Origin of the sequence: Pseudomonas phoenicis (genome assembly GCF_047302395.1) — a bacterium.
Taxonomy (GTDB): domain Bacteria; phylum Pseudomonadota; class Gammaproteobacteria; order Pseudomonadales; family Pseudomonadaceae; genus Aquipseudomonas.
The window spans coordinates 2,750,911-2,806,857 of sequence record NZ_CP154852.1; the positions used below are offsets into that span (position 1 = coordinate 2,750,911).

The 55,947-nt window shown below is 64.9% G+C and carries 48 protein-coding genes (2 of these 48 cut by a window edge); 22 read left to right on the forward strand and 26 right to left on the reverse strand.

All coding sequences use genetic code 11. The annotated features are described in order from the left end of the window. Both AA0Z93_RS12355 and AA0Z93_RS12360 read left to right on the forward strand, forming a co-directional pair. Nucleotides 1–1,121, forward strand: partial view of an HlyD family type I secretion periplasmic adaptor subunit gene (locus AA0Z93_RS12355; protein ID WP_413048672.1) — the 3' portion only. Its footprint begins 214 nt before the window's first position; 1,121 of the gene's 1,335 nt are visible here — the last part of the coding sequence; its start codon lies off the left edge, out of view; the stop codon is at nt 1,119–1,121. 256 nt (nt 1,122–1,377) lie between these two features. Then, a complete protein-coding gene (locus AA0Z93_RS12360) occupies nt 1,378–2,697 on the forward strand; it encodes a TolC family outer membrane protein (protein WP_413048671.1) in 1,320 nt (439 codons plus the stop codon). Between the two features lie 532 nt (nt 2,698–3,229). Here AA0Z93_RS12360 and AA0Z93_RS12365 read toward each other — a convergent pair. The 5 genes from AA0Z93_RS12365 to AA0Z93_RS12385 form a co-directional block, all read right to left on the reverse strand. Beyond that, the gene (locus AA0Z93_RS12365; protein ID WP_413048670.1) at nt 3,230–4,393 is read right to left on the reverse strand and encodes a type III PLP-dependent enzyme; all 1,164 of its coding nucleotides are present in this window, start codon (nt 4,391–4,393) and stop codon (nt 3,230–3,232) included. 1,026 nt (nt 4,394–5,419) lie between these two features. Then, a complete protein-coding gene (locus tag AA0Z93_RS12370) occupies nt 5,420–6,574 on the reverse strand; it encodes a betaine/proline/choline family ABC transporter ATP-binding protein (RefSeq protein ID WP_413048669.1) in 1,155 nt (384 codons plus the stop codon). Next, nucleotides 6,571–7,224, reverse strand: a complete 654-nt coding sequence (locus tag AA0Z93_RS12375) for an ABC transporter permease (protein WP_304548581.1) — start codon at nt 7,222–7,224, stop codon at nt 6,571–6,573. The genes AA0Z93_RS12370 and AA0Z93_RS12375 overlap by 4 nt, the downstream gene beginning before the upstream one ends. Next, nucleotides 7,221–8,132, reverse strand: coding sequence for a glycine betaine ABC transporter substrate-binding protein (locus AA0Z93_RS12380; RefSeq protein ID WP_413048668.1), 912 nt, complete (start codon nt 8,130–8,132; stop codon nt 7,221–7,223). Before AA0Z93_RS12380 ends, AA0Z93_RS12375 begins: the two co-directional genes overlap by 4 nt. Before the next feature lie 12 nt (nt 8,133–8,144). After that, nucleotides 8,145–8,831 (reverse strand): ABC transporter permease, encoded by a 687-nt coding sequence (locus tag AA0Z93_RS12385; RefSeq protein WP_409522246.1) that lies wholly within the window; start codon nt 8,829–8,831, stop codon nt 8,145–8,147. 502 nt (nt 8,832–9,333) lie between these two features. Here AA0Z93_RS12385 and AA0Z93_RS12390 point away from each other — a divergent pair. Continuing rightward, nucleotides 9,334–10,917, forward strand: a complete 1,584-nt coding sequence (locus tag AA0Z93_RS12390; RefSeq protein WP_413048667.1) for a peptide chain release factor 3 — start codon at nt 9,334–9,336, stop codon at nt 10,915–10,917. Between the two features lie 377 nt (nt 10,918–11,294). On the opposite strand, the gene AA0Z93_RS12395 is transcribed toward AA0Z93_RS12390, so the two are convergent. The 4 genes from AA0Z93_RS12395 to AA0Z93_RS12410 all read right to left on the reverse strand — a co-directional run bounded on the left by AA0Z93_RS12395 (nt 11,295) and on the right by AA0Z93_RS12410 (nt 15,392). Continuing rightward, entirely contained in the window at nt 11,295–12,374 is a 1,080-nt protein-coding gene (locus tag AA0Z93_RS12395) for a polyamine ABC transporter substrate-binding protein (protein WP_413048666.1), read from the reverse strand. A 56-nt stretch (nt 12,375–12,430) separates the two neighbouring features. After that, entirely contained in the window at nt 12,431–12,772 is a 342-nt protein-coding gene (locus AA0Z93_RS12400) for a cupin domain-containing protein (RefSeq protein ID WP_413048665.1), read from the reverse strand. A 31-nt stretch (nt 12,773–12,803) separates the two neighbouring features. Then, nucleotides 12,804–14,210, reverse strand: a complete 1,407-nt coding sequence (locus tag AA0Z93_RS12405) for an NAD(P)/FAD-dependent oxidoreductase (protein WP_413048664.1) — start codon at nt 14,208–14,210, stop codon at nt 12,804–12,806. A 366-nt stretch (nt 14,211–14,576) separates the two neighbouring features. After that, nucleotides 14,577–15,392 carry a helix-turn-helix domain-containing protein gene (locus AA0Z93_RS12410; RefSeq protein ID WP_413048663.1) on the reverse strand — a complete coding sequence of 272 codons (816 nt, stop codon included), beginning with the start codon at nt 15,390–15,392 and terminating at the stop codon, nt 14,577–14,579. Between the two features lie 239 nt (nt 15,393–15,631). Between AA0Z93_RS12410 and AA0Z93_RS12415 the strand changes: the two genes are divergently transcribed. Beyond that, nucleotides 15,632–16,540: a hypothetical protein gene (locus AA0Z93_RS12415; RefSeq protein ID WP_413048662.1), complete on the forward strand. Its 909-nt coding sequence runs from the start codon at nt 15,632–15,634 to the stop codon at nt 16,538–16,540. 166 nt (nt 16,541–16,706) lie between these two features. On the opposite strand, the gene AA0Z93_RS12420 is transcribed toward AA0Z93_RS12415, so the two are convergent. From AA0Z93_RS12420 to AA0Z93_RS12460, 9 genes are all read right to left on the reverse strand, one after another. Further along, entirely contained in the window at nt 16,707–17,675 is a 969-nt protein-coding gene (locus tag AA0Z93_RS12420) for a peptide ABC transporter ATP-binding protein (RefSeq protein ID WP_413048661.1), read from the reverse strand. After that, nucleotides 17,675–18,643: an ABC transporter ATP-binding protein gene (locus AA0Z93_RS12425; protein ID WP_413048660.1), complete on the reverse strand. Its 969-nt coding sequence runs from the start codon at nt 18,641–18,643 to the stop codon at nt 17,675–17,677. Before AA0Z93_RS12425 ends, AA0Z93_RS12420 begins: the two co-directional genes overlap by 1 nt. 10 nt (nt 18,644–18,653) lie before the next feature. Further along, nucleotides 18,654–19,580 carry an ABC transporter permease subunit gene (locus AA0Z93_RS12430; protein ID WP_413048659.1) on the reverse strand — a complete coding sequence of 309 codons (927 nt, stop codon included), beginning with the start codon at nt 19,578–19,580 and terminating at the stop codon, nt 18,654–18,656. Nucleotides 19,581–19,589: 9 nt separating this feature from the next. Next, the gene (locus tag AA0Z93_RS12435) at nt 19,590–20,600 is read right to left on the reverse strand and encodes an ABC transporter permease subunit (RefSeq protein ID WP_296263091.1); all 1,011 of its coding nucleotides are present in this window, start codon (nt 20,598–20,600) and stop codon (nt 19,590–19,592) included. A 91-nt stretch (nt 20,601–20,691) separates the two neighbouring features. Further along, a complete protein-coding gene (locus AA0Z93_RS12440; RefSeq protein ID WP_413048658.1) occupies nt 20,692–22,287 on the reverse strand; it encodes an ABC transporter substrate-binding protein in 1,596 nt (531 codons plus the stop codon). A 66-nt stretch (nt 22,288–22,353) separates the two neighbouring features. Continuing rightward, nucleotides 22,354–23,727: an OprD family porin gene (locus AA0Z93_RS12445; RefSeq protein ID WP_413048657.1), complete on the reverse strand. Its 1,374-nt coding sequence runs from the start codon at nt 23,725–23,727 to the stop codon at nt 22,354–22,356. A 149-nt stretch (nt 23,728–23,876) separates the two neighbouring features. After that, entirely contained in the window at nt 23,877–25,469 is a 1,593-nt protein-coding gene (locus AA0Z93_RS12450; protein WP_413048656.1) for an ABC transporter substrate-binding protein, read from the reverse strand. 64 nt (nt 25,470–25,533) lie between these two features. Continuing rightward, a complete protein-coding gene (locus AA0Z93_RS12455) occupies nt 25,534–27,156 on the reverse strand; it encodes an ABC transporter substrate-binding protein (RefSeq protein ID WP_413048655.1) in 1,623 nt (540 codons plus the stop codon). Nucleotides 27,157–27,657: 501 nt separating this feature from the next. Further along, entirely contained in the window at nt 27,658–28,383 is a 726-nt protein-coding gene (locus AA0Z93_RS12460) for an SIMPL domain-containing protein (protein WP_413048654.1), read from the reverse strand. Nucleotides 28,384–28,583: 200 nt separating this feature from the next. Between AA0Z93_RS12460 and AA0Z93_RS12465 the strand changes: the two genes are divergently transcribed. The 4 genes from AA0Z93_RS12465 (at nt 28,584) to AA0Z93_RS12480 (ending at nt 32,882) form a co-directional block, all read left to right on the forward strand. Next, on the forward strand, nt 28,584–29,843 hold the full coding sequence (locus AA0Z93_RS12465) for an ATP-binding protein (protein ID WP_413048653.1): 1,260 nt from the start codon (nt 28,584–28,586) through the stop codon (nt 29,841–29,843). Beyond that, nucleotides 29,840–30,400, forward strand: a complete 561-nt coding sequence (locus AA0Z93_RS12470) for a response regulator transcription factor (RefSeq protein ID WP_413048652.1) — start codon at nt 29,840–29,842, stop codon at nt 30,398–30,400. The genes AA0Z93_RS12465 and AA0Z93_RS12470 overlap by 4 nt, the downstream gene beginning before the upstream one ends. 124 nt (nt 30,401–30,524) lie before the next feature. Next, nucleotides 30,525–31,466 carry an AEC family transporter gene (locus AA0Z93_RS12475; RefSeq protein ID WP_413048651.1) on the forward strand — a complete coding sequence of 314 codons (942 nt, stop codon included), beginning with the start codon at nt 30,525–30,527 and terminating at the stop codon, nt 31,464–31,466. A 54-nt stretch (nt 31,467–31,520) separates the two neighbouring features. Then, the gene (locus tag AA0Z93_RS12480) at nt 31,521–32,882 is read left to right on the forward strand and encodes an amino acid permease (RefSeq protein WP_413048650.1); all 1,362 of its coding nucleotides are present in this window, start codon (nt 31,521–31,523) and stop codon (nt 32,880–32,882) included. Nucleotides 32,883–32,900: 18 nt separating this feature from the next. Here the strand turns inward: AA0Z93_RS12480 and AA0Z93_RS12485 are convergent, their stop codons facing one another. The 5 genes from AA0Z93_RS12485 to gatC form a co-directional block, all read right to left on the reverse strand. Continuing rightward, complete coding sequence (locus AA0Z93_RS12485) at nt 32,901–33,926, reverse strand: calcium/sodium antiporter (protein WP_413049016.1); 1,026 nt, start codon at nt 33,924–33,926, stop codon at nt 32,901–32,903. Nucleotides 33,927–34,003: 77 nt separating this feature from the next. Further along, a complete protein-coding gene (locus AA0Z93_RS12490; RefSeq protein ID WP_413048649.1) occupies nt 34,004–34,375 on the reverse strand; it encodes a septal ring lytic transglycosylase RlpA family protein in 372 nt (123 codons plus the stop codon). Nucleotides 34,376–34,472: 97 nt separating this feature from the next. Next, nucleotides 34,473–35,918, reverse strand: a complete 1,446-nt coding sequence (gatB, locus tag AA0Z93_RS12495; protein WP_413048648.1) for an Asp-tRNA(Asn)/Glu-tRNA(Gln) amidotransferase subunit GatB — start codon at nt 35,916–35,918, stop codon at nt 34,473–34,475. Between the two features lie 11 nt (nt 35,919–35,929). Then, nucleotides 35,930–37,381, reverse strand: coding sequence for an Asp-tRNA(Asn)/Glu-tRNA(Gln) amidotransferase subunit GatA (gene gatA / locus AA0Z93_RS12500; protein ID WP_413048647.1), 1,452 nt, complete (start codon nt 37,379–37,381; stop codon nt 35,930–35,932). Between the two features lie 15 nt (nt 37,382–37,396). Next, nucleotides 37,397–37,684, reverse strand: coding sequence for an Asp-tRNA(Asn)/Glu-tRNA(Gln) amidotransferase subunit GatC (gene gatC, locus AA0Z93_RS12505; RefSeq protein ID WP_413048646.1), 288 nt, complete (start codon nt 37,682–37,684; stop codon nt 37,397–37,399). 205 nt (nt 37,685–37,889) lie between these two features. Between gatC and mreB the strand changes: the two genes are divergently transcribed. The 8 genes from mreB (at nt 37,890) to tldD (ending at nt 49,184) form a co-directional block, all read left to right on the forward strand. Next, nucleotides 37,890–38,927 (forward strand): rod shape-determining protein MreB, encoded by a 1,038-nt coding sequence (gene mreB / locus AA0Z93_RS12510; RefSeq protein ID WP_296263119.1) that lies wholly within the window; start codon nt 37,890–37,892, stop codon nt 38,925–38,927. A 206-nt stretch (nt 38,928–39,133) separates the two neighbouring features. Then, a complete protein-coding gene (gene mreC, locus AA0Z93_RS12515) occupies nt 39,134–40,231 on the forward strand; it encodes a rod shape-determining protein MreC (protein ID WP_413048645.1) in 1,098 nt (365 codons plus the stop codon). Beyond that, entirely contained in the window at nt 40,231–40,719 is a 489-nt protein-coding gene (gene mreD / locus AA0Z93_RS12520) for a rod shape-determining protein MreD (RefSeq protein WP_413048644.1), read from the forward strand. Before mreC ends, mreD begins: the two co-directional genes overlap by 1 nt. 151 nt (nt 40,720–40,870) lie before the next feature. After that, nucleotides 40,871–41,473: a Maf family protein gene (locus AA0Z93_RS12525; protein ID WP_413048643.1), complete on the forward strand. Its 603-nt coding sequence runs from the start codon at nt 40,871–40,873 to the stop codon at nt 41,471–41,473. 54 nt (nt 41,474–41,527) lie between these two features. Further along, nucleotides 41,528–42,985, forward strand: a complete 1,458-nt coding sequence (gene rng / locus AA0Z93_RS12530; protein ID WP_413048642.1) for a ribonuclease G — start codon at nt 41,528–41,530, stop codon at nt 42,983–42,985. A gap of 70 nt (nt 42,986–43,055) precedes the next feature. Further along, nucleotides 43,056–46,880, forward strand: coding sequence for a YhdP family protein (locus AA0Z93_RS12535; RefSeq protein ID WP_413048641.1), 3,825 nt, complete (start codon nt 43,056–43,058; stop codon nt 46,878–46,880). A 10-nt stretch (nt 46,881–46,890) separates the two neighbouring features. Next, nucleotides 46,891–47,742: a carbon-nitrogen hydrolase family protein gene (locus tag AA0Z93_RS12540; protein ID WP_413048640.1), complete on the forward strand. Its 852-nt coding sequence runs from the start codon at nt 46,891–46,893 to the stop codon at nt 47,740–47,742. 2 nt (nt 47,743–47,744) lie between these two features. Further along, a complete protein-coding gene (tldD, locus tag AA0Z93_RS12545) occupies nt 47,745–49,184 on the forward strand; it encodes a metalloprotease TldD (RefSeq protein ID WP_413048639.1) in 1,440 nt (479 codons plus the stop codon). Between the two features lie 63 nt (nt 49,185–49,247). Here tldD and yjgA read toward each other — a convergent pair whose 3' ends face one another. Then, nucleotides 49,248–49,769 carry a ribosome biogenesis factor YjgA gene (gene yjgA, locus AA0Z93_RS12550; RefSeq protein WP_296263131.1) on the reverse strand — a complete coding sequence of 174 codons (522 nt, stop codon included), beginning with the start codon at nt 49,767–49,769 and terminating at the stop codon, nt 49,248–49,250. A 108-nt stretch (nt 49,770–49,877) separates the two neighbouring features. Between yjgA and pmbA the strand changes: the two genes are divergently transcribed. From pmbA to AA0Z93_RS12580, 6 genes are all read left to right on the forward strand, one after another. Continuing rightward, nucleotides 49,878–51,224 carry a metalloprotease PmbA gene (pmbA, locus tag AA0Z93_RS12555; RefSeq protein ID WP_413048638.1) on the forward strand — a complete coding sequence of 449 codons (1,347 nt, stop codon included), beginning with the start codon at nt 49,878–49,880 and terminating at the stop codon, nt 51,222–51,224. 136 nt (nt 51,225–51,360) lie between these two features. Continuing rightward, complete coding sequence (locus AA0Z93_RS12560) at nt 51,361–51,762, forward strand: FagA protein (protein ID WP_413048637.1); 402 nt, start codon at nt 51,361–51,363, stop codon at nt 51,760–51,762. After that, nucleotides 51,755–53,131, forward strand: a complete 1,377-nt coding sequence (locus AA0Z93_RS12565; protein WP_413048636.1) for a class II fumarate hydratase — start codon at nt 51,755–51,757, stop codon at nt 53,129–53,131. Before AA0Z93_RS12560 ends, AA0Z93_RS12565 begins: the two co-directional genes overlap by 8 nt. Before the next feature lie 24 nt (nt 53,132–53,155). After that, complete coding sequence (locus AA0Z93_RS12570; RefSeq protein WP_413048635.1) at nt 53,156–53,617, forward strand: hypothetical protein; 462 nt, start codon at nt 53,156–53,158, stop codon at nt 53,615–53,617. Between the two features lies 1 nt (nt 53,618). Further along, entirely contained in the window at nt 53,619–54,230 is a 612-nt protein-coding gene (locus AA0Z93_RS12575) for a superoxide dismutase (protein WP_413048634.1), read from the forward strand. A gap of 11 nt (nt 54,231–54,241) precedes the next feature. Continuing rightward, complete coding sequence (locus AA0Z93_RS12580; RefSeq protein WP_413048633.1) at nt 54,242–55,135, forward strand: ZIP family metal transporter; 894 nt, start codon at nt 54,242–54,244, stop codon at nt 55,133–55,135. Nucleotides 55,136–55,163: 28 nt separating this feature from the next. Here the strand turns inward: AA0Z93_RS12580 and AA0Z93_RS12585 are convergent, their stop codons facing one another. Both AA0Z93_RS12585 and rapZ read right to left on the reverse strand, forming a co-directional pair. Continuing rightward, nucleotides 55,164–55,436: an HPr family phosphocarrier protein gene (locus AA0Z93_RS12585; protein WP_413048632.1), complete on the reverse strand. Its 273-nt coding sequence runs from the start codon at nt 55,434–55,436 to the stop codon at nt 55,164–55,166. Nucleotides 55,437–55,456: 20 nt separating this feature from the next. Beyond that, nucleotides 55,457–55,947, reverse strand: partial view of an RNase adapter RapZ gene (rapZ, locus tag AA0Z93_RS12590; RefSeq protein ID WP_413048631.1) — the 3' portion only. The gene runs 364 nt beyond the window's last position; only the last 491 of its 855 coding nucleotides appear in the window; its start codon lies beyond the right edge, outside the window — the gene reads right to left on this strand; its stop codon occupies nt 55,457–55,459.

Genomic DNA, 55,947 nt, shown 5'->3' on the forward strand with positions numbered 1-55,947 from the left:
TGCTCGACAGCATTCTCGTGCGCGAAGGCGATCGGGTCGAGCAGGGCCAGGTGCTGATGCAGTTGAACACCGTGCAAGCCCGTTCGCAGCTCGACGTCGCCCTGGGCCAATGGCTTAGCGCCCGTGCGGTGGAGGACCGGCTGATGGCCGAACGCCTCGATCTGCCGCAGATCCAGTGGTCCGACGCGCTGCTGGCCCGCGCAGGCGATGCGCGCGCGGTGGCGGCCATGGAGTTGCAGGGCCATCTGTTCGCCACGCGCCGCGCCGAGCTGGCCAGCCGCATGCAGATCAGCCGGCACGAGATCGCCTCGCTCAACGACCAGCTCAAGGGCTTCGAAGAGATCAAGCGCAACCACGCCGCGCAACTGCAATTCCAGCAGCAGTCGCTGCAAGGCATGCGCGAACTGGCCCGCGAGGGCTATCTGCCGCGCAACCGCCTGTTCGAGGCCGAAAGCAGCGCCGCGCAATTGGGCGCGCAGTTGGCGGCGAGCATTTCCGACATCGGCCGTACCCAGCAGGGCATCAACGAGAGCCAGCTCAAGGGCCTGCAGCAGACCCAGCAGTTTCGCAGCGACGCCGAAACCCAGCTGACCCAGGTCAGCGCACAGACCTCGAGCCTGCTGGAACAGATCAAGTCACTGGAGTTCGACGTCAACAGCGCTGCGATCACCGCGCCGGTCAGTGGCCAGGTGATGGGCATGACCGTGCACACGGTCGGCGGCATCGCCCAGCCGGGGCAACGTCTGTTGGACATCGTGCCGCAGGGCTCGAGCTGGGTGGTCAAGGCGCAGTTTCCGCCGATGATGGCCGACCGCCTCAAGCCCGGTTTGCCGGTGGATGTGCGTTTCGGTTCGTTGCAGCGGGTGCACACGCCGGTGATCGTCGGTCAGGTGGCGACCGTATCGGCCGACCAGTTGGTGGATGAGAAAACCGGCTCGGCCTATTTCGCAGTGGAGGTGGCGGTCAATCCGCAGGCGGTGATCGAACTGCGGCAATTGGGTCTGGACATCAAACCCGGCATGCAGGCCGAAGTGCTGGTCAAGACCGGCGAGCGGACCCTGGCCAGCTACCTCATGCAGCCGGTGGCCGAGCGTATGGCCGGTGCGTTGAAGGAGGAGTGAGCATGCGCCTGTCAGACACCGTTGCGCTCGAACCACAGGCTGCCCCCGGGCGTACCGTCGAGCCGTTACCTCGGCAGGGCGGCAGGAGCATGTGCCTGTCCAGGATCGTTCTGCCCCTGCTCGTATACCGCTGCGCGCGTTGCGCAGTCGCCTCTGTCGTTCGAGGAGAGATCGGCATGTGCACGCCGATGAACGTTCTACCCGCTGCTTCCAGGCTCGCGCGCGAGTCGTGTGCTTCGTTGAAGGAAGCCTGACCATGCGTCTGCCACTGACTCTGGTGCTCTGCCTGTTCGCTGCCCCGGCGTTGGCCGCCGAGCCGCCGCTTTCTCTATTGGGGCTGTACGATGCCTCGCGGCTCAACGATGCCACCTATCAGGTCGCCGGCCACGATTACGACGCCTCGCGCCAGGAGCGGGCCATCGGCCGCAGCGCACTGTTGCCGCAGGTGGGTATCAACGCCCGCTACGGCCATGGCGGGCAGTTCGAGCGGCAATCGCCGGCCCATAGCCAGGACGATCAATACGCCGCCGACAGCGTTGCCCTGACCGTGACCCAACCGCTCTACGACAAGGGCCGCTGGGCCGCCTACGAACAGGCCAAGGCCCGCGGCCAACTGGGCGAGGTGCAGCACGACAATGCCGACCAGGCACTCTTCGATCGGGTGGTGGAAGCCTATTTCGACCTGGCCCAGGTGGAAAACGAACTGGCCTTGACCACTCAGCAGAAGGCCGCCATCGAAGGCTTGGCCACCCAGTCCCAGCGTTTGTTCGATGCGGGGGAGGGCACAGTCACCGACCTGGCCGAGGCGCAGGCACGGCTCGACTCGGTGCGCGCCCAGGAAATCCAGTTGCAGGCCCAACACCGCTCGGCCCTGCGCCGCCTGGCGGGACGCTCCGGGATCGACGTCACGCACATTCCGGCGATGCAAACGCAGGCGCCGGCCGCAGCATTGCTCGCCCCCGAGCAGGATCTGGACTACTGGATGGCCAAGGCCGACCAGGGCGCCGGGGTGCTGGGCGTCAGCCGCGCCTCGATCAGTCTGGCCGAAGCCAACCTGCGTCAGCAGAAGGCCCAGCATTACCCCACCCTGGCCCTGAGCGGGCGCGTGGCACGCATCGACCAGAGCGACATCAACGAGCTGTCCCAGCGTCAGTCGACCTATTACCTCGGTGTAGTGCTGGACATTCCGCTGTACCAGGGCGGCGGCGTCACCGCCTCGTCGGAAAAGGCCCGCGCCGCGTTGGAAAGCGCCCGCTCCAGCCTCGATGCGCAGCAGCAGCAATTGAGCGAGGACGTGGAGGTGAATTACCTGGGTGTGGTCGCCGGTTTCGACAAGATCAAGGCCCTGGCCACCGCCGTGCGTTCCAGCGAAACGGCGTTGACCTCGGCGCAGAAGGGCTACGGCGCCGGCGTGCGCTCCACGGTGGACATCCTCGATGCTCAGCAGCGGCTGTTCTCGGCCAAGCGCGACTTGCTCGATACCAAGCTGGCGATGTTGCAGAGCTATGTGAACCTGCACACCCGCACGGGGCAGATGACCCGGCGCGAATTGGAGAAGGTACAGGCGTTGTTCTGAAACCTCGGCGCGGATCCCCAAGGGCTGAACGGGTGTCCGACCCTATGGGCGTGGCCGGCGCTCCGGTTTAGGCTCTGTCTGAAAAGCCCTGATACTCGTCCATGCTGCGTTGAAAACCGGCCGGAAGGCCGGCCCCGTCGGAATGCTCAAGTACTCAAGTACAGTCGGACGCGACCCCGGCCGTTCCTCGCCAGTTTTTGGCGGGGCCACCCTTGGCGGGGCCACCTTAGGCGGGGCCGCCTTCGGCCTTGCCTGGCCTTCGTATCAGAACTTTTCAGACAGAGCCTAGGAACGATGGCAGCAAGGCCGCTCCCATGGCTGCAATTGCAGCCCATGCTGGGCTGCGTCAGCAATCAGAGCCGCTTTGCCGTCCATTGCGGCTGATCGGAGCGCCGAACCGGCCGCTCCGACACGGCGGGTCGTCTGGAAAACGGCGCAGGCTCGTTGCTTTCGCCGGTCGAGCCGAAGCAGTCCCAGTCGACACTGTTTCGGCGTAACCGACGAGCACCGAGCGCTGGGTGGCCTTCGAAGCTTAGAGGTAGAACGCCTTCAGCGGCGGGAAGCCGTTGAATTCCACCGCGCTGTAGCTGGTGGTGTAGGCGCCGGTCGACAGCCAGTACAGGCGGTCACCGATGGCCAGGTTCAGCGGCAGGCCGTACTTATAGTGCTCGTACATGATGTCGGCGCTGTCGCAGGTCGGGCCGGCGATCACTACCTCTTCCATCTCGCCTTTCTTCTCGGTCCAGATCGGGAACTTGATCGATTCGTCCATGGTTTCGATCAGGCCGGAGAACTTGCCCACGTCGGTGTACACCCAGCGCTCCACGGCGGTACGCGACTTGCGCGCCACCAGCACCACTTCGCTGACCAGGATGCCGGCGTTGGCGATCAGCGAACGGCCCGGTTCGAGGATGATTTCCGGCAGGTCGTCGCCGAAATCTTCCTTGAGGAAACGGATGATTTCCTCGGCATAGGTTTCCAGGCTGTTGGTGCGGGTGATGTAGTTGGCCGGGAAGCCGCCACCCATGTTGATCAGCTTGAGCTCGATGCCGTCTTCTTCCTTCAGGCGCTCGAAGATCACCTTGACCTTGGCGATGGCGGCGTCCCACACGCTGATGTCGCGCTGCTGCGAGCCGACGTGGAAGGAGATGCCGTAAGGCACCAGGCCCAGATCGCGGGCGAGGATCAGCAGGTCCATGGCCATGTCGGTCTGGCAGCCGAATTTGCGCGACAGCGGCCAGTCAGCGGTGGTCGAGCCTTCGGTGAGGATGCGCACATAGACCTTCGAGCCCGGCGCGGCCTTGGCGATGTTGCGCAGGTCGGCTTCGGAGTCGGTGGCGTACAGGCGCACACCCTTCTCGTAGAAGTAACGGATGTCCTTGGACTTCTTGATGGTGTTGCCGTAGCTGATGCGGTCGGCGCTCACGCCCTGGTTCATCACCTTGTCCAGCTCGTAGATCGAGGCGATGTCGAAGTTCGAGCCCTTGTCCTTGAGCAGGTCGATGATCTCCACGGCCGGGTTGGCCTTGACCGCGTAGTAGACCTTGGCGAATTCGAAACCGGCGCGCAGGTCGTCGTAGGCCTGGCTGATCATCTGGGTATCGATCAGGACGAACGGGGTTTCCTGCTTGTCGGCGAACGCCTTCATCTTGGTGAAAGTGTCACGTGCGAAATAGTCTTCGACTTGGATCGACATGCTCAAGGACTCCATGGGCAAACGGAATGAATAAGTGGTGGCAGGCGAACGCCCTCCGTATCCCCACGTTGGATGGCTCGCCGCAACCTCGCAAGGCGCAGGTTCGAGCCGGATGGATCGTTTCCAGCATGGACGTTCGGCGCGCACTGTAGGGCGTGGGGACTGTGGAATCAACAGGCGAATCGGGCCTGCGCCCTGAGTGATCGACTGGCTCGGCGGGCGGATGTTCCGATGGGATCGGCAAGCGTCAAATATTGTGGATGGGCCACTGTAGGAGCGGCTTGAGCCGCGATGGCCGACACAGTCGGCCCAACCGGGCGAATGCGTTACCACGTGGGCCATGCGCTGCTTATAGAGGGGGCTGCTGCGCAGCCCATCGCGGCTAAAGCCGCTCCTACAGGGAGCATCGAGTGTGCATATTTATGGCCACGATTTCCTGCCGAACGGCTGAGGAAATCGGCCATAAATTTTTGTTACCGAAGCACTTTTCGTCAGCGCTTCAGGCAAGCGTCAAATATTGTGGATGGGCCACTGTAGGAGCGGCTTCAGCCGCGATGGCCGACACAGTCGGCCCAACCGGGCGAATGCGTTACCACGTGGGCCATGCGCTGCTTATAGAGGGGGCTGCTGCGCAGCCCATCGCGGCTAAAGCCGCTCCTACAGGGAACATCGAGTGTGCATATTTATGGCCACGATTTCCTGCCGAACGGCTGAGGAAATCGGCCATAAATTTTTGTTACCGAAGCACTTTTCGTCAGCGCTTCAGGCAAGCGTCAAATATTGTGGATGGGCCACTGTAGGAGCGGCTTGAGCCGCGATGGCCGACACAGTCGGCCCAACCGGGCGAATGCGTTACCACGTGGGCCATACGCTGCTTATAGAGGGGGCTGCTGCGCAGCCCATCGCGGCTAAAGCCGCTCCTACAAGGAGCGTCGAGTGTGCATATTTATGGCCACGATTTCCTGCCGAACGGCTGAGGAAATCGGCCATAAATTTTTTGTTACCGACGCACTTTTCGTCAGTGTTTCAGCAAACCGCCTCGGCCGGCGACACGATGCTGGTCTTCGCGCCACGCGAGCGGCCCGAACTCAAATACGCCGCAATCGATTCCTGGGTCACTTCGCCCAGGAACACCTGCTCGGCATCGAGCACCGGCAGCCAGGCGCGGTTGAACTCGTACATGCGCGACAACAGGATGCGCAGGTGCTCTTCGTGCGAGGCCGTGGCGTTGAACGGGCGCAGGAAGTCGCCGCAGGTACCTTGCTGGCGGTGCATGTCGCGGCGGCGCACGTAGCCCAGCGCCTTGTTCGCCGCATCGGTCACCACCACGTAGCGGCGGTCGTGCTCGTCGAGCAGTTCCAGGGCGTCGGCCACCGGCGTTTCGGGGCTGACCGACGGGGCGTTGTCGGCGGCGTCTTCGGCCTTGACCAGGAGCAGGCGCTTGAGGGTGCTGTCCTGACCGACGAAGCTGCTGACGAACTCGTCGGCCGGATGCGCGAGCAGGGTGTCGGGGTGGTCGAGCTGCAACAGCTTGCCGGCGCGGAAGATGGCGATCTTGTCGCCCAGCTTGATGGCCTCGTCGATGTCGTGGCTGACCATGATCACGGTCTTGTTCAAGGCCCGCTGCATCTCGAAGAACTCGTTCTGGATCATCTCCCGGTTGATCGGGTCGACGGCGCCGAAGGGCTCGTCCATCAACAATACCGGCGCATCGGCCGCCAGGGCGCGGATCACGCCGATGCGCTGTTGCTGGCCGCCAGAGAGTTCGCGCGGGTAGCGTTGCAGGTACTGCTTGGGTTCGAGCTTGATCATGCTCATCAGCTCGCGGGCGCGGTCGTGGCAGCGCTGCTTGTCCCAGCCTAGCAGGCGCGGCACCACGGTGATGTTCTCTTCGATGGTCATGTTGGGGAACAGACCGATCTGCTGGATCACGTAGCCGATGTGCCGGCGCAAGGTCACTTCGTCCAGGCCCGTGGTGTCTTCGCCGTTGATCAGCACGTGGCCCGAAGTGGGCGCGATCAGCCGGTTGATCATCTTCAGCGTGGTGCTCTTGCCGCAGCCCGAAGGCCCCAGGAACACGCAGATTTCGCCTTCGTTGACGGTCAGGCTGACCGAATCGACGGCCTTGATCTGCTTGCCGTTGGCGGTGAAGGTTTTGCTGAGGTTCTTCAGTTCGATCATGAGCGCAGTCCTTCTGGAGTCAGGGCACGTTGCAGGGTTTGCAGGAGCAGGTCGGCGACGATGGCCAGCAGGCTGACCAGCACGGCGCCGACCAGCAGCATCGACATGTCGCTGCGGCTGATGGAGGTGAGGATGAGCACGCCCAGGCCGCCGGCGCCGATGGTCGCGGCAATGGTCATCACGCCGATGTTCATCACCACGGCGGTGCGCACCCCGGCGAGGATCACCGGCACGGCGATGGGCAGCTCGACCATGCGCAGGCGCTGGCCGAAGGTCATGCCGATGCCGCGCGCCGCTTCGCGGATGCCCGGCTCGACGCTGGTCAGGGCCAGGTAGGTGTTGCGCAGTATCGGCAGCAGCGAATAGAGGAACACGGCGGTGATCGCAGGCAGCGGGCCCAGGCCCTGGCCGAACTTGGAGTAGAACGGCAGGAGCAGGCCGAACAGGGCGATCGAGGGGATGGTCAGCAGCACGGTGGCGCAGGCCTGCACCGGGCCGGCCACGGCCGGGAAGCGGGTCATCAGGATGCCCAGCGGCACACCGAAGAGAATCGCCAGGCCCACGGCGACGCCGACCAGGGTCAGGTGCTGCAAGGTCAGTTGCAGCACCAGGGCCCAGTCGAGATGGCTGAAGGTATCGAACAGGCTCATGGTTTCACCTCGCCGAGTGCGTGCTCGCGCAGGAAGGCTGCGGCCACACGGGTGGGGCTCTGGTGCTCGACGTCGATGCGCGCGTTGAGCGTGCGCATGGTCTGGTCGTCGAGCGCGGCGGCCAGGGGTTCGAGCAGCGTCGCCAGTTGCGGATGGGCCTGGAGCACTTCGGTGCGCAGCACGGGGGCGGCGGTGTAGTCGGGGAAGTAGTGCAGGTCGTCTTCGAGCAGTTTGAGGTTGAAGGCGTTGAGGCGGCCGTCGGTGGTGTAGACCAGGCCGGCGAACACTTGGTCGTTGCGCATGGCGGTGTAGACCAGGCCCGAGTCCATCTGGCGAATGTTGCGGCGGTCGAGCGGCATGTCGTACAGCTCGCGCAGGCCGACCAGGCCGTCGGGACGGTTGGCGAACTCGGTGTCCAGGGCCACCAGATGGTTGCGCTTGGATTCGTCGCGCAGCACGCGGGTCAGGTCGCTGATGCTAGCGATCTGCGGATAGTCCCGGGCCACTTTCTGCGGCAGGCCGAGCGCATAGGTGTTGCTGAATTTCGATGGGGCCAGCCAGGTCAGGCCTTTCTGCGCGTCGAGCTGTTTGACCTTGGCGTAGGTGGCCTCGGGGCTGGGCATGCGCGTTTCGATGTGGTTGTAGGAGACCAGCGACACCCCGGTGTATTCCCAGAGCATGTCGAGCTGCCCGGTCTCTTGCGCCTGGCGGGCGATGTTGCTGCCCAGGCCCGAGGTGATGCGCACATCGAAGCCGTTGGCGCGCAGGTACTGCGCGGTGATTTCGGCAAGGATGGTCTGCTCGGTGAAGACCCGGGCGCCGATGCGGATCAGCGGTTTCTGCGCGGCCTGGGCGGCGCTTGCGCACAGCAAGGCCGCGCCCAGGGCAATGGCGATCAATCGTTTCATGACAGTCCTCGTTCAGTGGGCCAGGCCGCGTTCCAGCCAGCGCTTGCTGGAAAAACTCACCAGCGCGTCGAGCAGCAGTGCCAGCAGCGCAGTGCAGGCGGCGCCGAGCAGCAGTTGCGGCTGATTGTTCAGGGCGATGCCGGGGAAGATCAGGCTGCCCAGGCTGTTGGCGCCGATCAGGAACGACAGGGGCGCGGTGCCGACGTTCAGGGCCAGGGCCACGCGCACGCCGCCGACGATGATCGGCACGGCGTTGGGCAGCTCTACCTGCCAGAGTTGCTGGCGCGGCGTCATGCCGATGCCGGTGGCGGCTTCCTTGAGCGAGGCGGGGACGTTCTTCAGGCCTTCGTAGGTGTTGCGCACGATGGGCAGCAGGGAGGCGAGGAACAGGGCGAAGATCGCGGGGCCGGCACCGATGCCCAGGACACTGAGGGCGATGGCCAGAACGGCCAGGGGAGGGATGGTGTTGCCAACGTTGAAGAACTGCATGAAGCGCTCGGCTTTGTCGACCCGGTGCGGCCGACTCAAGGCAATGCCGGCGGGGATGCCCACGGCCAACGCCGCCGCCATCGAAGCCAGCACCAGCACCAGGTGCGCTTGCAGGTAAAAGCCAAGGTCGCCTTGGTAGCGGGCGATCGTGTCGAGGCCGATCCAGTGGATCAGCAGGGCCAGGATGACGAGCACGGCGGCCCATCCCATCAGCCCTTTTCCGTAGCGTCTTGCCACAGGTGGACTCCTTTGTCAGGTCGGCGAACGCACGTCCCGGTAGACCGACATCGCTGGCGGCGGGCAGTGGGTTCGCGAGTAGCGGCGCGGCGCCGGCGAGCGGCGGCCAATCACGCCATGAGCCAAGCCTCGTCAGGCTCGTGAAGCAGGTGTCGCCAGCCTTGCCGCGCGGGGTGCGGCAGGGGAGCGGACGTCTCCGAAGGGCCAAAGGTTTACATGTTGGCAGGCATTTGGCTAGCGTTGATCCACTGCCTGGGGTGGCATTCGGCAGGAAAAAACAGCTATCGGAAGGTTGTTCGGCCAGTGAAAACACTGGTTTCACGCCAAGCGCCAGGGTGCTTCCCGTTCGCCGTTCCGGCCAGGGGGGCTGGGCGTTGTAGGGCGCGGCGGGCCGGCCGCTGCCACAGCTTTGGTCTGGCGGCAAGATCGGGTATCATACCGCCCCTTTTTCGAAGACCCAGTCAGGCGATTTCCCATGACCCAACAGGCCGCCGAAGTCGCGAAGCGCCGCACTTTCGCCATCATTTCCCACCCCGACGCCGGTAAGACCACCATCACCGAGAAGCTGCTGCTGATGGGCAAGGCCATTGCCGTCGCCGGTACCGTGAAGTCGCGCAAGTCCGACCGCCACGCCACCTCCGACTGGATGGAAATGGAGAAGCAGCGCGGTATTTCCATCACCACCTCGGTGATGCAGTTCCCCTACCGCGAGCAGATGATCAACCTGCTCGACACCCCCGGCCACGAAGACTTCTCCGAAGACACCTATCGCACCCTGACTGCGGTCGACTCGGCGCTGATGGTGCTCGACGGCGGTAAAGGCGTCGAACCACGCACCATCGCCCTGATGGACGTCTGCCGCCTGCGCGACACGCCGATCGTCAGCTTCATCAACAAGCTCGACCGCGACATCCGCGACCCCATCGAGCTGCTCGACGAAATCGAGGCGGTGCTCAAGATCAAGGCCGCGCCGATCACCTGGCCGATCGGTTGCTACCGCGACTTCAAGGGTGTGTACCACCTGACCGGCGACTACATCATCGTCTACACCCCAGGGCACGGGCACGAGCGCACCGAAACCAAGATCATCGAGAAGCTCGACTCCGACGAGGCCCGCGCTCACCTGGGCGACCAGTACGACAGTTTCGTCGACCAGTTGGAACTGGTGCAGGGCGCCTGCCACGAGTTCGACCAGGACGAGTTCATCAACGGTCAGCTGACCCCGGTGTTCTTCGGCACCGCGCTGGGCAACTTCGGCGTCGACCACGTGCTCGACGCTGTGGTCGACTGGGCGCCGCGGCCGCTGGGCCGGGTGGCCAACGAGCGTACCGTCGAGCCTGTGGAAGAGAAGTTCACCGGCTTCGTGTTCAAGATCCAGGCGAACATGGACCCCAAGCACCGCGACCGTATCGCCTTCATGCGCATCTGCTCGGGCCGCTACGAGAAAGGCATGAAGATGCGCCACGTGCGCCTGGGCAAGGACCTGCGCGTGGGCGATGCGCTGACGTTCTTCTCCTCCGAGCGTGAACAGCTCGAAGAGGCCTATGCCGGCGACATCATCGGCCTGCACAACCACGGCACCATCCAGATCGGCGACACCTTCAGCGAAGGCGAAGTGCTGGGCTTCACCGGCATTCCGCACTTCGCCCCGGAGCTGTTCCGCCGCGTGCGCCTGAAAGATCCGCTCAAGTCCAAGCAGCTGCGCCAGGGCCTGCAACAGTTGGCCGAAGAAGGCGCGACCCAGGTGTTCTTCCCCGAGCGCAGCAACGACATCATCCTTGGCGCGGTCGGCGTGCTGCAGTTCGATGTGGTCGCCAGCCGTCTGAAGGAGGAATACAAGGTCGAATGCGCCTACGAGCCGATCACCGTGTGGTCGGCCCGCTGGATCAGCTGCGACGACAAGAAGAAGCTCGAAGATTTCCAGACCAAGGCCTTCGAGAACCTGGCCATCGACGGCGGCGGCCACCTGACCTACCTGGCCCCGACCCGGGTCAATTTGGCGCTGATGGAAGAGCGCTGGCCGGAGGTGAAATTCCGCGCCACGCGTGAGCACCACTGATCGTTTGGGGTGTACGCTGCAACAGGATGGCGTGGCCGTCCATCGCGGCTGAAGCCGCTCTTACAGAGATGGCATGGCCGCCGTCGTGACTGTAGGAGCGGCTTCAGCCGCAATGGGCGGCACAGCCGGCCTAATCCAGACGCTGCGGTTTTCCAGGAAAAACGGTGGGGTGGAATTTAGCCGGCACCCCCGGCCCACTGGCTGCAACTCCTTCCGACAAACAGTGCGCAGTGCCTGACCCAGGGCGGCGTCGCCGCCCATCGCGACTAAACCGGAGCGCCGGCCGGTCGCGCTTACAGGGGGTTGTGGCAGCCATTGCGACTGATCGAAGCATCGAACCGATCGCCCACAGGAGGGCGCTAGCCGTTCCTGTGTGGTCAATTCCCCGCTTTGATGCTGGTCCAGATCCGCGTGCGAATGCGGTCGATCTTCGCGGGCATCGATTCCAGGGCGAACAGTTTGCTCATTACATCGTCGCTCGGGTAGATCATGGTGTTTTGCGTCAACGCCGGCTGCACCAGGGCATTGGCCTTGAGGTTGCCGTTGGCGTACTGCACGGAGTTGCTGATATTGGCCATCACGTCAGGTTGCAGCAGGTAGTTCATGTACGCATAGGCTGACTTCTCGTTCGGCGCGTCGGCCGGCATGGCGACCATGTCGAACCACAGCGGCGCGCCTTCCTTGGGAACCGAGTAGCCCACCTTGACGCCGTTCTTCGCCTCTTCGGCGCGGTTCTTCGCCTGCAATACGTCCCCCGAGAAGCCCACCACCACGCACACGTCGCCGTTGGCCAGGTCGCCGGTGTACTTGGACGAGTGGAAATAGCTGATGTAAGGCCGCGCCTTCATCAGCAATGCCTTGGCTTTCTCGTAGTCCTCGGGCTTCTGGCTGTGGTGCGGCAGGCCCAGGTAGTTGAGGGCGATCGGCAGCAGCTCCGGGCCGTTGTCCAGCATCGCCACGCCGCAGCTTTTCAGCTTGCTCAGGTACTCGGGCTTGAAGACCAGGTCCCAGGAATCGAGCGGCGCGTCGTCGCCCAACACCGCCTTGACCTTGTCGACGTTGTAGCCGATGCCGGTACTGCCCCACAGGTAGGGGAAGCCGTACTGGTTACCCGGATCGTTCACCTCCAGGACCTTGAGCAGGCGCGGGTCGAGGTTCTGCCAGTTCGGCAACTGCGCCTTGTCGAGACGCTTCAAGGCCTTGCCCTGGATCTGCCGGGCCATGAAGTGGTTGGAAGGAAACACCACGTCGTACCCGGAGTGGCCGGTCATCAGCTTGCCGTCGAGGGTTTCGTTGCTGTCGTAGACGTCGTAGGTCGGCACGATGCCGGTGGCTTTCTGGAAGTTCTGCAACGTGTCGGGAGCGATGTAGCTCGACCAGTTGTAGATCTTCACCGAGTCGGCGGCGCTGGCCAGGCCTGCGGTCAGCATCAGGGGAGCGAGGAGGAGTGTGCGCATGTCCGGTTTACCTTGCTTGGTCTGTTGTTATCGAAGAACGGCAGGCGATCAGCGGATCAGAAAATCAGTACGTAGGTCTTGCGCACGGTCTCCTGGATGTCCCAGGTGCCGGTGCTGTTGGCCGGTAGCATCAAGGCGTCTCCGGCTTCGATGAACAAGGGCTCGCCGTCATCGGGGGTGAAGGTGCAGCGGCCCTTGATGAAATGGCAGAACTCCTGTTGCACGATCTGCCGCCGCCAGCGACCGGGGGTACATTCCCAGATGCCGGTTTCTACACCGTCGCTGCGCTCCACGCAGGTGACCGAGGTGACGGCCACGGGCTCGCCGAGGGGTACGGCGACCGGGTTCGAGGTGTCCAGCACGGTGCTGTCGGTGTGTTTGAACTGGGTGATGCGCATGGCGATGGTCTCCTGTGAAGGTGGGCGCAACTCAGTGCATGAAGCCTTCCATGAACCCTGCCAGCCCCGTGGCGAAGCGACGCCGCCAGGCTGGGCTGGCCGGGTTGGCGAGCACACGGTCCTCGTGCACGAAACTGCGGATGATCGCGTTGTAGCCCAGCCAGCGGCACGGCTCGGGCGGCCAGCTGGCCAGGCTCGACAGGGGGCGGTTGTCGTGCACCCAGGGCTGGGCGGTAAGTTCGTTGTGTCGGCCGAGGATCAGCGCAGCCAGGGTGCGACCGCCCAGGTTGCTGGCGCCCACACCTTCGCCGCCGTAGCCGCCGGCCAGGGCCAGGCCGCGCTGGCGATCGCAGAGCATGTGCGGTCGGAAACGCCGGGCCATGCCCAGGTTGCCGCCCCAGGAATGGCTGATGCGCGCCTGTTTGAGGTGCGGGAACAGTTCCCCGAACAAGTAGCGGCGCAGCTCGACCTCGGCCTCGCTCAAGGTGAAGTCCTCACGCAGGCGGCCGCCGAAGCGATAGCCGCCGCGCGCGCCGAACACCAGACGGTCGTCGAGCGTGCGCTGGCCATAGGTCACCTGGCGGCTGCCCTCGCTGAACGCCTGGCCCTGGCCGAGGCCGATCCGCTCCCAGGCCGAGGCCGGCAGCGGCTCGGTGGCCACCAGCAAGCTCTGCACCGGCAGTTGATGGCGCCCCAGCGGCGGTAGGCTGGCGGCATAGCCTTCGACGGCCGGCACCACCCATTGGCAGCGCACGCGGGCCTGGGCGGTCAGCACTTCGCCGGTATGCCAATCGTGCGCAGGGGTGCGTTCGTAGATCGTGACGCCCAGCGCTTCGACCGTGCGCGCCAGCCCACGCACCAGCTTGGCGGGGTGGATCGTCGCCACGTGGGGGCTGAAGATCGCGCCGTAGGCGTTGCTGGCACGCAGTTGCCCGGCCAGTTGCTCGGGTTTGAGCCAGCGGTAGTCGTCCTCGGTCATACCCTGGCGGTACAGGTCGTCAAGGTAGGCGCGCAGGTGGCGTTCCTGCTCGGGGTAGCGGGCGGCGCAGTAGATCACGCCGGCCTTGCGGTAGTCGCAGTCGATGCCTTCGCGCTGCAACACACGCTGCACTTCGTCGGGGATGCCATGCAGCAGGTCGACGCTGGCGCGGCGTTGCTGGGGCGAGAGCGTGGCCAGCATGCGGTCTTCGCCCAGCAGGTTGCCCATCAGCCAGCCGCCGTTGCGCCCCGAGGCGCCGAAGCCTGCGGTGTTGGCTTCGAGGATGGCGATGCGCAGGTGCGGGGCCTGGCGCTTGAGGTAGTAGGCGGTCCACAGTCCGGTGTAGCCGGCGCCGATGATGCACACGTCGACGTCCAGGTCGCGTTGCAGGGACGGGCGCGGGTCGAGCGGCTCGTCGAGCTGGTCCATCCACAGGCTGATCGTGCGCCAGGCTTGCATCGATACCGCTCCCAATGCCGTTGCAGGTATTGGCGAAGATGCTAGTCGGGGGAGGGAGGTGGTGTCTTATGTGCGTGCACGCAGGGAAAAACGGGAGGGTAGATGTGGAGGCGGTTGTGCACAGCGCTCGTCCACGAAGCAGTGAGGCCGGCAGCGCTGTCTCAATGGTGGCAACGCCTCTCGGTGGACAGCAGGCGGCGCTTGAACTAGGTCGGCGTTGCCGCCCATCGCGGCTAAACCGGAGCGCCGGCCGGCCGCTCCTACAGGGAGGGTATGGCTTGCTGCAACTTCTCAGTGCAACTTCGGTGTCTAGATCAGGGCCGTGCTGCTGAGCGTGGCTGATCGAAGTAGCGAATCGGCCGTTTGCTACGTGGGCTGTTTCTGCTTCAGGTAAGCCTTGGGCGAAAGCCCGGTGCGCTCGCGGAAGCATTTGTAGAACGCCGAGAGGGAATTGAACCCCGCCGCAAAGGCCAGTGCGTCGATGCGCGCGCCGCTCGAATCCGCCTCCAGTTGCCCGAGCAGATGCTGCAAGCGCGCCTGGTTGACGTAGCGGTAGAAGCTCTGCCCCAGCACTTGGTTGAGCAGGTAGGAAATCTGGTTGCGGCTGTAACCGCTTTCGCTGGCCACCCGTTGCAGGTCCAGTTCGGGGTCCAGGTAAGGACGGCGGCGCTGGAAGTATTGCTCCAGGTCCTGGGCCATGGTGCTCAACTGACGCGGCGACAGCCCCAGGCGGCTGGTGGCCGGACGCGCCTGCCGATTGCCGCAGCTGGCGACCGTCTCGCGCACCAGGGTCGCATACTCGTTCACCTGGCAGATCAACCCATCGCTGACGGTGATCACCTCGCTGGACTGGAAAGTGACCAGCCCCTCGCCCCCTTGCACCGTCACCTCGTACTGGATGAATGCCTTGCAGCCGTCCACGCGGATGCGGTCGCTGTGCACGATGTCTTCTCCGGCGTGGTGCGGTAGGCACACCCTCACGTAATCGCGCAGTTGCACGTAGTCGAGCACACGGTTCTGGAAGTAGTCGTGGTAGCGCACCTGCGGGTGATAGAGCGCCATCACCGCGTCCAGATCGCGGTGTTTCCAGCTCAGGTGATAGCGCATGACCACGTCCGCCGTCAGCGGCGTTTGTTCGGGGCCATCGCGAAGCAGAGGGGCAGTCATGGCGCGATAGTGCATCGCCGCTTCAGCGCCGACAAGTCAGGTGTGCCCACATGCGTCCAGTTGCCGCAGCGACCCTGCAATACGCCCACTTCATTTGGATGGCTTCGGGCGTTTCGCACGATCCTAGGAAAGTTTTTTTTCGTAAGTTATTGATTCTATTGGTAGTCATTTTTGGTCACATCTGGCACGCGCACTGCACTGTCCCCTATGCAAGCCCCACAAAAGTTTTGCTCACCTTCATAAGGCGCCGAGTCATGATAACCACTGCCGATCTGCCAACCGCTGTCTCCGAGGCCCCGAATCGCTCGGGCGTATCCTGGGCCGCTATCTTCGCCGGTGCTGCCGCCGCAGCGTCCTTGTCACTCATCCTTGTCGTGCTGGGAACCGGTTTGGGGTTCGCTGCGACCTCACCTTGGGAAAACGAAGGCGCCAGCGCACAAGCGTTGGGCATTTCGACCATCGTATGGTTGCTGGTGACGCAGATCATCGCCTCGGGCGCCGGTGGCTACCTCGCCGGTCGTCTGCGGGTGAAGTGGGCCAACCTGCATGGCGACGAAGTGTATTTCCGTGACACCGCACATGGTTTCCTGTCGTGGGCCGTTTCGGTACTGGTCGCGGGCGTGCTGGTGGTCAGCGCTGCCGGTAACGTGATCGGTGCAGGCGCCAAAGCCGGTGCCAGCGTAGTAGCCGGTGCAGGCGCCGCCGCTGCTGCCACTGCCGACGGCTCGTCGAACAACGCCGACCCCATGGGCTACTTCGTCGACGGCCTGTTCCGTAGCGATGCACCCGTAAGCGTGAGCGAAGATGCCGCCAATGGCGTCGCTACCCGGATCCTGGCCCGTGGCATCGCCCAGGGCGGCAGCCTGGAGCCGGCCGATCGCACCTACCTGGCCCAGTTGGTCGCCCAGCGCACCCGTCTGACCCAGCCTGAAGCCGAAGCCCGTGTCGACCAAGTCCTGGCTCAAGTGCAACAAGCCAAGGTCGAAGCCCAACAAGCCGCCGACACTGCGACCAAAGTCGCTGCCTGGACCGCGCTGTGGACCTTCGTCGCCCTGCTGTGCGGCGCCTTCTTCGCCAGCCTCGCTGCCCTGTTCGGTGGCCGTCGCCGTGACCGCGTGGTCTACGTCGAAGACACCTACGCCACTACCCGTACCGTTCGTTAAGACGACTCATCAAGGAGATTCACCATGCGTTCATTGCTGCTTTGGTTCCTCGGGATCCCAATTCCAATCATCATCCTGATCGCCATCTTCGTGCACTGAGTCGAAGAACGTCGAACGAAAAAGGGGCCGCAATCGCGGCCCCTTTTTCATGCCTACGTCTCAGGCGTTACAGGAACTGCTCGGCGTAGTGGCAAGCCACCTGGCGGGTGTGCACCGGGCGCAGCAGAGGGACCTCGTTGATGCAGCGCTCGGTGGCATAGGGGCAGCGCTTGTGGAAGGCACAGCCGCTGGGCGGGTCGAGTGGGTTGGGCAGCTCGCCGCTGATGCGCAGCTTGGGCTTGGCCGGATCGGGGTGGATGGTCGGCGTGGCCGACAACAGCGCTTGGGTGTAGGGATGCAGCGGCTTGTCGTAGAGGTCGGTCTTCGGTCCGATCTCGACCGGGCGACCGAGGTACATCACCAGCACATCGTCGGCCACATGGCGCACCACGGCCAGGTTGTGAGAAATGAAGACGTAGGCGGTATCGAATTTCTGTTGCAGGTCCATGAACAGGTTCAGCACCTGGGCCTGGATCGACACGTCGAGCGCCGAGGTCGGCTCATCGGCCACCAGCACCTTGGGTTGCAGCATCATCGCCCGCGCCAGGGCGATGCGCTGGCGCTGGCCGCCGGAGAACATGTGCGGGTAGCGCTGGTAGTGCTCGGGGCGCAGGCCCACCTGCTCCATCATCGCCTGCACTTGGGCGCGGCGCTCGGCCTTGCTCAGCGAAGTATTGATCAACAGCGGTTCGGCCAGCTGGTCGCCGATCTTCTGCCGTGGGTTGAGTGAGGCGTAGGGGCTCTGGAACACCATCTGCACGTCGCGGCGCAATTGCTTGCGCTCGGCCTTGCCAGCGCCGGCCACTTCCACGCCGTCGATCTGCAAGGAGCCGGCGCTGGGCTCTTCGATCAGGGTCAGGGCGCGGGCCAAGGTGGACTTGCCGCAACCGGACTCGCCCACCACGGCCAAGGTCTTGCCGGCTTGGAGTTCGAAGGAAACGCCATTGAGCGCCTGGACCACGGCCGTGCCCTTGAACAGGCCACGGGACACGCTGTAGTGACGGGTCAGGTCGCGAGCGGTGAGAACGACGGCCATCACGCCACCTCCTGGTTCAATGGGTGCAAGCAGCGCGCCAGGCTGTGCGCCTGGGGTTCGAGGGGCGGACGCAGTTGCCGGCAGTCGTCCTGCACGTAGGGGCAGCGTGGCGACAGCAGGCAGCCCTGGGGCCGGTCGTAGCGTCCGGGTACGATGCCGGGCAAGGTGGCCAGGCGCTCGGCACCCAGGCTGTGCTCGGGGATCGCCGCCAGCAGCGCTTCGCTGTAGGGGTGGGCCGGCAGGTCGAAGAGGGTCGGCACCTGGCCCAGCTCCACGGCTTGGCCGGCGTACATCACGCATACCCGGCGCGCGGTTTCGGCGACCACGGCCAGGTCGTGGGTGATGAGGATCAGCGCCATGTCCTGCTCTTTCTGCAAGGCCACCAGCAGCTCCATGATCTGCGCCTGGATGGTCACGTCGAGCGCGGTGGTCGGCTCGTCGGCGATCAACAGGCGCGGCTCGCCGGCGATGGCCATGGCGATCGCCACGCGTTGGCTCATGCCGCCCGACAATTGGTGCGGGTAGGCATCCAGGCGGCTCTCGGGGGCGGGAATCTCGACCTTGCGCAACAGCTCCAAGGCGCGCTGGCGGGCCGCACGGCCCTTCAGGCCCAGGTGTTGGCGCAGCACTTCCTCGATCTGGTAACCCACCGTGTAGCTCGGGTTGAGCGCGGTCATCGGGTCCTGGAAGATCATCGCGATGTCTTTGCCGACCACCTTGCGCCGTTGCCGGCGGCTCAGGGTCAGCATGTCGCTGCCATTGAAGTTCAGGGTGTCGGCGGTGATGCGCCCGGGCGCATCGATCAGGCCCATCAGCGCCATCATGGTCACCGATTTGCCCGAACCCGATTCGCCGACGATGGCCAGGATCTCGCCGGCCTCCACCGACAGGTCGAGGCCGTCGACTACGGGCACCGCATCAGCGTCGCCGAAGCGCACGTGCAGGTTGTTGATCGTCAACAGGGACATGGCGTTCTCCTCAGGCGGCGTTCTTGAGTTTCGGGTCCAGCGCGTCGCGCAGGCCGTCGCCCATCAGGTTGATTGCCAGCACGCTGAGCAGGATGGTCAGCCCGGGCAGGCTCACCACCCACCAGGCGCGTTCGATGTAGTCGCGCGCCGAGGCCAGCATGGTGCCCCACTCGGGCGTGGGCGGTTGTACGCCCAGGCCCAGGAAGCCCAGCGCGGCGGCGTCGAGGATCGCCGAAGAGAAGCTCAAGGTGGCCTGCACGATCAGCGGCGCCATGCAGTTGGGCAGCACGGTGACGAACATCAACCGCGGCAGGCCGGCCCCGGCCAGGCGTGCGGCAGTGACGTAGTCGCGGTGCAGCTCGCTCATCACCGCTGCGCGGGTCAGGCGCACGTAGGAAGGCAGGGAGACGATGGCGATGGCGATCACCGTGTTGATCAGCCCAGGGCCGAGGATGGCGACGATGGCCACCGCCAGCAGCAGCGACGGCAGGGCCAGCATCACGTCCATCAGGCGCATGATCGCCGGGCCCAGGATGCGCGGAAAGAAGCCGGCCAACAGGCCCATGAGGATGCCCGGAATCAACGACAGCACCACCGACGACAGGCCGATCAGCAGCGACAGGCGCGCGCCGTGGATCAGTCGCGAGAGCAGGTCGCGGCCCAACTCGTCGGTACCGAACACGAAGCGCCAGGTGCCGCCGTCGAGCCACACAGGGGGCGTAAGCAGGAAATCGCGGTACTGTTCGCTGGGGTCGTGTGGCGCCACCCAAGGGGCGAACAGGGCGCAGAACCCCACCAGGCCCATGAAGAACAGCCCGGCCACCGCGCCCTTGTTGCGCGAGAAGGCGTGCCAGAACTCCTTGTAGGGGGAGGGGTAGAGCAGGCTTTGGTCCACCGGCTGGGCGGCGGCCATGGGTTTGAGCGTAGGCGTGGTCATGGCGAGTCCTCAGCGCTGATGGCGGATGCGGGGGTTGACCAGGCCGTAGAGGATGTCCACGACGAAGTTGACCAGAATCACCAGGCAGGCGATCAGCAGAATGCCGTTCTGCACCACGGGGTAGTCCCGCGCACCGATGGCCTCGATCAGCCATTTGCCGATGCCCGGCCAGGAAAAGATGCTTTCGGTCAGCACCGCGCCGGCGAGCAAGGCGCCGACTTGTAGGCCGAACACCGTCAGCACCGGGATCAGCGCGTTGCGCAGGCCGTGGATGAACACCACCCGCGCCGGCGAGAGGCCCTTGGCCCGGGCGGTGCGGATGTAGTCTTCGCGCAGCACTTCGAGCATCGAGGAGCGGGTCATGCGCGCGATCACCGCCAGGGGAATGGTGCCGAGCACGATGGCCGGCAGGATCAGGTGCATCACCGCATCCTTGAACGCGCCTTCCTCGCCGCTGAGCAGGGTGTCGATGAGCATGAAGCCGGTCACCGGCTCCACATCGAACAGTACGTCGTTGCGCCCCGACACCGGTGTCCAGCCCAGGCTGACCGAGAAGAACATGATCAGCACCAGGCCCCACCAGAAGATCGGCATCGAATAGCCGGCCAGCGAAATGCCCATCACCCCATGGTCGAACAGCGACCCGCGCTTGAGCGCGGCGATCACCCCGGCCAGCAGCCCGACGACGCCGGCGAACAGCAAGGCGGCGCCGGCCAGCTCCAGGGTGGCGGGGAACAGGGTGGTGAATTCGCTCCACACGCTTTCGCGGCTGCGCAGCGATTCGCCCAGATCGCCGTGGGCGAGCTTGCCGATGTAGTCCAGGTACTGCGCCGGCAGCGGCTTGTTCAGGCCCAGGCGCTCCATGGCCTGGGCGTGCATCTCGGGGTCGACCCGGCGTTCGCCCATCATCACTTCGACCGGATCACCGGGGATCAGGCGGATGAGGGCGAAAGTCAGCAGGGTGATGCCGAAGAAGGTCGGGATCAGCAAACCCAGACGGCGGGCAATGAAACTCAACATGGATGTCGGTACCTCTTCAGGCCGTGCGACGGTCAGCCGGCACGGCAGGTGCCGCCGGCTGCCTGTCGGTGCCGGCGATCGTTGTTCTGAACTACTTCACCTGGGTGGTGGCGAAGTTGTTGTTGGTCAGCGGGCTGGGTTGGAAGCCTTCGACGTTCCGGCGCATGGCGGTGAACACCTTGGGGTGGGCGATGTTCAACCACGGCCGGGCCTCATCGTACACCGTCAGCGCTTGCTCATAGAGTTTGCCGCGCGCCGCAGGTTCGATGATTTCCCGCGCCTGGTCGATCAGCGTCTGGAAACCTGGGTCGCACCAGCGGGCATAGTTCTCACCGTTCTTGGCGCCTTCGCAGCCTAGCAGGGGCGTGAGGAAGTTGTCCGGGTCGCCGTTGTCGCCCGCCCAGCCGCTGGCCAGCAAGTCGTGTTCGCCGCGTTTGCCGCGGCGCAGCATCTCGGCCCACTCCATCACGCGGATGTCGACCACCAGCCCCACCTTGGCCAGGTCCGCCTGCAGCATCTCGGCCGACAGGCGCGGATTGGGGTTGCTCGGGCCGCCGCCGTTGCGGGTGAACAGGGTCAGCACCGTACCGGTCGGCACGCCGGCCTCCTGCAACAGGGCGCGGGCCTGCTTGGGGTCGTAGGGCGGATTGTGCAAGTCGCCATTGAAGCCAAGCACCGTAGGCGGGAAGGGGTTGGTCGCCTCCAGCGCGTTGCCGGAGCCGAACAGTTGCTCGACATGGGGGCGCCGGTCGAACGCCAGGTTGATGGCCTTGCGCACGCGCGCGTCGTTGAGGAAGGGGTGTTGGGTGTTGAGGGCGATGTAGCTGGTGACCAGGGTTTCGATCGAGGCCACCTTCAACTGCGGGTCCGCCTCGATGCTCGGCACGTCGTCGGGCTTGGGGTACAACGCCACCTGGCACTCGTTGGCGCGCAGCTTTTGCAGGCGCACGTTGTTGTCGGGGGTGATGACGAACACCAGGGTGTCGGTCGGCGGCGCGCCGAGGAAATAGTCCGGGTGCGCGGTGTAGTGGATCTGCGCGTCCTTGCGGTAGCGCTGGAACACGAACGGGCCGGTGCCGACCGGCTTGCTGTTGAGTTCGGCGGTCTTGCCTGCGGCCAGCAACTGATCGGCGTATTCGGCGGAGTAGATCGAGGTGAAACCCATGGCCAGGTCGTGCAGGAACGGCGCTTCGCGGCGCTTGAGGGTGAAGACCACGGTGTAGGGGTCGGTCTTTTCCACCGAACGGATCAACTGGCTGAAGGCCATGCTTTCGAAGTAGGGGAAGCCTACGCTGGCCTTGTCGTGCCAGGGGTGCTTAGGGTCGAGCTGGCGCTGGAAGCTCCACAGCACGTCGTCGGCGTTGAATTCGCGGGTGGGGGTGAAATAGGCGGTGCGGTGGAACTGCACCCCGCGGCGCAGGTGGAAGGTGTAGACCAGGCCGTCGTCGCTGACCGTCCAGCGTTCGGCCAGCGAGGGTTGCAGTTCGGTGCTGCCGGGTACGAAGTCGACCAGGCGGTTGAACAGGGTTTGCGCGGCGGCATCGAAGGTCACGGCGGTGGTGTATTGCGCCACGTCGAAGCCCTCGGGGCTGGCTTCGGTACAGACCACCAGAGGCCTGGCCAGTGCCTGGCCGGCCAGGCCAAGCCACAGCGACAGCAGGACGGCGTTGAGTGCAGGCTTGTTCATGCGATCTCCTGAGCGATCGTTGCAGGATCGCTGCCATGGCGCGGCGAGGCGCCATGGCAGTGCGTGTCAAAGAATGTTGAATGGTACGGTGGTGACCACCCGGAACTCGTTCAGGCTGCCATCGCCCTGGTGCTTGCTGGCGCGGTGGGTGGTGTAGGTGGCGCGGATCGCCGTGTCCTTCAACGGGCCGTTCTGGATCGCATAGCTGGTGCCGATGCCGTATTCGTAGTGGGTTTCGCCTTGCAGCCCGGCCACATCATAGGCCGTGCCGCGGTAATGGGTGCCGTCGATGCCCCAGCCGCGCGCGTTGTACACGTTGAACTTGAGCCCAGGCACGCCGAAAGGCGCCATGTTCAGCACGTACGAGAGTTGCAGGGATTTCTCGTTGGGCCCGTTGAAGTCCGACAGCAGCGAGTTGGCCAGGAAGATGCCGTTGGTTTCGTGCAGGTAATCGAAATACTCGTTGCCGTTGACCTGCTGCCAGGCCACCTGGACGGTGTGCGCCTGGTGGGTGAGGGCCAGGGACAGACTGTAGGTGTCGTTGTCGATCTCGCCGAGTTTGCGCTGGCCGGTGTCGCGGGTCTTGTAGTAGTTGAGGCCGGTCGACAGGCTCAGCGTGTCGCTGTCGCCCAGTTCATGCACCGCGCCGAAATAGTACTGGTTCCAGAAGTCGTCGACCTTGGACGCGTACAGGCTGGTGGTGAGGCTCGCCAGCGGCTGGTAGTTGAAGCCGAACATGCTCACCCGGTCGGTCTCAACGCCCGTGGCGCCGTACTCGCTGCGGAACTTGCTCAGGCTCTGTTCGGTACGCGGCGAGACGCGGTCGAAGGTGCCGGCATCGAAGCTCAGGGTGTCGAACTCGGCGCTGTGCAGGCTGGCGCCCTGGAAGCTCGACGGTAGGGCGCGGTTGCCGATATAGGCCATCACCGGCGTATCCACCGTATGGCGCCCGACGGTCAGCGTGGTGTTGGAGATGCGCGCCTTGAGGTTGCCCAGGCCCAGCTTGCTCCATTGCGCGATCACGTCGCCGTCGCTATGGGTCAGGGTACGGTTGTTGGGGCCGGCCACTTTCTCGCGGTCTTGCAGCAGGGCCACGGCGTTGTAGCCGGCCGCCTCTACCGCGAAGCCCAGCGTGCCCTGGGTGAAGCCCGAGCTGTAGTTGAGGATGGTGCCTTGCAGCCAGTTTTCCCGGCTGTGGCTGTCGTGGCGTGTGCCGTCGGCCTTGTAGTAGCGCCATAGCGGGCCGCGCGCAGCGGTTTCGCGGGCATACCAGTTGCGCGTGGTGCCGGACACGCTTTGACCTTCGACGAAACCGGGCGCCTGCTCCTGCGCGGAGGCCGCGCGTTGCAGGGGGATGAACGCCTGGCTGACCGCTTCGGCCAAGGCCAGTTCGCTGAAACTGCCCAGGGCCAAAGCCGCAGCGAGGTAGGGTATTTTCATGGTGCATGCTCCTTTCTAGTTATGGCCCGCGTTGGCGCGGGTGGGGGTGTCGCACAGCGTGTTGCTCGGGTAGGCGCAGGGCCGCAGACAAATGCCGCGCGCACGCGCCCACGGGAGTGCAGGAGCGCTCCCGGGCTATACGGACAGGGTTATTCGGTGCTGACGCCGGAGAAGGTATTACGGCCGAACGGGCTGACCTTGAAACCGCTCACCGTGGTGCGCAGCGGCTGGCTGACCGTCGAATGCGCCACCGGCGTGATCGGCACCTGCTGCTTGAGCCGCTGCTGCGCTCGTTGGTAAAGCACACTGCGCTCGGCCGGGTCGGTGATGCGCTTGGCTTGGGTCACCAGGGCGTCGTAGGGCTGGTCGCACCAGCGCGCATAGTTGTTGCTGCCGATGGCGGCGCAACCGAAGAGGGTGCCGAGCCAGTTGTCGGGGTCGCCGTTGTCGCCGGTCCAGCCGACCAGGGCGATGTCGTGTTCGCCTTGCTTGAGGCGCTTCAGGTATTCGCCCCATTCGTAGCTGACGATACGCACCTTCAACCCCAGCTTTTCCCAGTCGGCCTGGAGCATCTGCGCCATGAGCTTGGCGTTGGGGTTGTAGGGGCGTTGCACGGGCATGGCCCAGAGGGTGACCTCGGTGCCGTCCTCGACGCCGGCTTGCCTGAGCAGGGCCTTGGCTTTCTCTGGATCGAAGGGAGCGTCTGCGATGCGGGTGTCGTACGACCATTGGGTCGGCGGCATGGCGTTGACCGCGATCTGCCCGGCTTCCTGGTACACCGCGTCGATGATCGCGCGCTTGTTCACCGCCATGTCCAGGGCCTGACGCACCGCCAACTGGTCGAAGGGCGCGCGGTGGGTGTTGTAGGCGATGTAGCCGAGGTTGAAGCCGGCCTGCTGCAGGACCTCGATGGCCGGGTCGGCCTTGAGCGTGGGCAGGTCGGCCGGGCGTGGGTTGAGGGTGACCTGGCATTCGTTGCGGCGCAGCTTCTGCACCCGCACCGACGGGTCGACGTTGATGGAGAACACCAGGGTGTCGACCTTGACCTCGTCGGGCGCCCAATAGGCGGGGTTGGCGCGGTAACGCACCTGTGCATCCTTCTGGTAGCGCTGGAAGACGAACGGCCCGGTGCCGATCGGCTGCTGGTTGATGTCGCTGGGGCGCCCCTCGGCCAGCAGGTGCTCGGCGTATTCGGCGGAGAGGATCGAGGCGAAGGCCATGGCCAGGTTCTGGACGAGCGCGGCGTCGACTTCGGCCAGGTGGAAGGTCACGCTCAGCGGGCCGTTCTTTTCCACCTTGAGCAGGTTCTTGTCGAAACCCATGCTGACGAAGTAGGGGAATTCGGCAGGGTAGGCGAGGCGGAAGGGGTGCTGGCGGTCGAGCATGCGCTGGAAGGTGAACAGCACGTCGTCGGCGTTGAAGTCGCGGCTGGGGGTGAAGGTCTTGTTGCTGTGCACCTTGACCCCCTCGCGCAATTGGAAGGTGTAGCGCAGGCCGTCTTCGGACACCCGCCAGGCCGTGGCCAGGGCCGGGTGCACGGCCGTGCCGCCGCGCTCGAACTCGACCAGGCGGTTGTAGATCGGCGTGCTGGCGTCGCTGTCGGTGGCGCTGGTGTACTGCGCGATGTCGAACCCTGCCGGGCTGGCTTCGGCGCAGAACACCAGGCTCTTGGCCAGGGTGGTGGGGGTATGGCTCAGCAACCCGGCGCCGAGCAGGGCGCAGAGCAGGAAAGGGGTACGCATGGCAACTCCTTGTAGCGGTGCGTGGCCCTTCCTTGGGCATGCGGTTCGACGGGATAGGCGTGGGTTATTTCACGCTGACGCCATAGAACGAGTTGAGCGAGAACGGACTGATCTTGAAGCCCTCGACGTTCTTGCGCATCGGTTGGTAGACGGTGGAGTGGGCGATCGGCGTCATCGGCACCTGCTCCTTGATGATGCGCTGCGCCTGCTTGTACAGCTCGCTGCGCTGGGCTTGGTCGGTAGTGGCCTTGGCCTGTTTGATCAGGTCGTCATAGGGCTTGTAGCACCACTTGGAGAAGTTGTTGCCGTCCAGCGCGTCGCAGCCGAACAGGGTACCGAGCCAGTTGTCCGGGTCACCGTTGTCGCCGCTCCAGCCGATCAGCATGGCGCCGTTCTCGCCGCCCTTGGAACGCTTGATGTATTCGCCCCACTCATAGCTGACGATCTTGGCCTTGATGCCGATCTTGGCCCAGTCGGCCTGCAGCATCTCGGCCATCAGCTTGGCGTTGGGGTTGTAGGGACGTTGCACGGGCATGGCCCAGAGGGTGATCTCGGTGCCTTCCTTGATGCCGGCTTCCTTGAGCAGGGCCTTGGCTTTTTCCGGGTCGTAGGGCACGTCCTTGATGCTGGTGTCGTACGACCATTGCGTCGGCGGCATGGCGTTGACCGCCAGTTGGCCTGCGCCCTGGTACACCGATTCGATGATATGGCCCTTGTTCACCGCCATGTCCAGCGCCTGGCGCACCTTGAGCTGGGCCATGGGATTGGGCTGGTCGCTGCCCTTGATCTTGTCCATCACGTTGTAGGCGATGTAGCCCAGGTTGTAGCCGGCCTGCTCGGGCATCTGCAGGTTGGTGTCCTCCTTCAGCTTGGCGATGTCGGCCGGGCGCGGGAAGAGGGTGACCTGGCATTCGTTCTTGCGCAGCTTCTGCATGCGCACCGAGGGGTCGGTGGTGATGGCGAAGATCAGGTTGTCGATCTTCACGTCTTCGGGTTTCCAGTAGTCCTTGTTGCCCTTGAAGCGGATCACCGCGTCCTTCTGGTATGTGCCGAACACGAACGGGCCGGTGCCGATGGGTTTCTGGTTGATCTCGGCGGGCTTGCCCTTTTTCAGTAGCTGGTCGGCGTATTCGGCCGACTGCACCGAGGCGAAGCTCATGGCCAGGTTCTGGATGAACGCGGCATCGACCTGGTTGAGGGTGAAGCGCACGGTGTGCGGGTCGATTTTCTCGATGCCGGCGATGTTCTTGTCCATGCCCATGTCGGTGAAGTACGGGAATTCGGACGGGTAGGCTTTGCGGAACGGATGGTTGCGGTCGAGCATGCGGTTGAAGGTGAACAGCACGTCGTCGGCGTCGAAGGCGCGGCTGGGCTTGAAATAGTCGGTGGTGTGGAACTTGACGTTTTCGCGCAGGTGGAAGGTGTACGCCTTGCCGTCTGCGGACACCTCCCAGCGTTCGGCCAAGCCAGGAATCACCTCGGTGCCGCCGCGTTCGAACTGGGTCAGGCGGTTGAACAGGGGTTCGGCCGAGGCATCGAAATCGGTGCCGGTGGTGTATTGGCCGGGGTCGAAACCGGCCGGGCTGCCTTCGGAGCAGAACACTAGGTTGGACGCGGCGTGGGCGTGCACGCTGCCGAGCATAAAGCCTGCTCCGATCAGAAGAGGGAGAACCGCGGTTTTGAGCATGTTGGCCTCATTCTTGTACTTTTTCGAGTGAGATGGCCTCGTGAGCCGACCCACGGATACTTGTCCAGGGTAGGGGGCATTGCAACGCTTGAAGGGGTAATGAGGGCGAAAAAGTAGAACGAACGTACATCGATGTCGCATCGATATAAGTTGCATTGGATTGTCGTTTTTACGCGGGTGTTGGATGGCTGATCGACGTATTTCGTGATTTTTCGAATAATCAGAAAGACAGTAAGCAGATGTAGGAAATTGCCTAAAAGCTTGAAGGGATACTTACTTAAGAGTTGAACCAAAGCGCTAGGCCCAATGCTGGCCATTTGAGCAATAGGGCCGCTTAGCGGCCCATCGCGGCTGATCGGAGCGCCGAACCGGCTGCTCCAACAAGTAGACGTAATCCTGTAGGAGCGGCTTCAGCCGCGATGGGCTGCAAAGCAGCCCCAAGTCACACTGTTGGGCGTGACTGACCGGCATCAGACGCTCGGCACGCCCCGGTCCTTCCCATCACTGCCCTTGCGGCATCTGAATCTCGATCATGCCGTCGGCGTTCATGCTCACCTCGCTGGTGCCCGCCTCGACGTCCGGCGGCGGCGCCGCTTCGTCGGTGCTCATGGCCTTCATCGCCATCGGCGCGCTGCGCAGGTAAGGCTGCGGATAACCACTGCTGTTGAGGGTGAGGTTGACCACTTTGTAACCCGAGCCGCCCAGGGCTTCGGTGGCCAGTTGCGCGCGGGCCTTGAAGGCATCGACCGCTTCCTTAAGCAGGGCGTCTTCGCTGGTCTTGCGCGTGGCCGGGGCGATGGAGAAGTCCATGCCGCCCATCTTCAGGTCTTGCAGCAGTTCGCCGGTGAGCTTGGACAGCGCTGGGAAGTCGGCGCTTTCCAGGCGCAGTTCGGCGCGTTCGCGCCAGCCGTTGATCTTCTGGCCCTTGTTGTCGTAGACCGGGTAGCTGTTGCGGCTGCCCTGGCTGATCTTCACGTCCTTGACGTTGCGCGCCTGCTGCACGGCCTTGTTCATGACATCGGTGATCTGCTTGGCGAGCTTGCCGGGGTCGTTGTCCTGGGCTTCGGTGTAGAGGGTGACGACCATCAGGTCGCGGGCCACTTCCTTGCTCACTTCGGCGCGCAGCGACACTTGGTTGTAGCGCGGCTCGTCGGCAGCCAGCGCCGGCAGGCTGGCGAGCAGGCCGGAGGCGATGAGCACGGCGGCACTGCGGCGGGGAATGGTCATATGAAGCTCCTTGGCGGTGAGGGCATCGAGGGGCGGGTACTGTTTTCCCGCATGGCCATCAGACCGGGGCCGGGGAATGCGGTTCAAAGGCACCTCCTTGGCCTTGTATCAAAGTGTGGCGCTTTGCCGCATCGCTTTGGCGAAGAGGGTCGCTTGGGTATACTTCGCAGGTTTTTTCGCTGTCACCATCAGGAGAGCGCATGCTCGCCGCCCCACCTCCGTTGTCCGCCACCCGCTTGAACCTTTGGCGCCTGACCGTCATCCGCGTGCTGGTGCTCGCCGCCCAGGCCGGCTCGGTGGGCGTCGCCTACTGGACCGAACTGCTGCCCCTGCCTTGGTTGTCGCTGGCCCTGACCCTCGCGCTGTCGTCGCTCCTCTGCGCCTTCACCGCCTTGCGCCTGCGCCTGTCGCTGCCGGTCACCGAACTCGAATACGCCCTGCAGCTGGCCTGCGACCTGCTGATCCACAGCGCGCTGCTGTACTACTCCGGCGGGTCGACCAACCCCTTCGTGTCGTACTACCTGGTGCCGCTGGCCATCGCCGCGGTGACCTTGCCGTGGATCTACTCGCTGGTGCTTTCGGGCATCGCCCTGGCGGCCTACAGCCTGCTGCTGGTGCAGTTCTACCCGCTGGAAAGCATGCCCATGGCGCGCGACACCATGCAGGTCTACGGCATGTGGCTGAGCATCGCCCTGGCGGCAGCGGTGATCACCTTCTTCGCCGCGCGCATGGCCGAGGAGCTGCGCAACGCCGAGCAGCTGCGCGCCGAACGTCGCGAAGACAGCCTGCGCGACGAACAGCTGTTGGCCGTCGCCACCCAGGCCGCCGGTGCCGCCCATGAACTGGGCACACCCTTGGCGACCATGAGCGTGCTGCTCAACGAGATGCGCCAGGACCACACCGACCCGCAATTGCAGGAAGATCTGATCGTGCTGCAGGACCAGGTACAGTCGTGCAAGCACAGCCTGCAGCAACTGGTACGCGCCGCCGAGGCCAACCGGCGCATGGCCATCGTCGAACAGGACGTCACGGCCTGGCTGGACGAGGCGCTGAACCGCTGGCACCTGATGCGCCCGGAAACCAGCTACCGTTTCCAGCGTCTGCACGACGGCGAAGTGCCCCGGCTGTCGCCACCGCCCGACCTCACCCAGGCCTTGCTGAACCTGCTGAACAACGCCGCCGATGCCTGCCCGGACAACCTCGAAGTGCAGCTGGACTGGAACGAGCAGGACATTCTGATCAGCATCCGCGATCATGGCTCAGGCGTGCCACCGGCCATCGCCGAAGCCATCGGCAAGCCTTTCATCACCACCAAGGGCAAGGGCTTCGGCCTCGGCCTGTTCCTGAGCAAGGCCAGCGTGACCCGTGCCGGCGGCTCGGTGAAACTCTACAGCCATGACCAGGGCGGCACCCTGACCGAATTGCGCCTGCCCTACGGCGCGCCAGGAGAACAACGATGAGCGAAGAAATCCAGGTCGAAGGCGAAGAACTGCCCCACCTGCTGCTGGTGGACGACGATGCCACCTTCACCCGCGTGATGGCCCGCGCCATGAGCCGCCGCGGCTTCCGCGTCAGCACCGCGGCGTCGGCCGAAGAAGGCTACGAGTTGGCCAAGCGCGACCTGCCCGACTACGCCACCCTCGACCTGAAGATGGAAGGCGACTCGGGCCTGGTACTGCTGCCCAAGCTGCTGGAGCTGGACCCGGAAATGCGCGTGGTGCTGCTGACCGGCTACTCCAGCATCGCCACCGCCGTGGAAGCGATCAAGCGCGGCGCCTGCAACTACCTGTGCAAGCCGGCCGACGCCGACGACGTGCTGGCGGCGCTGCTGTCCGAGCATGCCAACCTCGACACACTGGTGCCGGACAATCCGATGTCGGTCGACCGCTTGCAGTGGGAGCACATCCAGCGTGTATTGGCCGAACACGAGGGCAACATTTCCGCCACGGCCCGTGCCCTTGGCATGCACCGCCGCACCTTGCAGCGCAAGTTGCAGAAGCGCCCCGTGCGGCGTTGAGCACTGGACGCTTTTTGAAGGCAGTTTCGTAGGAAACTGCCTTTTCTTAGGGGTAAAAAACCTCAATCCCTGAGCACTGGCGTATCATCGACGCCCTGACCGCACCGCCCAGGACGCCCCGTACATGCTTGCCCTGCTGATCCAGACCCTGAACATCACGGCACCTGTGTTCGCCATGCTGTTCCTCGGTGTGCTGCTCAAACGCATCCACGTCATCGACGACAACTTCAACCAGGTGGCCTCCAGCCTGGTATTCAACGTCTGCATGCCGGCGTTGCTGTTCCTCGGTATCTACCACGCCGACCTGTCGTCGGCCTTTCGGCCCGGTCTGATCGGCTTCTTCGTCGTGGCCACGGTGCTGGGCTTCGCCTTGTGCTGGGGCATGGCGATCTGGCGCTGCCCGCCGCACGAGCGCGGTGTCTACACCCAGGGCGCGTTTCGCGGCAACAACGGCGTCATCGGTCTGGCCCTGGCGGCCAGCCTGTACGGCGATGTCGGGGTATCGCTGGGCGCGATATTGGCCGGGGTGGTGATCCTGTTCTACAACAGCCTGTCGGCGGTGGTGCTGGCCGTATACAGCCCCAGCCTCAAATCCGACCCCTGGAGCCTGTGCAAGGGCCTGGCGCGCAACCCGCTGATCCTCAGCGTGGTCATCGCCACACCCATGGCCTATGCCCAAGTGCCGCTGCCCAACTGGCTGCTGACCTCCGGCGATTACCTGGCGCAGATGAGCCTGCCCCTGGCGCTGATCTGTATCGGCGGCACCCTGTCGCTGGCGGCGCTGCGCGACAGCGGCCGGCTGGCCATGCACGCCAGCCTGATGAAGATGGTCTGGCTGCCGCTGCTCGGCACCCTGGGCGCCTGGTTGTGCGGTTTCCGCGGCGCCGAACTGGGCATCCTCTTCCTCTATGTGGCCAGCCCTACGGCGGCGGCCAGCTACGTCATGGCCCGCGCGGCCAACGGCAACCACGAGCTGGCGGCCTCGATCATCGTCATCACCACACTGATGGCGGCGATCACCACCAACATCGGCATTTTCGTCTTGCAGTGGGGCGGATGGATCTAGATGCTCCCTGCCGTCTACCTCCCCGCCACTGCCTTCTGAGCCAAAGGACACCTCATGCACGAGCAGAACACGCCCGATCCGCTGCAGCGCGGGTTGAAGAACCGCCATATCCAGCTGATCGCCCTGGGCGGGGCGATCGGCACCGGCCTGTTCCTGGGCATCGCCCAGACCATCCAGCTGGCCGGCCCGTCGGTGCTGCTGGGCTATGCCATCGCCGGCCTGATGGCGTTCCTGATCATGCGCCAACTGGGCGAGATGGTGGTGGAGGAACCGGTCGCCGGTAGCTTCAGCCATTTCGCGCACCGCTACTGGAGCGAATTCGCAGGCTTCGTCTCGGGCTGGAACTACTGGGTGGTGTACGTGCTGGTAGGCATGGCCGAACTGACCGCCGTGGGCATCTACGTCAAATACTGGTGGCCGGACTTCCCCGCCTGGGCCACGGCGGCGATCTTCTTCGTGCTGATCAACGCCATCAACCTGACCCAGGTGAAGGTCTATGGCGAGATGGAGTTCTGGTTCTCGCTGGTGAAGGTGGCGGCCATCGTCAGCATGATCGCGTTCGGTGCGTGGCTGCTGGGCACAGGTAACGGCGGCCCGGACGCCAGCGTGGCCAACCTCTGGCAGCACGGCGGGTTCTTCCCCAATGGCGTGACCGGGCTGGTCATGGCCCTGGCGGTGATCATGTTCTCCTTCGGCGGCCTGGAACTGGTGGGCATCACCGCCGCCGAGGCCGACAACCCACGGGTGAGCATCCCCAAGGCCACCAACCAGGTGGTGTACCGCATCCTGATCTTCTACATCGGCGCCCTGGCCGTGTTGCTGGCGCTGTACCCGTGGCAGAAAGTGGTGCAGGGCGGCAGCCCGTTCGTGATGATCTTCCACGAGCTGGACAGCGACCTGGTGGCCACCGTGCTCAACGTGGTGGTGCTGACGGCAGCGCTGTCGGTGTACAACAGTTGCGTCTACGCCAACAGCCGCATGCTGTTCGGCCTGGCCAGCCAGGGCGATGCCCCACGGCCGTTGCTCAAGCTCAACAAGCGTGGCGTGCCGCTGGTGGCCCTGGGCATGTCGGCGCTGGCGACCGGCTTGTGCGTGGTGATCAACTACCTCATGCCCGGTGAGGCATTCGGCCTGCTCATGGCCCTGGCGGTGTCGGCGCTGGTGATCAACTGGGCGAGCATCAGCATCACCCACCTGAAGTTCCGCAAGGCCAAGCTGGCCCAGGGGCAGACACCGTTCTACCGCAGCCTCGGACACCCATTCACCAACTACCTGTGCCTGGCCTTCATCGTGGTGATTCTGGTGGTGATGTACCTGACGCCGCCGATCCGCATTTCGGTGCTGCTGATTCCGGCCTGGATCGCGCTGCTGTGGGTGGCTTTCAAGCTGAAGAAGCTGCGCCAGAGCAAGGCCTGACGCCAGCGCCGGGCTGGCTCAGTGCTGGCGGCGCCAGGCGCGCAGGCTGGTGTAGAGCAGGACTGCGCCCAGTATGGGCAGCACGTAGAAGAACATCAGGTGCTCCAGGCGCCCGGCCAGCGGCATACCCACGGTGAAGGTCACCACGTGCAGGCCGTAGACCAGATACAGGCCCAACAGCAGCAGGCCTTCGGCGCGGGTGATGCGGTAACCCGAATAGAACACCGGCAGGCTCAGCGCGGCCACGCCGAGCATCACCGGCAGGTCGAAGGCCAAGGCGTTGGGCGAGATCGACAGCGGGTCTGGCGTGACCAGTGCGGTCAGCCCCAGCACCCCCAGCAGGTTGAACAGATTGCTGCCGATCACCGTACCCACGGCCACTTCCCGCTCGCCGCGCACCGCAGCGACCAGTGCCGCCGCCAGCTCCGGCAAGGAGGTGCAGACGGCGACCACGGTCAGGCCGATCACCCGTTCCGAGAGGCCCAGGTCGGTCGCCAGTTCGACCGCCGCTTCCAGTACCAGATATCCCGCCAGGCTGAGCAGCAGCAGGCCGCCGGCCACTTGCAGCGAGGTCACGCTCCAGAAACGCGCGCGCCCCACATGCTGGGTGCAGGGCGCGGCATAGGCGCGGGCGTAGTGGCGCGACTGGCGCCACAGCACCAGCAGATAGCCGACCAGCCCGAGCAGCAGCAGGCTACCTTCGATGCGGCCCAGATATCCGTTGGCCGCCAATAGGTAGGTCAGAGCGCTGGCGCCGATCATCAACGGCAGATCGACCCGCACCAGTTGCCGCGAGACGCGCAGCGGGACGATCAACGCCGTGAAGCCGAGGATCACCAGGATGTTGAAGATGTTGCTGCCGATCACGCTGCCCACCGCCACGTCGGGCGCACCCTGGTAGGCGGCTTGCAGGCTGACCGTCAGTTGCGGGGCGGTGCTGCCGAAGGCGACCAGGCTCAGGCCGATGATCAACGGGCGCACGTGCAGGCGCGTGGCCAGGCGCAGGGCGGCGCGCACCAGCAGTTCGGCGCCCAGCACCAGCAGGACCAGGCCTGCGCACAGTTGCAGCAGGCTGAACGGGGGGAGGGTGGCGAGCAGGGAAATGGTCAAGGCTCCACGGGTTAACGGCCCAACCCTTGTACCCGCACGCGCGCGGTTCCGCTACGCAGCATGCCGATTTTTTCCGCCGCGCCACGCGACAGGTCGATCAGCCGGCCACGGCGGTGTGGGCCACGGTCGTTGATGCGCACCACCACGCTGCGCTGGTTGGCCAGGTTGGTCACGCGCATGCGGCTGCCGAACGGCAACTCGCGGTGGGCGGCGGTCAGGGCGTATGGGTTGAAGGGTTCGCCACTGGCGGTGCGCTTGCCTTGATGGCGCGCGCCGTAATAGGAGGCCATGCCGGTGTCGTCGTAGCTACGGGGGTCGACGTTGTGGCTGGCGCAGCCGCCCAGCAGGACGATGAGCGGCAGAAGAAGTCGTGGGGTATGCATCGGAGAGAGGCTCCTTGGCGGACGTGGGCTGAACGCCGGGCATCTGCCTGAAGCACATGCACGGCGATCGCCCGCGTGGGCGGCGGGGCAGCAGCGATCAGCCTTCGAGCTTGGCCTTGAGCAACTGGTTGACCTGGGCCGGGTTGGCCTTGCCCTTGGACGCCTTCATCGCCTGGCCGACGAAGAAGCCGAACATCTTGCCGCGCTTGGCCTCGTCGGCGGCGCGGTACTGTTCGACCTGTTCGGCGTTGGCCGCCAGCATGTCGTCGAGCATGCTTTCGATGGCGCCGCTGTCGGTGACCTGCTTGAGGCCTTTGCTGTCGATGATGGCATCGGCATCGCCTTCACCGGCGGCCATGGCCTCGAACACGGTCTTGGCGATCTTGCCGCTGATGGTGTTGTCGCGGATGCGCAGCAGCATGCCGCCGAGCTGCTCGGCGCTGACCGGCGATTCGTCGATGTCCAGGCCCAGCTTGTTGAGCAGGCTGCCCAACTCGACCATCACCCAGTTGGCCGCGAGCTTGGCGTCGCCGCCGACCTTGGCCACCTGTTCGAAGTAATCGGCCTGCTCGCGGCTGGCCGCCAGCACGTTGGCATCGTAGGCCGACAAGCCGTACTGGGCCTGGAAGCGCTCGACCTTCTGCGTCGGCAGTTCGGGCAGGGACACGCGGATGCTGTCGAGCAGTGCCGGCTCGATGACCACCGGCAGCAGGTCTGGGTCGGGGAAGTAACGGTAGTCGTTGGCTTCCTCCTTGCTGCGCATGGAGCGGGTCTCGTCCTTGTTCGGGTCGTACAGGCGCGTTTCCTGGACGACCTTGCCGCCGTCTTCGATCAGCTCGATCTGGCGCTGGATTTCGCTGTTGATGGCGCGCTCGATGAAGCGGAACGAGTTGACGTTCTTGATCTCGCAGCGGGTGCCGAACTCGGCCTGGCCCTTGGGCCGGATCGACACGTTGCAGTCGCAGCGCAGCGAGCCTTCGGCCATGTTGCCGTCGCAGATGCCCAGGTAGCGCACCAGGGCGTGGATGGCCTTGACGTAGGCCACGGCTTCCTTGGCGCTGCGCATGTCCGGTTCGGAGACGATCTCCAGCAGCGGTGTGCCGGCACGGTTCAGGTCGATGCCGCTGGCACCGTTGAAGTCTTCGTGCAGGCTCTTGCCGGCATCTTCCTCCAGGTGCGCGCGCGTCACGCCGATGCGCTTGACGGTGCCGTCTTCCAGGGCGATGTCCAGATGGCCCTTGCCGACGATGGGCAGGTCCATCTGGCTGATCTGGTAGCCCTTGGGCAGGTCGGGGTAGAAGTAGTTCTTGCGCGCGAACACGTTGCGCGGCCCGATCTCGGCGTCGATCGCCAGGCCGAACATGCACGCCATGCGCACGGCTTCTTCGTTGAGCACCGGCAGCACGCCCGGCATGCCCAGATCGACCAGGCTGGCCTGGGTGTTAGGCTCGGAGCCGAAGGTGGTGGCGCTGCCGGAGAAAATCTTCGACTGGGTCGCGAGCTGGGTATGAATCTCCAGCCCGATCACAACTTCCCATTGCATGTATGAATTCCTCAGAAGCCGTTGGGGGCACGGGTGTGCCAGTCGGTGACCTGCTGGTAGCGATGCGCGACGTTGAGCAGGCGGCCTTCCTGGAAGTACGGGGCCAGCAGCTGCACGCCGACCGGCAGGCCGTCGACGAAACCGGCGGGCATGGACAGGCCCGGCAGGCCGGCCAGGTTGGCCGTGATGGTGTAGACGTCTTCCAGGTACGCGGCGATCGGGTCGTTGCCCTTGGCGCCGAGTTTCCAGGCCAAGTTCGGCGTGGTCGGGCCGAGGATCAGGTCGACGCCCTCGAAGGCGGCCATGAAATCGTTCTTGATCAGGCGGCGGATCTTCTGCGCCTTGAGGTAGTAGGCGTCGTAGTAGCCGGCCGACAGCGCGTAGGCGCCGACCATGATGCGCCGCTGCACTTCGGGGCCGAAGCCTTCGCCGCGCGAGCGTTTGTACAGGTCGGTCAGGTCCTTGGGGTTGTCGCAGCGGTGGCCGAAGCGTACGCCGTCGAAACGCGACAGGTTCGAGGAGGCCTCGGCCGGGGCGATCACGTAGTACGCAGCGATGGCGTGCTGCACGTTGGGCAGGCTGATGTCCTTGACCACCGCGCCGAGCTTCTTCAGCTCATCGACGGTGGCCTGGACCTGCTCGGCGATGCGCGGGTCGAGGCCGGCACCGAAGTATTCCTTCGGCAGGCCGATGCGCAGGCCGTCGAGCGGATGGTTCAGGCTGGCGCTGTAGTCGGGCACCGGCTCGTCGATGGAGGTGGAATCCTTGGCGTCGAAGCCGGCCATGCCTTGCAGCAGCAGGGCGCAGTCTTCGGCGCTGCGCGCCATGGGGCCGCCCTGGTCGAGGCTGGAGGCGTAGGCGATCATGCCCCAGCGCGAGACGCGGCCGTAGGTGGGCTTGAGGCCGGTCAGGCTGGTCAGCGCGGCGGGCTGGCGGATCGAGCCGCCGGTGTCGGTACCGGTAGCCACCGGCACCAGGCGCGCGGCCACGGCTGCGGCCGAACCGCCGGAGGAACCGCCGGGCACGTGTTCGAGGCTCCAGGGGTTCTTCACGGCGCCGTAGTGGCTCGACTCGTTGGCCGAGCCCATGGCGAACTCGTCCATGTTGGTCTTGCCCAGGGTGACCATGCCGGCCTCGGCCAGTTTGGCGACCACGGTGGCGTCGTAGGGCGCGGTGAAGTTGTCGAGCATCTTCGAGGCGCAGCTGGTGCGCACGCCCTGGGTGCAGAACAGGTCTTTGTGGGCGATCGGCGCACCCAGCAGCGCGCCGTTTTCACCGGCGGCGCGGCGCGCATCGGCGGCGCGCGCCTGCTGCAGGGCCAGCTCGTCGGTGACGGTGATGAAGCTGTTGAGCTGCGGATCGAGCGACCGGATGCGCTGCAGCAGCGCTGCGGTCAGCTCTTCGGAGGAAAACGACTTGTCGGCGAGTCCGCGGGCGATCTCGGCCAGGGTCAAATGGTGCATGGCAGGCTCTATCCCTTACTCGATGACTTTCGGAACCAGGTACAGACCGTTTTCGGTCGCCGGCGCGACGGCCTGGTAACGGTCGCGCTGGTTGTGTTCGGTGACCTGGTCGGGACGCAGGCGCTGGCTGGCCTCCAGGGGGTGGGCGAGGGGCTCGATGCCGTCGGTGTCGACCGACTGCATCTGATCGACGAGCCCGAGGATGCTGTTCAGGGCGTCGGTGGTGCGTGGCAGCTCGGCTTCATCGAGGCCCAGGCGGGCCAGGTGAGCGATCTTTTCCACGTCGCAGCGTTCAAGCGCCATGGGGTTCTCCAAGACTAGGAAACAAAAAGGAACAATTGCCCGACAGGGAACATGACGGGCTTTTGATGGTCGAAGGGCCGCGATCTTCTGCTGGCGTGCTCGGAAAAACTGCCAATTTAACATATTGGCTCCTTGCCCAAAATCCCCGCCATTGTTAGAGTTTGCCGCTCTTTTTTACCCACGCTTTCCCCAGGGTCACTTTCCCATGTTCAAGAAACTGCGTGGCATGTTTTCCAGCGATCTCTCGATCGACCTGGGCACGGCCAACACTCTAATCTACGTGCGTGAGCGCGGTATCGTACTGAATGAACCCTCGGTTGTTGCCATCCGTACCCATGGCAACCAGAAAAGCGTCGTCGCGGTCGGTACCGAAGCCAAGCGCATGCTCGGCCGTACACCTGGCAACATCGCCGCCATCCGCCCCATGAAAGACGGTGTCATCGCCGATTTCAGCGTGTGCGAAAAGATGCTGCAGTACTTCATCAACAAAGTGCACGAAAACAGTTTTCTGCAGCCCAGCCCTCGCGTGCTGATCTGCGTGCCGTGCAAGTCCACCCAGGTTGAGCGCCGCGCCATTCGCGAGTCGGCCCTGGGTGCCGGCGCACGCGAAGTGTTTCTGATCGAAGAGCCGATGGCCGCAGCCATCGGTGCCGGCCTGCCGGTCGAAGAAGCCCGTGGTTCGATGGTTGTCGACATCGGCGGCGGCACCACCGAGATCGCCCTGATCTCGCTCAACGGCGTGGTCTATGCCGAATCCGTACGCGTCGGCGGCGACCGCTTCGACGAAGCCATCGTCACCTACGTACGTCGCAACTACGGCAGCCTGATCGGCGAATCCACCGCCGAGCGCATCAAACAGGAAATCGGCACCGCCTACCCCGGTGGCGAAACCCGCGAAGTCGATGTGCGTGGCCGCAACCTGGCCGAAGGCGTTCCGCGTGCCTTCACCCTCAACTCCAACGAAGTGCTCGAGGCGCTGCAGGAATCCCTGGCGACCATCGTTCAGGCGGTCAAGAGCGCCCTGGAGCAGTCGCCGCCGGAGCTGGCTTCCGACATCGCCGAGCGCGGCCTGGTGTTGACCGGTGGCGGCGCGCTGCTGCGCGACCTGGACAAGCTGCTGGCCCAGGAAACCGGCCTGCCGGTGATCGTCGCCGAAGACCCGCTGACCTGCGTAGCGCGTGGCGGTGGCCGTGCGCTGGAAATGATGGACAAACACGCGATGGACCTGCTCTCGAGCGAGTGATCCGCGTAGGCATACGCGTGCCGAAGCCTCTCTCCGTGCTTTACAGGTAGCACCCACAGTGCTACCTGTGTGCGTCGTCTGACGCCGCTCGCCGCGTCGTTTCCGTCAACCTGCAACCAGGCTGGTGCGTTGTTCCATGTCCAATGACCTCCTGAGTCGTCCAAGAGGAACGGCCCATTAAACCGCTTTTCTCCAAAGGCCCCTCGTTGGGTATCCACCTCTTGGTTCTGGTCGTGCTGTCGGTCGCGCTGATGGTGGTCGACGCGCGTTTCGCCGTGCTCAAACCGGTGCGCAGCCAGATGGGCCTGGTGTTGATGGAGTCGTATTGGGTCACCGACCTGCCACAGCGCATCTGGCAGGGCGTGGCCGGGCAGTTCGGCAGCCGTACCGAACTGATCGCGGAAAACGAAAAGCTCAAGACCGAAGCCTTGCTGCTCCAGGGGCGATTGCAGAAGCTCGCGGCCCTGACCGAGCAGAACGTGCGCCTGCGCGAGCTGCTCAATTCTTCGGCACTGGTCAACGAGAAGGTCGAAGTGGCCGAGCTGATCGGCGTGGACCCCAACCCCTTCACTCACCGCATCCTGATCAACAAGGGCGAGCGCGACGGCGTGTTTCTCGGCCAGCCGGTGCTCGACGCCCGCGGCCTGATGGGCCAGGTGGTGGAGTTGATGCCCTACACCGCGCGGGTGCTGCTGCTGACCGACTCCACCCATAGCATCCCGGTACAGATCAACCGCAACGGCCTGCGCGCCATCGCCAGCGGCACCGGCAACCCTGAGCGCCTGGAGTTGCGCCACGTCGCCGACACCGCCGACGTCAAGGAAGGCGATCTGCTGGTCAGCTCCGGCATGGGCGAGCGTTTCCCGGCCGGTTACCCGGTGGCCACGGTCAACGAGGTGATCCACGATTCCGGCCAGCCGTTCGCCATCGTCCGTGCCATACCCACGGCCTCGCTGAACCGCAGTCGCTACATGCTGTTGGTGTTCAGCGACAGCCGCACGCCGGAGCAACGTGCCACGGAAGCGGCCATGGCCCAGGAAGAGGCCGACCGCAAGAGCGCCGCTGGCGCGCAGTCGGCGCCCGCGGCAGGGCAGGGCGCCGCTGCGCCCGACACTTCGGCCAGCCCCGTCCAGGGTCAGGCAGCGCCAGGTAGCGCACCGGCGACCGGCACTTCGCCCGCCACCGCGCCTGCGCCGACGCCCGCCACCGCGCCTGCGCCGACGCCTGCCACCGCCACGCCTGCCACTGGCACCGCGACGCCTGCGCAACCGCCCGCGTCGGCAGCACAACCCCGGAGGCAATGATGGCTCGTCCGCGTAGCAACCACGGCTGGGTAATCTGGCTGACCTTCGCCGTCGGCCTGCTGCTCAGCGTGTCGCCGATGCCCAACTTCCTCGAAGTGTTCCGCCCCATGTGGCTGGCGATGCTGGTGTCGTTCTGGGCCCTGGCCTTGCCCAATCGGGTCGGCATGACCACCGCCTTCGTTCTGGGCCTGGCCGAGGACGTGCTCTACGGCACGCTGCTGGGCCAGAACGCACTGGTGCTCACGCTCATCACTTTCCTGGTATTGAGCCTGCAACAGCGCATGCGCAATTTCCCCATGTGGCAACAGAGCCTGGTGATCCTGGTGATCTTCGGCATCGCTCAACTGGTCCAGCTGTGGCTCAGCGCGTTGACCGGCAACCGCTTGCCGACCCTGGCACTGGTCTGGTCGGCGTTCATCAGCGCCTTGCTCTGGCCATGGCTGAGCTTCGCGCTGCGCGACGTGCGCCGCAGGCTGCGCATCAACTAGCGCTTGCCGCCAGGATCGGCTCGGTGCCGTGCAGGCCTGGCACGTGAACGGCGCGCCCAGGCCCATCGAGAGCAGGCTTTACCCCGGCAATGCCTGCCGCGGACCCTGTCGCAAGGCCCAGCGGCCCGACGCGACCTTCAAGGAGATGAACATGCCCCCGTTCTACCTGGCCTCAGGCTCACCGCGACGCCGCGAACTGCTGACCCAGGTGGGCGTGTCGTTCACCGTGCTCGGCGCGCCGGTCGACGAAACCCTGCTCCCCACCGAGACGGCCGAGCGTTACGTCGAGCGTCTGGCCCGGGCAAAAGCCCATGCCGGTTTCGCGCTGCTGCAAGCGCCCGGCGTGGTACTGGGCGCCGACACCGTGGTGGTGCTCGACGGCCAGGTGCTGGGCAAGCCGCGCGACGCGGCCCATGCCCAAGCACTGCTGCTCGGCCTGTCCGGGCGCGAGCATCAGGTGCTGACCGCCGTCGCCGTCACCGACGGTGCACGTACGCGCAGCCTGTGCGTCGCCAGCCAAGTCGGTTTCCGTACCATCTCCATCGATGAAGCGCAGCGCTACTGGGCCAGCGGCGAGCCGGCCGACAAAGCAGGTGGGTACGCCATCCAAGGGTTGGGCGCCGTGTTCGTCAGCCATTTGAGCGGCAGCTATTCGGCCGTGGTGGGGTTACCCTTGCAGGAAACCGCCGGATTGCTCGGCGAGTTCGGCATCGCCTGTTGGCAATCGGTGCCGCAGATCGTACATAGCCACTAGCCAGGCGCCCCTATCGCCCCCATCATTAGCCGTTACCTGCGACGAGAACCTGCCATGAGTGAAGAGATTCTGATCAACATCACGCCGATGGAGTCACGCGTGGCAGTGGTCGAAAACGGGGTGCTGCAAGAGGTGCACGTCGAGCGCACCCAGCGCCGCGGCATCGTCGGCAACATCTACAAAGGCAAGGTGGTGCGGGTACTGCCCGGCATGCAGGCGGCCTTCGTCGACATCGGCCTGGAGCGCGCGGCGTTCATTCACGCCTCGGAGATTTCCCTGCGCGAAGGCGCAGCGGTGGAGACCATCAGCGCCCTGGTGCACGAAGGCCAGGGCCTGGTGGTACAGGTGACCAAAGACCCGATCGGCTCCAAGGGCGCGCGGCTCACCACGCAACTGTCGATTCCGTCGCGCTACCTGGTGTACATGCCGCGCAGCAGCCATGTCGGCATTTCCCTGAAGATCGAAGACGAAGCCGAGCGCGAGCGCCTCAAGCAGGTGGTCAGCGACTGCATGGCCAAGGAAGAGATGAAGGACGCCGGTGGCTTCATTCTGCGCACCGCCGCCGAAGGTGCGCGCGCCGACGACATCCTGCAGGATATCCGCTACCTGCGCCGTCTATGGGAACAGATCGCCAGCCAGATCAAGACCTGCGGCGCGCCGACGGTGATCTACCAGGACCTGGACCTGGCCCTGCGCACCCTGCGCGACCTGGTCAACGCCAAGATCGAGAAAGTGCGCATCGACTCGCGGGAAACCTTCCAGCGCGCTACGCAGTTCGTCGGCGAGCTGATGCCGGAGCTGTCCAACCGTCTGGAGCACTACCCCGGCGAGCGGCCGATCTTCGACCTGTACGGCGTCGAAGACGAAATCCAGCGTGCGCTGGAGCGCAAGGTGCCGCTCAAGTCGGGCGGCTACCTGGTGGTCGATCCGGCCGAGGCCATGACCACCATCGACGTCAACACCGGGGCTTTCGTCGGCCACCGCAACCTCGAAGAAACCATCTTCAAGACCAACCTCGAAGCCGCCACCGCCATCGCCCGGCAACTGCGGCTGCGCAACCTGGGCGGCATCATCATCATCGACTTCATCGACATGGAAGACGAAGAGCACCAGCGCCAGGTGTCGCGCACCCTGGAAAAGCAGCTCGAACGCGACCATGCCAAGACCAACATCATCGGCATCACCGAATTGGGCTTGGTGCAGATGACCCGCAAGCGCACCCGCGAAAGCCTCGACCAGGTGCTGTGCGAGCCGTGCAATGCATGCCATGGGCGCGGGCGCATGAAGACCCCGGAAACCATTTGCTACGAAATCTTTCGGGAAATTCTGCGCGTGGCGCGTGCCTATCAGGCCGAAGGCTACCGGGTGCTGGCCAACCAGAAGGTGGTCGACCGGCTGCTCGACGAGGAGTCGGGCAACGTGGCCGAACTGGAGGCGTTCATCGGTCGAACCATCCGCTTCCAGGTCGAGTCCATGTATTCGCAAGAGCAGTACGACGTGGTGCTGCTCTGAGCGGGGTTGATGGCGCAGGCAGGGCCTGCGCGTTACCCGTGGCCATTATCGAAATACGACTGCGAGGGCCATGGCCATGGGACGTATGACGCGCGTTCCGAGCGCCTTGACCCGTTGGGGCCTGGGCGCCTGCGCGCTGCTGGCGGTACTGCTGGCGCTGTATGCCAGCCTGGGCCGCGTGCTGGTGCCGCTGGTGGCCGAGTACCGCGCCGACATCGAACGCAAGGTCAGCGAGGCGATGGGTGTGCCGGTGCACATCGGCGCGCTCGAAGGCCGTTGGCTGCGCCTTGCGCCTGTGCTCGGCCTGCACGATGTGCAGATCGGCGAAGGGCAGTCCTCGCTGCGTCTGGACGACGTCAAAGTGGTGCCCGACCTGTGGGGTAGCCTCAAGGCGCGCGAGGTGCGCCTGGCCCACCTGCAGGTCAGCGGCGTGCAGCTCATCGTGCGTGAGAACCGGGAAGGCCAGTGGAGGCTCGAAGGCCTGCCGCAACGCGATGAGGAGCCTAGCGACCCCGAACGGATCCTCAAGCAACTGCGCCAACTGGGCCGGGTCGATCTGTTCGACAGCCAAGTGACCTTGCACCCCTGGCAGCGTGAGCCGCTGACGCTCACCTACGTCGAGCTCGGCCTGCGCGCCGGCAGCCGAAAGCAATCCCTCGAAGCGCGCGCTACGCTGCCCGACGGCCAGCCGCTGTCGGCCGTGCTGCACAGCCAGGCCCGCGCCGAGCAGTGGCGCGACGGCGCGGTGCAGGCCTATGTGAGCCTGCCACAGGCCGAGTGGGCGCAGTGGATACCGCCACGCCTGTTCGGCGCCTGGCAGGCCGATCGGTTGCAGGCGGGCGGTCAGGTGTGGATGGAGTGGGGCGAAGGCAAACTGCAGAAGGCTGTGGTCCAGGTGCAGGCGCCGCACCTGCGCGGTGCCCATCAGGGGCGCAGACCGATCAGTTTGAAAGAGGTGGCCCTATCGGCCTGGCTCGATCGCAATGCCCAGGGCCTGGCCGTGCAGGTCGACTCGTTGGCGGCGCGGATCGGCGAGACGCCGTGGCAGTCACGCCTGAAACTGCAACAGACCGACGGTCAGGCGTCCGCCCAGGACCTGTGGCAGGTCCAGGCCGACCGTATCGACCTGACCCCTCTGACCCCGGTGGTGCACGCGCTGGCGCCCCTGCCGGAGGCTGCGATGAAAGCCGTCGACGCCTTGCAGGTAACCGGCGCGCTGCGCAACCTGCGCCTCGATCTGCGCCCGCAGGCCGAGGGCGACCAGCGTGCGCAATTCGCTGCCAACCTGGAGCGGGTAGGCTTCGACGCCTACCACGGCGCGCCGGGCGCCGACAACGTCAGCGGCAGCATCCAGGGCGATCTGGGCCATGGCGAACTGCGTCTGGACAGCGAAGCGTTCATGCTGCACCTGTACCCGATCTTCGCCAAACCCTGGCACTACGAACAGGCCAACGCGCGGCTCACCTGGGCCCTGAACAAGCAGAGCTTCACCCTGGTGGCGCCGTACCTGAAAGTGAAGGGCAAGGAAGGCAACATCGCCGGCGACTTCCTCATCCGGTTGTTCCTCGAACCTGGGCACGAAGACTACATGGACCTGCGCGTGGGCCTGACCGACGGCGACGGGCGCTACACCGCCAAGTACCTGCCCGAAGTACTGGGCGACGACGTCGACAAGTGGCTGCGCAGCGCCATCCTGCAAGGCGATGTGGACGAAGGCTACTTCCAGTACCAGGGCTCACTGCGCAGCGACGCGCCAGCCCACTCGCGTACCCTCAGCCTGTTCTTCGCGGTACGCAACGCCGCGCTCGACTTCCAGCCAGGCTGGCCGCACCTGCAGCAGGTCGATGGCAAGGTCTATGTCGACGATGCCGGCGTGCGCGTGGTGGCCGACCGTGGCCGGATACTCGATACCGCGCTGAGCCAGGTCAAGGTCGAGATTCCCCATGCCAAGCCAGGCCAGCCCAGCCACTTGCAGGTGCGCGGCAAGGTCGACGGCAAGCTGGCCGATGGCCTGAAAATCCTTCAAGAAGCGCCGATCGGTACCGAAGACGTGTTCGCTGGCTGGGAAGGCCAAGGCCCGTTGAGCGGCGAGCTGAGCCTGGACATTCCGCTGGCCAAAGGCGCAATGCCCAAGGTGCTGGTGGATTTCGCCACGCAGGACGCGACCCTGAACATCGCTTCTCCGCAGTTGCAACTGAGCCAGGTCACGGGCGACTTCCAGTTCGACCTGGCCAAGGGCTTGAGCGGCCGCAACATCAGCTTGCGCGCTTTCGACCGGCCAGTGACCGCGCAGATCACTGCGCAAGGCCAGGGCGGGCAGATGCAGACCCGTATCGACGCAGGCGGGCAGATCGCGCTGAAGACGCTGACCGACTGGCTGCAATTCAAGCAGGCGCTGCCTCTGGACGGCGAGTTGCCGTACCGCTTGCAGGTCAACCTCGGCAGTCGGGAAAACCGTCTGCTGGTCGATTCCAACCTCAAAGGGCTGCGCATCGACCTGCCCGCGCCCTTCGGCAAGGCTGCCTCGACCGCACGCGACGGCCATTTCGACATGACCCTGGACGGCGCCGAACGGCGCATGAACGCCCGTTATGCCGATCTCGCGCAACTGGCCTACATCGCTCCGGCCGAGCGCCTGACCGAGGGCCGTGGCGAGCTGCTGCTGGGCAGCGGCGGTCAACCCACCCCGCCGGCCGGCCAGGGCTTGTGGGTGCGCGGCCGCTTGGAAAGCCTGGACCTGAGTGCCTGGCAACAGCAGGCCGGCCAACTCGCCGGCGACGATCCGGGCGGCAGTGCGCGCCAGGTGCTGCAAGGCGCGGATCTGAGCATCGGCCGCATCGACGCCTCGGGCATGACTCTGAATCAGGCCGTGGTCCGCCTGCGGCGCGGTGCCAGCGCCTGGGACCTGCGCCTGGACAGCCGCGAGGTGATCGGCGACGCCCACTTGGCCGATGCCAAGGCTGCGCCGTTGGTCATACGTCTGCAAACCCTGCGGCTACCTCCTGCGCGGCCCGAGCAGGCGCAGAGCGCGCCTTCGAGCGACCCACTGGCCAGCTACGACCCCCATAAAACCCCCGCCCTGGATCTGAGCATCGACAAGCTTTACCGTGGCGACGATCTCTACGGTCGTGTGGCGCTGAAACTGCGCCCGACCGGACGTGGCGTGTCGGTGGACGACATCGACGTCGACCTCAAAGGGCTACGAGCCAACGGCAGCGCCGCGTGGGAAGGTAGCAGCGGTCGCAGCGACAGTTGGTACAAGGGCCGAGTGTCGGGTCGCAACCTGGCCGAGGTGCTCGAGGCTTGGGGCTTCGCGCCTTCGGTCACCAGCCGCGATTTCCACCTGGACGTGGACGCACGCTGGCCGGGCTCGCCGGCCTGGGTCGGGCTGGACAAGGTCTCCGGCAGCCTGCAGGTATCGATGCGCGACGGTCAGTTCAAACAAGTGGACGGCGGCGCCCAGGCCCTGCGCGTGTTCGGCCTGCTCAATTTCGACGCCCTGGGCCGGCGCCTGCGCCTGGACTTTTCGGACCTGTTCGGCAAGGGCCTGGCCTACGACCGGGTCAAGGCGTTGCTCGCAGTCAGCCGTGGCCGTTACGTCACCCGCGAGCCGATCCGCATGACCGGTCCTTCCAGCGACATCGAGATCGACGGTACCGTGGACATGGTGCGCGAGCGGGTGGTGGCCAACGTGAAAGTGGCACTGCCGGTCACCAACAACTTGCCGCTGGCGGCTTTGCTGGTGGGCGCGCCGGTGGTCGGCGGGGCGTTGTTCATCGTCGACCGTCTGCTCGGTGACCGGGTGGCGCGCTTCGCCAGCGTCAATTATCGCGTCGTTGGGCCTTTGAAAGAGCCTGAGATCACCTTCGTGAAACCCTTCACCCGCGGTCGTTAGGAGAATGCCCATGAGCATTGCCGTGATCCAGATGGTCAGCCAGGACGACCTGCTGGCCAACCTGCACCAGGCCGGACGCCTGCTCGAACAGGCCGCGTCGGCCGGGGCCCGCCTGGCGGTGCTGCCTGAGAACTTCGCCGCCATGGGGCGCCGCGACGCTGCGCGCATCGGCCTGGACGAAGCGCTGGGCCATGGGCCGATCCTGCCGTGGTTGAAACGCACCGCCCGCGACCTCAAGTTATGGATAGTCGCAGGTACCTTGCCCTTGCCCCCGGCCGATACACCCCATGGCAAGGCTTGTGCCTGCTCGCTGTTGATCGACGAGCAGGGGGAAATCGCCGCACGCTACGACAAGCTGCACCTGTTCGACGTCGATGTCAGCGACAACCGCGGGCGGTATCGCGAATCGGATGACTATGCTTCAGGGAACCAAGTCGTGGTGGCCGACACGCCGGTCGGTCGCTTGGGCCTGACGGTATGCTACGACCTGCGCTTCCCCGAGTTGTACAGCGCCTTGCGTGCAGCAGGCGCGCAGTTGATCAGCGCGCCTTCGGCCTTCACGGCGGTGACGGGCGCTGCGCATTGGGACGTGTTGATCCGTGCGCGTGCCATCGAGACCCAATGTTACGTGCTGGCGGCGGCCCAGGGCGGGCAGCACCCAGGCCCGCGCGAAACCCATGGCCATGCGGCCATCGTCGATCCCTGGGGGCGGATACTCGCGCAACAGGCGCAGGGTGAGGGCGTATTGCTGGCCACCCGCGACGCCGATGAACAGGCGTCCATACGGACGCGAATGCCGGTGTTCGCTCACCGGCGCTTTTTCTCGCAGGACGCCGTGCGGCCTGCGCACCTTTTGGAGTGACTATGAGCCAGATGTTATCCACCGTCAGCGAGCAACTCCTGGCCCCGGGCGGCTTGACCCTGGACAGCCTGCAAAGCGTGCTGGGCGCCTTGGCAGGCCCTGGCATCGACGCCGCCGACCTGTATTTCCAGGGGCAGGTTTCCGAAACCTGGGCATTGGAAGACGGCATCGTCAAGGAAGGCAGTTTCAACCTCGACCAGGGCGTGGGCGTGCGTGCCCAGTCGGGCGAGAAGACCGGCTTCGCCTATAGCAACGCCATCAACCTCGAAGCGCTGACCGCCGCAGCCACCGCCGCACGCTCGATCTCCCGTTCCGGCCAGAACGGCCGTGTACAGGCATTCCAGAGCCGTGACGTGACCGCGCTGTACGGCGCCGACAACCCCTTGGACGTGCTCAGCCGCGCGGAGAAGGTCGACCTGCTCAAGCGCGTCGATGCCGCGACCCGCGCGCTGGACCCGCGTATCCAGCAGGTCAGCGTCAGCCTGGCCGGGGTCTGGGAGCGCATCCTGGTCGCCGCCGCCGATGGCAGTCTGGCCGCCGACGTGCGGCCGCTGGTGCGCTTCAACGTCAGCGTCATCGTCGAGCAGAATGGCCGCCGCGAGCGCGGCGGGCAGGGCGGAGGCGGACGTACCGACTACCGCTTCTTCACCGAAGACAAGGTCATGGGCTATGCCCGTGAAGCGTTGCGCCAGGCGCTGGTCAACCTCGAAGCGGTACCTGCGCCGGCCGGCACCTTGCCAGTCGTACTGGGCTCCGGCTGGTCCGGCGTGCTGCTGCACGAAGCGGTGGGCCACGGCCTGGAAGGCGACTTCAACCGCAAGGGCAGCTCGGCGTTCAGTGGGCGTATCGGCCAGAAGGTCGCGTCTTCGCTGTGCACCATCGTCGACGACGGCACCCTGGAAGGCCGGCGCGGCTCGCTCAGCGTCGACGACGAAGGCACGCCCACCGAGTGCACCACCCTGATCGAGAACGGTGTGCTCAAGGGCTACATTCAAGACAAGCTCAACGCGCGCCTGATGGGCATGGCGGTCACCGGCAACGGTCGCCGCGAATCCTATGCCCATCTGCCCATGCCGCGCATGACCAACACCTACATGCGTGCCGGCGAAAGCGACCCCGAAGAGATCATCCGCTCGGTCAAGCGCGGACTGTACTGCGCCAATCTGGGCGGCGGCCAGGTGGACATCACCAGCGGCAAGTTCGTGTTCTCCACCAGCGAGGCGTACCTGATCGAAGACGGCAAGATCACCGCGCCGGTCAAGGGTGCAACGCTGATCGGCAACGGCCCGGAAGCCATGAGCCGGGTGTCGATGGTCGGCAACGACCTGGCCTTGGACAGCGGCGTCGGGACGTGCGGCAAGGACGGCCAATCGGTGCCGGTCGGCGTCGGTCAGCCGACCTTGAAGCTCGATGCCATCACGGTCGGTGGTACAGGGGCGTGAACAGTGCCATCGGGGGGCGATACGCCATGTCGGTGTGCCCCACGGTGGACCGACGACTTGGGTTCAGCGCAGGCCGCGCTGCAGCTCGTCGAGGTCGCGGATGTACTTGAACACCTTGCGCGCGGCCGCCGGCGGCTTGTTGCGCGCCTTTTCGTGCTGGGCATGGCGGATCAGCGAGCGCAGGTGCTGGCGGTCGGTATCGGGGAACTCGTTGACGAAACGCTCCAGGTCTTCGTCGTTGCCGTCGACCAACCGGTCGCGCCAGCGCTCGAGGTTGTGGAAGCGCTCGTTGTACTGGCGGCTCGAGGTGTCGACCTGTTCGAACACCGCGTTGATGGCCTCCAGGTCCTGGTCGCGCATCAGCTTGCCGACGAACGACATGTGCCGTTTACGGGCGATGTGCGAGGTGTGCTTGCTGGCATCGGCCAGCGCTTTGCGCAACGCGTCGGTCAGCGGCAGGCGGGCCAGGGTATCGGCCTTGAGGGTGGTCAGGCGTTCGCCCAGTTCGACCAGCGCAAGCAGCTCGCGCTTGATCTGGGTTTTGCTTTTTTCGCCGTCGAAGGCGTCGTCGTATGAATCAACCATGGTGGCAGTCCGCAGGAAATCGTCGCCATGATAACCAGTCGGGGGCCGCTTGTCCGGCCCGGTCGTAGCACGGCCCGTGCCGAACGCAGAATTTGATGGGAGATAACCATGAGTGCAGTCCAGAGCGTAGGCCCACAGGACCTGCCGGCGTTGCAGGAGCAGGTCGAGGCGATCGTCGCCGAAGCCAGACGCCAGGGCGCCAGCGCCTGCGAAGTGGCGGTGTCGTTGGAGCAGGGGCTGTCCACCACGGTGCGCCAGCGCGAGGTGGAAACGGTCGAATTCAACCGTGACCAGGGCTTCGGCATCACCCTGTACGTCGGTCAGCGCAAGGGCTCGGCCAGCACCTCGGCCAGCGGCCCGGAAGCGATCCGCGAGACCGTGGCGGCGGCGTTGGCCATCGCCAGGCACACCTCCGAAGACGAATGCTCGGGCCTGGCCGATGCCGGGCTGATGGCCCGCGACATCCCCGATTTGGACCTCTACCATCCCTGGGACATCAGTCCCGAGCAGGCCATCGAGCAGGCGCTGGCCTGTGAGACGGCCGCCTTCGAGGCCGATACGCGCATCCGCAATGCCGACGGCACTTCGCTCAGCACCCACCAGGGCGTGCGGGTGTATGGCAACAGCCACGGCTTCGTCGGTGGCTATGCGTCGACCCGGCACAGCCTGAGTTGCGTGATGATCGCCGAGGGCGACGGACAGATGCAGCGCGATTACTGGTACGACGTCAACCGTCAGGGCACGCTGCTGGCCGACCCCGTGAGCATCGGACGGCGTGCGGCGCAGCGTGCCGCCAGCCGCTTGGGTGCCCGTCCGGTGCCGACCTGCGAAGTGCCGGTGCTGTTCTCCGCAGAGTTGGCCGGTGGCCTGTTCGGCAGCTTTCTGGGGGCGATTTCCGGCGGCAATCTCTACCGTAAATCCTCGTTCCTCGAAGGTTGCATCGGCCAGCGCCTGTTCCCGAGCTGGCTGACCCTCGACGAACGCCCGCGCATCCCCCGCGCCCTGGCCAGCGCCGGTTTCGACGGTGACGGCCTGGCCACCTACGCCAAGCCGTTCGTGGAAAACGGCGAACTGGTTTCATATGTACTGGGCACCTATTCCGGACGCAAGCTAGGCCTGCCCAGTACGGCCAACGCCGGCGGCGTGCACAATCTGTTCGTGACCCATGGCGACGACGACCAGGCCGCGTTGATCAAGAAAATGGGGCGTGGCCTGCTGGTGACCGAGCTCATGGGCCATGGCCTGAACATGGTGACCGGGGATTACTCTCGCGGCGCCGCTGGCTACTGGGTAGAAAACGGCGAGATCCAGTTCGCCGTTCAGGAGGTCACGATCGCCGGCAATATGAAGGACATGTTCCAGCAAATCGCCGCTATCGGTAACGACCTGGAGACCCGCAGCAATATCCACACGGGCTCGGTGCTGATCGAGCGGATGACCGTGGCGGGTAATTGATGGGCTGATGGCCTTTTGAAACTTCCTGTTCGACGAGAGACCCGGCCATCGCGCCGGGTTTTTTGTTTACCGGTAAACGCTTGAAGTGATTCTATTTATCAATTAATAATGAATATCATTCTGCACCTCATGGTCGATGCTGTTCATGAACACCGTTCTCCACGAATTGCCCTATCTGGAAAACTGGCGCTGGCTGAGCCGCCGCATCCGTTGTGCCATCGAGCCCGATGAGCCGCGCCTGATCGAGCACTACCTGGCCGAAGGCCGCTATCTGGTGTGCTGTACCGACACTGCGCCCTGGACCGTCGCCCTCACGTCGTTCCGCCTGCTGCTCGACACCGCCTGCGACCGCATGCTGCCGTGGCACTGGCGCAGCCAGTGCCTGGACCAGGCCTGGCGCCCGCTGCTCGACCTGCGCAAGCTCAATCGCAGCGAATGCAACCAGCTCTGGCAGCCCTACGCGCTGCAACTGGCCAAGTGCGTGCTACTGCCATCGATTTCCCACGAAGAACTGATGCAAGGATTCGACGATGAGTGAGACCCGTATCGAGCGTGACAGCATGGGCGAATTGCAGGTGCCGGCCCAGGCCCTCTATGGCGCCCAGACCCAACGCGCGGTCGACAACTTCCCGGTCAGCGGCCAGCGCATGCCGGCGCAGTTCATCCGCGCGCTGCTGCTGGCCAAGGCTGCGGCGGCCAAAGCCAACATCGAGCTCGAGCAGATCAACGCGGCCCAGGGCGATGCCATCGTCCAGGCGGTCGAGCAACTGTTGGCCGAAGACTTCATCCAGCACTTCCCGGTCGATGTGTACCAGACCGGTTCCGGCACCAGCTCCAACATGAACGCCAACGAAGTGATCGCCACCTTGGCCAGCCGTGTGCTGGGCGAGGCGGTCAATGCCAATGACCACGTCAACTGCGGGCAGAGCAGCAACGACATCATCCCCACCAGCATCCACGTCAGCGCAGCGCTCGCGGTGCGCGAGCAGTTGCTACCGGCTTTGCAGCACCTGGCCCAGGCCATCGACGCCAAGGCCGTACAGGTGCACCACCATGTCAAGACCGGCCGCACCCACCTGATGGATGCCATGCCCGTGCGCCTGAGCCAGGTGCTCGGTGGCTGGGCCGCGCAGGTCAAGGGCGCCAAGGCGCACATCGAGTCCACCTTGCCGGCCCTGCAGGCCTTGGCCCAGGGTGGCACCGCGGTCGGTACCGGCATCAATGCCCACCCCGAATTCGCCGCAGGTTTCGCTCGCGAGCTGAGCAGCCTGACAGGCGTGGAGTTCGTACCCGGCGCCAACCTGTTCGCCCTGATCGGCTCGCAAGACACCGCGGTGGCGTTGTCCGGTCAGCTCAAGACCGCCGCCGTGGCCCTGATGAAGATCGCCAACGACCTGCGCTGGATGAACTCCGGCCCGCTGGCCGGCCTCGGCGAAATCGAGCTGCAAGCGCTGCAACCGGGTTCCTCGATCATGCCAGGCAAGGTCAATCCGGTGATTCCGGAAGCCACGGCCATGGTCGCCGCACAGGTCATCGGCAACGACGCCACCATCGCCGTGGCCGGGCAATCGGGCAACTTCGAGCTGAACGTGATGCTGCCGGTCATTGCCCGCAACCTGCTGGAAAGCATCGAGCTGCTGGCCAACACCAGCCGTCTACTGGCCGACAAGGCCATCAGCAGCTTCACGGTCAATGACGCCAAGCTCAAGGAAGCGCTGTCGCGCAATCCGATCCTGGTGACGGCGCTCAACCCCATCATCGGCTACCTCAAGGCCGCCGAGATCGCCAAGACCGCTTACAAGCAAGGCCGCCCGATCATCGATGTGGCGCTCGAGCACACCGACCTGTCCCGCGACCAGCTGCAAACCCTGCTGGACCCGGAAAAACTGACTGCCGGCGGTCTCTGAACCGTCGCGCCGAGGAGGTTCGTCATGCAGCACTGGAAACGCACCACGCAGCACGCCAACGAGCTGTTCGAACAGGGCGATCTGGTCGATGCCCGGGAGCTCTATCTGCAAGCCCTGGCCTTGGCCCAGGTGCTGTTCGAGCGCTGGCATGACGTCGACGAAGCGGTAGCGGTATTCGTCATCGCGCACCACAACCTGGCCGACTTGCACCTGGCGTTGAACCAGCCCCACGAAAGCGCCGACTACCTGTGTTCGGCCCATCAACGGCTCTTGCAGGCCAGCCAGGACATGCGCCTGTCGCAGTCCCTACGCGGCGCCGCTTTGCGTCACAGCGGCAGAACCTACACAGAATTGCTGAATTTCATCGCTGAATACGGTCAATACCCTCGTACCGAACGATTGCTCAACCGCAATGCGGCCGTGGCCAGCGAGCTGAGCACTCGACCGGACGTGACCTCCATAACCCCTGCCTACGGAATTCACTGACATGTCTTACGAATTGCCAAAAATCTCCTATACCTACAACGCGCTTGAGCCGCACATCGATGCGCAGACCATGGAAATCCACCACACCAAGCACCATCAGACCTACGTCAATGGCCTGAATGCCGCCGTGGAAAACACCGAGTGGGCCGACAAGCCGGTCGAGGAGCTGGTCGCTGCGGTCAAGCAACTGCCCGAACACCTGCGCGGTCCGGTCACCAATCATGGGGGCGGGCATGCCAACCACAGCCTGTTCTGGACCGTCATGTCGCCCAACGGCGGCGGTGAGCCGGTCGGCCAGGTTGCCGAGGCCATCAAGACCCAGTTGGGCGGTTTCGAAGCCTTCAAGGAAGCTTTCACCAAAGCTGCGCTGACCCGCTTCGGCAGTGGTTGGGCCTGGCTGAGCGTGACCCCGGAGAAAAAATTGGTGGTCGAAAGCAGCGGCAACCAAGACAGCCCGCTGATGCACGGCAACACGCCGATCCTGGGCCTGGACGTCTGGGAACATGCCTACTACCTGAAGTATCAAAACCGTCGCCCGGAATACATCGGTGCCTTCTACAGCGTCATCGACTGGCAGGAAGTCGAGCGTCGTTACCTCGAAGCCACTCGGTGAGCTGATCGCCCATGCGCTCACAGGTGATGTCGGTCGGCAGCGTGCGTCTGTTCAGGCAAGCGCTGGGTATCTTGCTGGTGCTGGTCGGCACTGCGCTGCTGGTGGCGCGGGGCATCGCCTGGCTTGACCTCGAGCCGCGCATGTTGCGTGCGCTCGAGGGCGGCGCGTTATGCGCGTTGGGTACGGCGCTCGGCGCAGTACCGGTTCTGGTGATTCGCAGCATGCCGGTGGCGCTGGCCGACACCCTGTTGGGTTTCGGTGCCGGCGTGATGCTCGCCGCTACGGCGTTTTCGCTGATCATCCCGGGGCTGGAGGCGGCGCAGTCGATCGGCTACAGCCCCTGGGGCGCCGGCGCTCTGATCAGCTTCGGCCTGTTGGGCGGAGCATTGTGCCTGTTTCTGGTCGACTTGAAAGTGTCGGGCGCTTCGCCCGAGGCACTGGTGGGCAACGGCACGCAGCCCGTGATTGCAGCGCGCATCTGGCTGTTCGTGATCGCCATCATCGCCCACAACATTCCAGAGGGCATGGCCATCGGCGTGTCCGCCGGCGGCGGCATGCCCGATGCCGACAGCTTGGCCATGGGCATCGCTTTGCAGGATGTGCCCGAAGGGCTGGTCATCGCCTTGGTTCTGGCCGGAGCGGGCATGTCGCGCTTCAAGGCATTCCTGATCGGCGCCGCTTCTGGACTGGTCGAGCCTGTGGCGGCAGTGGTCTGCGCCTGGCTGGTCAATGTCGCCGAACTGCTCTTGCCGCTGGGCTTGGCTTGCGCGGCCGGCGCCATGCTGTTGGTGGTCACCCAGGAAATCATCCCCGAGTCACGCAGCAACGGTCACCACCGTCTGGCCAGCCTGGGGCTGTGCCTCGGCTTCTGCCTGATGATGGTGATGGATACTGCGATGTCCTGAAGATTCGGCCGGGGGCGGGGAAGGCGATCTATTCGCCCTCGTCGAACTTGTTCTCGATCAGTTCCACCAAACCTGCCAAGGCCTCGTCTGCCTGCTCGCCCTCGGTGTGCAGATACACCTGGGTACCTTTACCGGCGGCCAGCATCATCACGGCCATGATGCTCTTGCCGTCGACCAGCTTGTCGGGTGCGCGACCTACCTTTACCTGGCAGGGGAAGCGCCCAGCTACGCCCACGAACTTGGCGGCGGCCCGGGCATGCAGGCCGAGCTTGTTGACGATGGTGATTTCACGGGCGGGCATTGGAGGGTGGATCCTGTGGGCTAGAGGTCGCGATGGCGGACCTGGACATTTTTCAGGGTTTGTTGCAACAGGGCGCCCAGGCGTTCGGTGAGGTAGACCGAGCGATGGTGGCCACCGGTGCAGCCAATGGCGATGGTGACGTAGGCCCGATTGCTGGCGGCGAAGCGTGGCAGCCACTTGAGCAGGTAGCCGGCGATGTCCTGGAACATTTCCTCGACGTCGGGTTGAGCCGCCAAGTAGTCGATCACCGGTTGCTCGAGCCCGGAGTGGTCACGCAGCTCGCAGTTCCAGTAAGGATTGGGCAGACAGCGCACGTCGAATACCAGGTCGGCGTCGACCGGCATGCCACGCTTGAAACCGAAGGATTCGACCAGGAACGCCGTACCAGGCTCGGGCTGGTTGAGCAGGCGCAGCTTGAGCGAGTCGCGCAATTGGTACAGGTTGAGGTTGCTGGTGTTGACCTTGAGGTCGGCCAGATCAGCAATGGGCCCGAGCAGGTCGCTTTCGACGC

What these genes read in the sequence shown, in the direction of transcription:
- AA0Z93_RS12540 (WP_413048640.1), top strand. Translation starts at nt 46,891, where the DNA reads ATGAGCATTGCCGTGATCCAGATGGTCAGCCAGGACGACCTGCTGGCC.
- AA0Z93_RS12560 (WP_413048637.1), top strand. Translation starts at nt 51,361, where the DNA reads ATGCTGTTCATGAACACCGTTCTCCACGAATTGCCCTATCTGGAAAAC.
- AA0Z93_RS12395 (WP_413048666.1), bottom strand. Translation starts at nt 12,374, where the DNA reads ATGCGCACACTCCTCCTCGCTCCCCTGATGCTGACCGCAGGCCTGGCC.
- AA0Z93_RS12570 (WP_413048635.1), top strand. Translation starts at nt 53,156, where the DNA reads ATGCAGCACTGGAAACGCACCACGCAGCACGCCAACGAGCTGTTCGAA.
- AA0Z93_RS12385 (WP_409522246.1), bottom strand. Translation starts at nt 8,831, where the DNA reads ATGGGATGGGCCGCCGTGCTCGTCATCCTGGCCCTGCTGATCCACTGG.
- pmbA (WP_413048638.1), top strand. Translation starts at nt 49,878, where the DNA reads ATGAGTGCAGTCCAGAGCGTAGGCCCACAGGACCTGCCGGCGTTGCAG.
- AA0Z93_RS12365 (WP_413048670.1), bottom strand. Translation starts at nt 4,393, where the DNA reads ATGTCGATCCAAGTCGAAGACTATTTCGCACGTGACACTTTCACCAAG.
- AA0Z93_RS12455 (WP_413048655.1), bottom strand. Translation starts at nt 27,156, where the DNA reads ATGCTCAAAACCGCGGTTCTCCCTCTTCTGATCGGAGCAGGCTTTATG.
- AA0Z93_RS12360 (WP_413048671.1), top strand. Translation starts at nt 1,378, where the DNA reads ATGCGTCTGCCACTGACTCTGGTGCTCTGCCTGTTCGCTGCCCCGGCG.
- AA0Z93_RS12445 (WP_413048657.1), bottom strand. Translation starts at nt 23,727, where the DNA reads ATGAAAATACCCTACCTCGCTGCGGCTTTGGCCCTGGGCAGTTTCAGC.
- AA0Z93_RS12390 (WP_413048667.1), top strand. Translation starts at nt 9,334, where the DNA reads ATGACCCAACAGGCCGCCGAAGTCGCGAAGCGCCGCACTTTCGCCATC.
- AA0Z93_RS12400 (WP_413048665.1), bottom strand. Translation starts at nt 12,772, where the DNA reads ATGCGCATCACCCAGTTCAAACACACCGACAGCACCGTGCTGGACACC.
- AA0Z93_RS12440 (WP_413048658.1), bottom strand. Translation starts at nt 22,287, where the DNA reads ATGAACAAGCCTGCACTCAACGCCGTCCTGCTGTCGCTGTGGCTTGGC.
- AA0Z93_RS12435 (WP_296263091.1), bottom strand. Translation starts at nt 20,600, where the DNA reads ATGTTGAGTTTCATTGCCCGCCGTCTGGGTTTGCTGATCCCGACCTTC.
- gatB (WP_413048648.1), bottom strand. Translation starts at nt 35,918, where the DNA reads ATGCAATGGGAAGTTGTGATCGGGCTGGAGATTCATACCCAGCTCGCG.
- AA0Z93_RS12535 (WP_413048641.1), top strand. Translation starts at nt 43,056, where the DNA reads ATGGCCATGGGACGTATGACGCGCGTTCCGAGCGCCTTGACCCGTTGG.
- AA0Z93_RS12465 (WP_413048653.1), top strand. Translation starts at nt 28,584, where the DNA reads ATGCTCGCCGCCCCACCTCCGTTGTCCGCCACCCGCTTGAACCTTTGG.
- mreD (WP_413048644.1), top strand. Translation starts at nt 40,231, where the DNA reads ATGGCTCGTCCGCGTAGCAACCACGGCTGGGTAATCTGGCTGACCTTC.
- AA0Z93_RS12430 (WP_413048659.1), bottom strand. Translation starts at nt 19,580, where the DNA reads ATGACCACGCCTACGCTCAAACCCATGGCCGCCGCCCAGCCGGTGGAC.
- AA0Z93_RS12585 (WP_413048632.1), bottom strand. Translation starts at nt 55,436, where the DNA reads ATGCCCGCCCGTGAAATCACCATCGTCAACAAGCTCGGCCTGCATGCC.
- AA0Z93_RS12480 (WP_413048650.1), top strand. Translation starts at nt 31,521, where the DNA reads ATGCACGAGCAGAACACGCCCGATCCGCTGCAGCGCGGGTTGAAGAAC.
- AA0Z93_RS12470 (WP_413048652.1), top strand. Translation starts at nt 29,840, where the DNA reads ATGAGCGAAGAAATCCAGGTCGAAGGCGAAGAACTGCCCCACCTGCTG.
- AA0Z93_RS12370 (WP_413048669.1), bottom strand. Translation starts at nt 6,574, where the DNA reads ATGATCGAACTGAAGAACCTCAGCAAAACCTTCACCGCCAACGGCAAG.
- AA0Z93_RS12425 (WP_413048660.1), bottom strand. Translation starts at nt 18,643, where the DNA reads ATGTCCCTGTTGACGATCAACAACCTGCACGTGCGCTTCGGCGACGCT.
- rng (WP_413048642.1), top strand. Translation starts at nt 41,528, where the DNA reads ATGAGTGAAGAGATTCTGATCAACATCACGCCGATGGAGTCACGCGTG.
- yjgA (WP_296263131.1), bottom strand. Translation starts at nt 49,769, where the DNA reads ATGGTTGATTCATACGACGACGCCTTCGACGGCGAAAAAAGCAAAACC.
- AA0Z93_RS12380 (WP_413048668.1), bottom strand. Translation starts at nt 8,132, where the DNA reads ATGAAACGATTGATCGCCATTGCCCTGGGCGCGGCCTTGCTGTGCGCA.
- AA0Z93_RS12565 (WP_413048636.1), top strand. Translation starts at nt 51,755, where the DNA reads ATGAGTGAGACCCGTATCGAGCGTGACAGCATGGGCGAATTGCAGGTG.
- mreB (WP_296263119.1), top strand. Translation starts at nt 37,890, where the DNA reads ATGTTCAAGAAACTGCGTGGCATGTTTTCCAGCGATCTCTCGATCGAC.
- gatA (WP_413048647.1), bottom strand. Translation starts at nt 37,381, where the DNA reads ATGCACCATTTGACCCTGGCCGAGATCGCCCGCGGACTCGCCGACAAG.
- AA0Z93_RS12575 (WP_413048634.1), top strand. Translation starts at nt 53,619, where the DNA reads ATGTCTTACGAATTGCCAAAAATCTCCTATACCTACAACGCGCTTGAG.
- AA0Z93_RS12475 (WP_413048651.1), top strand. Translation starts at nt 30,525, where the DNA reads ATGCTTGCCCTGCTGATCCAGACCCTGAACATCACGGCACCTGTGTTC.
- AA0Z93_RS12420 (WP_413048661.1), bottom strand. Translation starts at nt 17,675, where the DNA reads ATGGCCGTCGTTCTCACCGCTCGCGACCTGACCCGTCACTACAGCGTG.
- AA0Z93_RS12460 (WP_413048654.1), bottom strand. Translation starts at nt 28,383, where the DNA reads ATGACCATTCCCCGCCGCAGTGCCGCCGTGCTCATCGCCTCCGGCCTG.
- AA0Z93_RS12525 (WP_413048643.1), top strand. Translation starts at nt 40,871, where the DNA reads ATGCCCCCGTTCTACCTGGCCTCAGGCTCACCGCGACGCCGCGAACTG.
- tldD (WP_413048639.1), top strand. Translation starts at nt 47,745, where the DNA reads ATGAGCCAGATGTTATCCACCGTCAGCGAGCAACTCCTGGCCCCGGGC.
- AA0Z93_RS12415 (WP_413048662.1), top strand. Translation starts at nt 15,632, where the DNA reads ATGATAACCACTGCCGATCTGCCAACCGCTGTCTCCGAGGCCCCGAAT.
- AA0Z93_RS12405 (WP_413048664.1), bottom strand. Translation starts at nt 14,210, where the DNA reads ATGCAAGCCTGGCGCACGATCAGCCTGTGGATGGACCAGCTCGACGAG.
- AA0Z93_RS12490 (WP_413048649.1), bottom strand. Translation starts at nt 34,375, where the DNA reads ATGCATACCCCACGACTTCTTCTGCCGCTCATCGTCCTGCTGGGCGGC.
- AA0Z93_RS12450 (WP_413048656.1), bottom strand. Translation starts at nt 25,469, where the DNA reads ATGCGTACCCCTTTCCTGCTCTGCGCCCTGCTCGGCGCCGGGTTGCTG.
- AA0Z93_RS12410 (WP_413048663.1), bottom strand. Translation starts at nt 15,392, where the DNA reads ATGCACTATCGCGCCATGACTGCCCCTCTGCTTCGCGATGGCCCCGAA.
- AA0Z93_RS12580 (WP_413048633.1), top strand. Translation starts at nt 54,242, where the DNA reads ATGCGCTCACAGGTGATGTCGGTCGGCAGCGTGCGTCTGTTCAGGCAA.
- gatC (WP_413048646.1), bottom strand. Translation starts at nt 37,684, where the DNA reads ATGGCGCTTGAACGCTGCGACGTGGAAAAGATCGCTCACCTGGCCCGC.
- AA0Z93_RS12375 (WP_304548581.1), bottom strand. Translation starts at nt 7,224, where the DNA reads ATGAGCCTGTTCGATACCTTCAGCCATCTCGACTGGGCCCTGGTGCTG.